Source organism: Kitasatospora sp. NPDC088742, from assembly GCF_055584905.1.
The window spans coordinates 66,323-123,262 of sequence record NZ_JBVJLD010000013.1; the positions used below are offsets into that span (position 1 = coordinate 66,323).

At 72.5% G+C, this 56,940-nt stretch carries 51 protein-coding genes and 2 tRNA genes (1 of these 53 running past the window's edge); 31 read left to right on the forward strand and 22 right to left on the reverse strand.

The genetic code is table 11. The features are described from left to right. Window positions 1-447: 447 nt before the first annotated feature. The 5 genes from ACZ6ZR_RS13315 (at window position 448) to ACZ6ZR_RS13335 (ending at window position 7,358) form a co-directional block, all read left to right on the forward strand. Complete coding sequence (locus ACZ6ZR_RS13315; protein WP_465642204.1) at window positions 448-2,148, forward strand: ABC transporter family substrate-binding protein; 1,701 nt, start codon at window positions 448-450, stop codon at window positions 2,146-2,148. Window positions 2,149-2,610: 462 nt separating this feature from the next. Then, window positions 2,611-3,789: a low temperature requirement protein A gene (locus ACZ6ZR_RS13320; protein WP_465642205.1), complete on the forward strand. Its 1,179-nt coding sequence runs from the start codon at window positions 2,611-2,613 to the stop codon at window positions 3,787-3,789. Window positions 3,790-3,850: 61 nt separating this feature from the next. Then, complete coding sequence (locus tag ACZ6ZR_RS13325) at window positions 3,851-4,414, forward strand: EF-hand domain-containing protein (RefSeq protein WP_465642206.1); 564 nt, start codon at window positions 3,851-3,853, stop codon at window positions 4,412-4,414. Between the two features lie 25 nt (window positions 4,415-4,439). Then, window positions 4,440-5,087, forward strand: a complete 648-nt coding sequence (locus ACZ6ZR_RS13330; RefSeq protein ID WP_465642207.1) for a pentapeptide repeat-containing protein — start codon at window positions 4,440-4,442, stop codon at window positions 5,085-5,087. Between the two features lie 204 nt (window positions 5,088-5,291). Next, complete coding sequence (locus ACZ6ZR_RS13335; protein WP_465642208.1) at window positions 5,292-7,358, forward strand: phosphocholine-specific phospholipase C; 2,067 nt, start codon at window positions 5,292-5,294, stop codon at window positions 7,356-7,358. Window positions 7,359-7,420: 62 nt separating this feature from the next. On the opposite strand, the gene ACZ6ZR_RS13340 is transcribed toward ACZ6ZR_RS13335, so the two are convergent. Together ACZ6ZR_RS13340 and ACZ6ZR_RS13345 are read right to left on the reverse strand one after the other, a co-directional pair. Beyond that, on the reverse strand, window positions 7,421-8,215 hold the full coding sequence (locus tag ACZ6ZR_RS13340) for a phosphotransferase (protein WP_465642209.1): 795 nt from the start codon (window positions 8,213-8,215) through the stop codon (window positions 7,421-7,423). A gap of 85 nt (window positions 8,216-8,300) precedes the next feature. Further along, the gene (locus ACZ6ZR_RS13345) at window positions 8,301-9,071 is read right to left on the reverse strand and encodes a sirohydrochlorin chelatase (protein WP_465642210.1); all 771 of its coding nucleotides are present in this window, start codon (window positions 9,069-9,071) and stop codon (window positions 8,301-8,303) included. Between the two features lie 213 nt (window positions 9,072-9,284). Between ACZ6ZR_RS13345 and nirB the strand changes: the two genes are divergently transcribed. The 11 genes from nirB to ACZ6ZR_RS13400 all read left to right on the forward strand — a co-directional run bounded on the left by nirB (window position 9,285) and on the right by ACZ6ZR_RS13400 (window position 20,018). Next, window positions 9,285-11,789, forward strand: a complete 2,505-nt coding sequence (nirB, locus tag ACZ6ZR_RS13350) for a nitrite reductase large subunit NirB (RefSeq protein ID WP_465642211.1) — start codon at window positions 9,285-9,287, stop codon at window positions 11,787-11,789. Continuing rightward, complete coding sequence (gene nirD / locus ACZ6ZR_RS13355; protein ID WP_465642212.1) at window positions 11,789-12,127, forward strand: nitrite reductase small subunit NirD; 339 nt, start codon at window positions 11,789-11,791, stop codon at window positions 12,125-12,127. Before nirB ends, nirD begins: the two co-directional genes overlap by 1 nt. Before the next feature lie 95 nt (window positions 12,128-12,222). Further along, window positions 12,223-12,504: a hypothetical protein gene (locus tag ACZ6ZR_RS13360; protein ID WP_465642213.1), complete on the forward strand. Its 282-nt coding sequence runs from the start codon at window positions 12,223-12,225 to the stop codon at window positions 12,502-12,504. Between the two features lie 108 nt (window positions 12,505-12,612). Continuing rightward, window positions 12,613-13,377, forward strand: coding sequence for a bestrophin-like domain (locus ACZ6ZR_RS13365; protein ID WP_465642214.1), 765 nt, complete (start codon window positions 12,613-12,615; stop codon window positions 13,375-13,377). An 88-nt stretch (window positions 13,378-13,465) separates the two neighbouring features. Further along, a complete protein-coding gene (locus ACZ6ZR_RS13370; protein WP_465642215.1) occupies window positions 13,466-14,518 on the forward strand; it encodes an MFS transporter in 1,053 nt (350 codons plus the stop codon). Further along, window positions 14,515-16,806, forward strand: coding sequence for a molybdopterin oxidoreductase family protein (locus tag ACZ6ZR_RS13375; RefSeq protein WP_465642216.1), 2,292 nt, complete (start codon window positions 14,515-14,517; stop codon window positions 16,804-16,806). Before ACZ6ZR_RS13370 ends, ACZ6ZR_RS13375 begins: the two co-directional genes overlap by 4 nt. Before the next feature lie 4 nt (window positions 16,807-16,810). Further along, window positions 16,811-17,464, forward strand: coding sequence for a 4Fe-4S dicluster domain-containing protein (locus tag ACZ6ZR_RS13380; protein ID WP_465642217.1), 654 nt, complete (start codon window positions 16,811-16,813; stop codon window positions 17,462-17,464). After that, window positions 17,461-18,078 carry a QcrA and Rieske domain-containing protein gene (locus tag ACZ6ZR_RS13385; protein ID WP_465642218.1) on the forward strand — a complete coding sequence of 206 codons (618 nt, stop codon included), beginning with the start codon at window positions 17,461-17,463 and terminating at the stop codon, window positions 18,076-18,078. The genes ACZ6ZR_RS13380 and ACZ6ZR_RS13385 overlap by 4 nt, the downstream gene beginning before the upstream one ends. Continuing rightward, a complete protein-coding gene (locus ACZ6ZR_RS13390; RefSeq protein WP_465642219.1) occupies window positions 18,075-18,428 on the forward strand; it encodes a DUF6755 family protein in 354 nt (117 codons plus the stop codon). The genes ACZ6ZR_RS13385 and ACZ6ZR_RS13390 overlap by 4 nt, the downstream gene beginning before the upstream one ends. 22 nt (window positions 18,429-18,450) lie before the next feature. Continuing rightward, window positions 18,451-19,869 (forward strand): NarK family nitrate/nitrite MFS transporter, encoded by a 1,419-nt coding sequence (locus ACZ6ZR_RS13395; RefSeq protein ID WP_465642220.1) that lies wholly within the window; start codon window positions 18,451-18,453, stop codon window positions 19,867-19,869. Window positions 19,870-19,944: 75 nt separating this feature from the next. Beyond that, a tRNA-Lys gene (locus tag ACZ6ZR_RS13400) sits at window positions 19,945-20,018 on the forward strand. 232 nt (window positions 20,019-20,250) lie between these two features. Here the strand turns inward: ACZ6ZR_RS13400 and ACZ6ZR_RS13405 are convergent. The 7 genes from ACZ6ZR_RS13405 to ACZ6ZR_RS13435 all read right to left on the reverse strand — a co-directional run bounded on the left by ACZ6ZR_RS13405 (window position 20,251) and on the right by ACZ6ZR_RS13435 (window position 26,812). After that, on the reverse strand, window positions 20,251-21,621 hold the full coding sequence (locus ACZ6ZR_RS13405; protein WP_465642283.1) for a cytochrome P450: 1,371 nt from the start codon (window positions 21,619-21,621) through the stop codon (window positions 20,251-20,253). 207 nt (window positions 21,622-21,828) lie between these two features. Continuing rightward, on the reverse strand, window positions 21,829-22,440 hold the full coding sequence (locus tag ACZ6ZR_RS13410) for a GTP-binding protein (protein ID WP_465642221.1): 612 nt from the start codon (window positions 22,438-22,440) through the stop codon (window positions 21,829-21,831). Next, entirely contained in the window at window positions 22,421-22,780 is a 360-nt protein-coding gene (locus ACZ6ZR_RS13415; protein ID WP_465642222.1) for a DUF742 domain-containing protein, read from the reverse strand. The genes ACZ6ZR_RS13410 and ACZ6ZR_RS13415 overlap by 20 nt, the downstream gene beginning before the upstream one ends. Next, a complete protein-coding gene (locus ACZ6ZR_RS13420) occupies window positions 22,777-23,187 on the reverse strand; it encodes a roadblock/LC7 domain-containing protein (RefSeq protein WP_465642223.1) in 411 nt (136 codons plus the stop codon). Before ACZ6ZR_RS13420 ends, ACZ6ZR_RS13415 begins: the two co-directional genes overlap by 4 nt. Next, window positions 23,184-24,875 (reverse strand): sensor histidine kinase, encoded by a 1,692-nt coding sequence (locus tag ACZ6ZR_RS13425; RefSeq protein ID WP_465642224.1) that lies wholly within the window; start codon window positions 24,873-24,875, stop codon window positions 23,184-23,186. The genes ACZ6ZR_RS13420 and ACZ6ZR_RS13425 overlap by 4 nt, the downstream gene beginning before the upstream one ends. 339 nt (window positions 24,876-25,214) lie before the next feature. Next, on the reverse strand, window positions 25,215-26,099 hold the full coding sequence (locus ACZ6ZR_RS13430) for an alpha/beta fold hydrolase (protein ID WP_465642225.1): 885 nt from the start codon (window positions 26,097-26,099) through the stop codon (window positions 25,215-25,217). Continuing rightward, complete coding sequence (locus ACZ6ZR_RS13435; protein ID WP_465642226.1) at window positions 26,096-26,812, reverse strand: DUF998 domain-containing protein; 717 nt, start codon at window positions 26,810-26,812, stop codon at window positions 26,096-26,098. Before ACZ6ZR_RS13435 ends, ACZ6ZR_RS13430 begins: the two co-directional genes overlap by 4 nt. Before the next feature lie 92 nt (window positions 26,813-26,904). On the opposite strand from ACZ6ZR_RS13435, the gene ACZ6ZR_RS13440 reads away from it, so the two are divergent. The 4 genes from ACZ6ZR_RS13440 to ACZ6ZR_RS13455 all read left to right on the forward strand — a co-directional run bounded on the left by ACZ6ZR_RS13440 (window position 26,905) and on the right by ACZ6ZR_RS13455 (window position 31,491). Beyond that, window positions 26,905-26,978, forward strand: a tRNA-Lys gene (locus tag ACZ6ZR_RS13440). 227 nt (window positions 26,979-27,205) lie between these two features. Continuing rightward, window positions 27,206-29,551 (forward strand): transglycosylase domain-containing protein, encoded by a 2,346-nt coding sequence (locus ACZ6ZR_RS13445; protein WP_465642227.1) that lies wholly within the window; start codon window positions 27,206-27,208, stop codon window positions 29,549-29,551. Between the two features lie 132 nt (window positions 29,552-29,683). Then, window positions 29,684-30,685 (forward strand): EamA family transporter, encoded by a 1,002-nt coding sequence (locus ACZ6ZR_RS13450; protein ID WP_465642228.1) that lies wholly within the window; start codon window positions 29,684-29,686, stop codon window positions 30,683-30,685. Window positions 30,686-30,843: 158 nt separating this feature from the next. Next, on the forward strand, window positions 30,844-31,491 hold the full coding sequence (locus ACZ6ZR_RS13455) for a DNA alkylation repair protein (protein ID WP_465642229.1): 648 nt from the start codon (window positions 30,844-30,846) through the stop codon (window positions 31,489-31,491). A gap of 28 nt (window positions 31,492-31,519) precedes the next feature. On the opposite strand, the gene lepB is transcribed toward ACZ6ZR_RS13455, so the two are convergent. After that, complete coding sequence (lepB, locus tag ACZ6ZR_RS13460; protein WP_465642230.1) at window positions 31,520-32,278, reverse strand: signal peptidase I; 759 nt, start codon at window positions 32,276-32,278, stop codon at window positions 31,520-31,522. 274 nt (window positions 32,279-32,552) lie between these two features. Beyond that, on the reverse strand, window positions 32,553-32,960 hold the full coding sequence (locus tag ACZ6ZR_RS13465; protein ID WP_465642231.1) for a chorismate mutase: 408 nt from the start codon (window positions 32,958-32,960) through the stop codon (window positions 32,553-32,555). Between the two features lie 214 nt (window positions 32,961-33,174). Here ACZ6ZR_RS13465 and ACZ6ZR_RS13470 point away from each other — a divergent pair, with 214 nt between their 5' ends. Then, a complete protein-coding gene (locus ACZ6ZR_RS13470; protein ID WP_465642232.1) occupies window positions 33,175-33,600 on the forward strand; it encodes an OsmC family protein in 426 nt (141 codons plus the stop codon). A gap of 340 nt (window positions 33,601-33,940) precedes the next feature. After that, a complete protein-coding gene (locus ACZ6ZR_RS13475; protein ID WP_465642233.1) occupies window positions 33,941-35,821 on the forward strand; it encodes a putative bifunctional diguanylate cyclase/phosphodiesterase in 1,881 nt (626 codons plus the stop codon). A gap of 138 nt (window positions 35,822-35,959) precedes the next feature. Here the strand turns inward: ACZ6ZR_RS13475 and ACZ6ZR_RS13480 are convergent, their stop codons facing one another. Next, complete coding sequence (locus ACZ6ZR_RS13480; protein WP_465642234.1) at window positions 35,960-37,087, reverse strand: LLM class flavin-dependent oxidoreductase; 1,128 nt, start codon at window positions 37,085-37,087, stop codon at window positions 35,960-35,962. A gap of 650 nt (window positions 37,088-37,737) precedes the next feature. Here ACZ6ZR_RS13480 and ACZ6ZR_RS13485 point away from each other — a divergent pair. Then, on the forward strand, window positions 37,738-38,337 hold the full coding sequence (locus ACZ6ZR_RS13485) for a DedA family protein (protein ID WP_465642235.1): 600 nt from the start codon (window positions 37,738-37,740) through the stop codon (window positions 38,335-38,337). Between the two features lie 287 nt (window positions 38,338-38,624). Further along, a complete protein-coding gene (locus ACZ6ZR_RS13490; RefSeq protein WP_465642236.1) occupies window positions 38,625-39,902 on the forward strand; it encodes a polysaccharide deacetylase family protein in 1,278 nt (425 codons plus the stop codon). Window positions 39,903-39,956: 54 nt separating this feature from the next. On the opposite strand, the gene ACZ6ZR_RS13495 is transcribed toward ACZ6ZR_RS13490, so the two are convergent. The 6 genes from ACZ6ZR_RS13495 to ACZ6ZR_RS13520 all read right to left on the reverse strand — a co-directional run bounded on the left by ACZ6ZR_RS13495 (window position 39,957) and on the right by ACZ6ZR_RS13520 (window position 46,077). Beyond that, window positions 39,957-40,874, reverse strand: a complete 918-nt coding sequence (locus tag ACZ6ZR_RS13495) for an alpha/beta fold hydrolase (RefSeq protein WP_465642237.1) — start codon at window positions 40,872-40,874, stop codon at window positions 39,957-39,959. Continuing rightward, the gene (locus tag ACZ6ZR_RS13500) at window positions 40,871-42,085 is read right to left on the reverse strand and encodes a branched-chain amino acid ABC transporter permease (RefSeq protein ID WP_465642284.1); all 1,215 of its coding nucleotides are present in this window, start codon (window positions 42,083-42,085) and stop codon (window positions 40,871-40,873) included. Before ACZ6ZR_RS13500 ends, ACZ6ZR_RS13495 begins: the two co-directional genes overlap by 4 nt. Window positions 42,086-42,159: 74 nt before the next feature. After that, entirely contained in the window at window positions 42,160-43,041 is an 882-nt protein-coding gene (locus ACZ6ZR_RS13505) for a branched-chain amino acid ABC transporter permease (protein ID WP_465642238.1), read from the reverse strand. Continuing rightward, a complete protein-coding gene (locus ACZ6ZR_RS13510; protein ID WP_465642285.1) occupies window positions 43,041-43,784 on the reverse strand; it encodes an ABC transporter ATP-binding protein in 744 nt (247 codons plus the stop codon). Before ACZ6ZR_RS13510 ends, ACZ6ZR_RS13505 begins: the two co-directional genes overlap by 1 nt. Window positions 43,785-43,903: 119 nt before the next feature. Then, window positions 43,904-44,686 carry an ABC transporter ATP-binding protein gene (locus ACZ6ZR_RS13515; protein ID WP_465642286.1) on the reverse strand — a complete coding sequence of 261 codons (783 nt, stop codon included), beginning with the start codon at window positions 44,684-44,686 and terminating at the stop codon, window positions 43,904-43,906. A 77-nt stretch (window positions 44,687-44,763) separates the two neighbouring features. Further along, complete coding sequence (locus tag ACZ6ZR_RS13520) at window positions 44,764-46,077, reverse strand: substrate-binding domain-containing protein (RefSeq protein ID WP_465642239.1); 1,314 nt, start codon at window positions 46,075-46,077, stop codon at window positions 44,764-44,766. Between the two features lie 449 nt (window positions 46,078-46,526). Between ACZ6ZR_RS13520 and ACZ6ZR_RS13525 the strand changes: the two genes are divergently transcribed. Together ACZ6ZR_RS13525 and ACZ6ZR_RS13530 are read left to right on the forward strand one after the other, a co-directional pair. Further along, window positions 46,527-47,288 carry a CoA transferase subunit A gene (locus ACZ6ZR_RS13525; RefSeq protein ID WP_465642240.1) on the forward strand — a complete coding sequence of 254 codons (762 nt, stop codon included), beginning with the start codon at window positions 46,527-46,529 and terminating at the stop codon, window positions 47,286-47,288. 3 nt (window positions 47,289-47,291) lie between these two features. Continuing rightward, window positions 47,292-48,044, forward strand: a complete 753-nt coding sequence (locus ACZ6ZR_RS13530) for a 3-oxoacid CoA-transferase subunit B (RefSeq protein WP_465642241.1) — start codon at window positions 47,292-47,294, stop codon at window positions 48,042-48,044. Window positions 48,045-48,135: 91 nt separating this feature from the next. Here the strand turns inward: ACZ6ZR_RS13530 and ACZ6ZR_RS13535 are convergent, their stop codons facing one another. Beyond that, on the reverse strand, window positions 48,136-49,218 hold the full coding sequence (locus ACZ6ZR_RS13535) for a glycoside hydrolase family 6 protein (protein ID WP_465642242.1): 1,083 nt from the start codon (window positions 49,216-49,218) through the stop codon (window positions 48,136-48,138). Between the two features lie 112 nt (window positions 49,219-49,330). Then, window positions 49,331-50,044, reverse strand: coding sequence for a uracil-DNA glycosylase (gene ung, locus ACZ6ZR_RS13540; protein WP_465642243.1), 714 nt, complete (start codon window positions 50,042-50,044; stop codon window positions 49,331-49,333). A gap of 285 nt (window positions 50,045-50,329) precedes the next feature. Here ung and ACZ6ZR_RS13545 point away from each other — a divergent pair, with 285 nt between their 5' ends. From ACZ6ZR_RS13545 to ACZ6ZR_RS13565, 5 genes are all read left to right on the forward strand, one after another. After that, a complete protein-coding gene (locus ACZ6ZR_RS13545; protein WP_465642244.1) occupies window positions 50,330-51,109 on the forward strand; it encodes an HAD-IIA family hydrolase in 780 nt (259 codons plus the stop codon). Between the two features lie 301 nt (window positions 51,110-51,410). Further along, window positions 51,411-52,373: a lytic polysaccharide monooxygenase auxiliary activity family 9 protein gene (locus ACZ6ZR_RS13550; RefSeq protein WP_465642245.1), complete on the forward strand. Its 963-nt coding sequence runs from the start codon at window positions 51,411-51,413 to the stop codon at window positions 52,371-52,373. A gap of 80 nt (window positions 52,374-52,453) precedes the next feature. Beyond that, window positions 52,454-53,536 (forward strand): Gfo/Idh/MocA family protein, encoded by a 1,083-nt coding sequence (locus ACZ6ZR_RS13555; protein ID WP_465642246.1) that lies wholly within the window; start codon window positions 52,454-52,456, stop codon window positions 53,534-53,536. Between the two features lie 83 nt (window positions 53,537-53,619). Beyond that, window positions 53,620-53,913: a DUF6412 domain-containing protein gene (locus tag ACZ6ZR_RS13560; RefSeq protein ID WP_465642247.1), complete on the forward strand. Its 294-nt coding sequence runs from the start codon at window positions 53,620-53,622 to the stop codon at window positions 53,911-53,913. Window positions 53,914-54,070: 157 nt separating this feature from the next. Beyond that, window positions 54,071-54,721, forward strand: coding sequence for a YidC/Oxa1 family membrane protein insertase (locus ACZ6ZR_RS13565; RefSeq protein ID WP_465642248.1), 651 nt, complete (start codon window positions 54,071-54,073; stop codon window positions 54,719-54,721). A gap of 33 nt (window positions 54,722-54,754) precedes the next feature. On the opposite strand, the gene ACZ6ZR_RS13570 is transcribed toward ACZ6ZR_RS13565, so the two are convergent. Next, window positions 54,755-55,813: an adenosine deaminase gene (locus ACZ6ZR_RS13570; RefSeq protein ID WP_465642249.1), complete on the reverse strand. Its 1,059-nt coding sequence runs from the start codon at window positions 55,811-55,813 to the stop codon at window positions 54,755-54,757. Between the two features lie 68 nt (window positions 55,814-55,881). Next, window positions 55,882-56,940 carry the 3' portion of a DUF445 domain-containing protein gene (locus ACZ6ZR_RS13575; protein ID WP_465642250.1) on the reverse strand. 231 nt of this gene lie beyond the right edge of the window, so 1,059 of the gene's 1,290 nt are visible here — the last part of the coding sequence; its start codon lies beyond the right edge, outside the window — the gene reads right to left on this strand; the stop codon is at window positions 55,882-55,884.

Below are 56,940 nucleotides of genomic sequence, written 5' to 3' on the forward strand. Positions count from 1 at the left end.
ATGTTCAGGGCGGTCAGCTGGCGGTCCACCGAGGCGGCGGAGGGGCGCGGCTGCTTGGCCTCGAAGTAGGCCCGGGGGCCGAGTGCGGCGCTGGAGAGCGCATAGGCGAGGAAGACGGCGACGACCAGCAGCACGGCGTGGTAGCCGAGGCGCTTGGCTATGTAACGGATCACCGTGCACCGCCGGAGCCGGGTCTCGGTCCCCTGGACGACATGACGAACTACCTTTGTTCTGGGGTGGGTTGGATCAGTGTTCCAGCGCAGTACGAAGCGCACGTTGCCGCCGCGTTGCGCCACGTGTCGTTCTGATCAGGTGTGAACGAGACCCCCTGGTAAGAGCACTGATCCGCTGTTACGTTCTGCTGGCCGAACACCGACTTGGCTGCCCACGTTCAACTCCCGCCACACCTGGCGGCACCCAAAAATTCTCTTCTCTTGGGGGAACCCCATGGACTCCATCACCAGCACCAGCCTCCGCAGATTCGCCGTGCTCGCCGCCGCCGTGGCGCTCGCCGTCACGGGGTGCAGCTCGGCCGGCTCCGGCTCGGGTGGCGACGTGGCGAAGAACGTGGTGCCGACGCAGGACGCCGAGGACAACAACCCGCAGCCGGTGGAGAAGATCAGGGACGGCGGCGAGTTCCGCCCGCCGCTCCAGCAGTGGATCACCCAGTGGAACCCGTACCAGGTGGACGGCCGGTACGGCGACGCGGTCGAGATCATGACCTACACCCAGGCCCAGCTGTTCCGCACCGACGCCAAGGGCGTGTTCAACCCGGTGCCGGAGTACCTGGTCTCGGCCGAGGTGACCTCCAAGTCGCCGCAGGTGGTGACGTACAAGCTCAACCCGAAGGCCAAGTGGTCGGACGGCAAGCAGCTCTCCTACCAGGACTTCAAGGCCGTCTGGGAGTCCACGAACGGGAAGAACCCGGCGTACAACATCGCCGACTCCTCCGGCTACGAGCAGATCTCCGCCGTGGAGCAGGGCGCGGACGCGCTGGAGGTGAAGGTCACCTTCGACAAGCCGTACGCGGACTGGCAGAACCTCTTCAACCCGCTGCTGCCGGCCTCCGGCATCTCCACCCCGGACGCGTTCAACGACGGCTGGGTCGAGAAGGTCCCGGTCTGGGGCGGCCCGTTCAAGATCGGGACCCTGGACAAGACCGCGCAGACCATCACCCTGGTGCCCAACCCGGAGTGGTGGGGCCCGAAGCCGAAGCTGGACAAGATCACCTACCGGGTGCTGGCCAGCTCGGCGATCACCCAGGCCTTCCTCAACAACGAGGTGGACTACGCCTCGGCCGGCACCGCCACCGCCTACGGCCAGCTCAAGGACGCCAAGGACGGCGTGATCCGCACCGGCACCCCGTGGGACGAGGTGCACATCTCCTTCGGCGGCAACGGCGCACTGGCCGACCAGACGGTGCGTCAGGCCCTCACCAAGGCGCTGGACCGCGCCGCGCTGATCAAGATCGTGAACGCGGGCGTGCCGGTGGAGTTCAAGCCGCTGGACAACCACCTCTACATGACCAACCAGAGCGGCTACCGGAACAACTCCGGCGACTGGGCCAAGACCGACCCGGCCAAGGCCAAGGAGCTGCTGGAGAAGGCCGGTTGGAAGGAGACCTCGGCCGGCCAGCCGCGCACCAAGGACGGCGCGGCGCTGGAGCTGCACTACGTGGTCAGCGACGGCTCCACCCAGGCCCAGACCGACATGGCCACCGCCGTGCAGTCGATGCTCCAGCAGGTCGGCGTGAAGCTGACCCTGGACAAGGTGCCGAGCAAGGAGTACTTCGCCAAGTACATCAACCAGGGCAAGTTCGACCTGGCCAGCTGGCGGAACACCGGCTCCTTCCCGCTCTCCGCCGGCGTCCCCAACTACCGCGCCCCGCAGGGCGACAACGTGTTCGGGAACTACTCCAAGCTGGCCACCCCGGAGATCGACACCCTGCTGCGCACCGCCGCCGGGACGCTGGACCGGGCCGAGGCCGACAAGCTCTACAACGAGGCCGACGCCAAGATCTGGGAGCTGGCCCACACCCTGGAGCTCTACCAGCGCCCGAGCATCGTGGCGGTGCGCAAGGGCCTGGCCAACTTCGGGGCCGGCAGCCTGGCCAGCACCGACATCACCAAGGTGGGCTGGGAGAAGTAGCGCCCTCGGCGGAGGGGGCCGCGCGGCGGCGACCGCCGCCGCGCACCGCCCCGGCCCGGCCGGAGCCGGGCATGGCGGTGCGGCGGCACCCCGACGTGCGGCGGCGCAGCCGGGCAGCGCGGTGATCACGAGGCCGACGGCACGGGGGATGCGGTGTGCCCGCCCCCGTGTTCCGCCACCGGCCTTGACCTTCCGCATTGCCCGAAGTCCGCCCGCGTCGTCCTTGCCACTGCGGAGGAATCTATCCGGCCAAACAGGGTGGAACCGACCCCGTGGGCGGGGCGCGCCCGGGTTCCGGCGGTCCGTTCACCCGGTTCGCGCACTCCACCGTCAACTGACGCTGACAGCAGGACAGAAGGACCATAAGTCGGATATACGGCGTGTCGCCGGGATACGTGCGCCGGAGGTGACGGACTGCCAGGATCACTGCGTCCGGAACCGCGCCGAGCGCCAGGTGGCCCCATGAGCAGAGACCTTCCTTCCCAGCCCGCCGCGTTCCGGCGGATGACCGCGCGCAGCAAGGACGAGGGCCACCGGATGGCGACCCCGCTGGAGCTCTTCTTCGACCTCTGCTTCGTGGTGGCGGTCGCCCAGGCCGGGAAGCAGCTGGCGCACGACCTGGCCGAAGGGCACCTGGGGGCCGGGCTGTTCGGCTACGCGTTCGCCTTCTTCGCCATCTGGTGGGCCTGGATGAACTTCTCCTGGTTCGCCTCCGCCTACGACGTGGACGACGTGCCGTACCGGGTGACCACCCTGGTGCAGATCACCGGCGTGCTGATCCTGGCCGCCGGGGTGCCCCGGATGTTCGACACCCGGGACCTCACCCTGTCCGTGGTCGGCTACCTGGTGATGCGCCTGGCCATGGTCACCCAGTGGCTGCGCGCGGCCGCCTCCGAGACCGGCGGGGCGCGGACCATGGCCCTGCGCTACGCGATCGGCATCACCATCTGCCAACTCGGCTGGGTGCTGGTGCTGTTGGTGCCCGACAGCGCGCTCGGCTGGGTGCTGCCGCTCGGCATCGTGGCCGAGCTCTCCGTCCCGGCGCTGGCCGAGCTGCACACCCAGTCGGCCTGGCACCCGCACCACATCGCCGAGCGGTACGGCCTGTTCACCATCATCGTGCTCGGCGAGACGGTCGCCGCCGCCACCATCGCGATGCAGACCGCCATCGACGAGCACGAGGCGCTGGGCGAGCTGATCCCGCTCGCCGCGGGCGGCATCCTGATCTGCTTCTCCGCGTGGTGGATCTACTTCGCCCGCCCGGTGCACCACATCCTCACCTCCAACCGCCGCTCCTTCCTCTGGGGTTACGGCCACTACCTGGTGCTCGGCTCGGCCGCCGCGATCGGGGCCGGCCTGGAGGTGGCGATCGAGTACGCCACCCACAAGGCGCACATCAGCGCCGTCCCGGCGGCCGCCGCCGTCACCGTGCCCACCGCGCTCTTCCTGCTCACCGTCTGGGCGCTGCACTCCCGGCACGTCAAGAGCGGGGTCGGCCAGGTGCTGCTGCCGGCCGCCTCGGTGGCCGTACTGGCCTGCACCTTCCTCGGCGAACACGCCACCCTGGCAGCCGGGTTGGTCTGCGCGGCCACCGTCGCCCTGGGCCTGGCGCTGGCCTCGCACGAGACCCGTGACCACTGACCGGCCCGCTCGTTCCACCCCGAGGGCCCCGCAACGGCCCGGCCCGACACCGGAGGACACCATGACCGAGGACCTGCTCCGCGCCAAGATCGATTACGGCTTCGACCAGTTGGACCGTGACGGCGACGGCCGGCTCACCGAGGCCGACCACGTGCTGATGGGCCGGGACGGCGCCCGCGCGCTGGGCCACCGGGAGGGCTCCCCGGAGGAGGCCCGGATCGTCGACGGCTACCTGCGGATCTGGCGCGAGCTGCACCTGCCGACCCTGCCGCCCGGCACCGAGGAGATCACCCGGGAGGAGTTCGTCACCAGCACCCTGGGCCTGGCGGACGACCCGGCCGCCGCCCGGGCCACCGTCGGCGCGCTGGCCGAGGCCTTCCACGAGATCGCGGACGCCGACGGCAACGGGGTGGTCGACCCGGACGCGTTCCACGCCTTCCAGCGCGGCCACTTCCCGGACCTCTCCCGGGAGACCACCGACCTGGCCTTCTCCCGGCTCGACCTGGACGGCAACGGTACGCTCTCCCGTGAGGAGTTCGTCCAGGCCGTGGTGGAGTACTGGAGCAGCCGCGACCCCGAGGCCCCCGGCAACTGGTGGGCGGGCAACCCGGCCTTCGCCCGGTAACTCGCCATCCCCAGGAGGCCCCGCCGTGCAGTCCGTCCCCGACCAGCTCGACGACCTGCCGTACGCGCACCTGCTCACCCCGCACACCGGCCCGCTGCGCGGCGACCGCTACGACACCGTGCGGTTCGAAGGCGCGCTGGAGACGGTCTCGGCCGGCGGGTCGAGCTTCCTGGAGTGCGCGTTCACCGGCACCGAGCTGTCGGGGGCGCGGATGCGGCAGGCCCGGTTCAACGAGGTCTGGGTGCAGGGCAGCCGCTGGATCGCGGTGGACTGCGTGGAGAGCGAGTGGCAGGACGCGGGCCTGGTCTCCACGGTGCTCGCGGGGCTCACCGCCTACGGCTCGGCGATCCGCCGGGTGGTGCTGCGCCAGTGCAAGCTGGAGGCGGTCAACCTGCGCGGCTCGGTGCTGCGGGACGTGGTCTTCGAGGACTGCCTGCTGCGGGACGTGGACTTCGGCGAGGCCAAGCTGACCGACGTCTCCTTCCCGGGCTCCACCCTGGAGGAGGTCCGGCTGTCCGGCGCCGTGCTCAAGCAGGCCGACTTCCGCGGCGCCCGCTCCCTCGGCCTCACCGACGGCCCGCACGGACTGCGCGGCGCCATCCTCGGCTCGGCCCAACTCTTCGAACTGGCCCCGCAGTTCGCCCACGCCCTGGGCATCACCGTCAAGGACTGAGACCGACCGGCACACGCCCCGCGTTCATCTCGCCTTCGCTCGGCGACCGGGCGTTGAACAGTCCAACAAGCCTTGATGGAAAGTCATGGCCACCGGCCGCGACCTGCGCAAAGATTCCGCTCGGCCGATGGCGTGCACACAACGTGTGCAGACAACACCGGCCACCACCAGCGGCTTCTGTGGAGCGAAGGGACGGGCTGCGGGATGTCCGAGCTGAGTCGTAGGAAGTTCATGGCACTGTCGGCGACCGCGGCGGCGGGGGCCGCCGTCGCCGGGTCGGCCACGGTCGGCGGCGGAGCGGCGGAGGCGGCGGAGCAGTTCGGCCTGGACGCCACCGGCACGCTGACCGACGCCAAGCACATCGTGATCCTGATGCAGGAGAACCGGAGCTTCGACCACTACTTCGGCACCCTCCAGGGTGTCCGGGGCTTCGGCGACCGGTCCGCGATCCAGATCCCCGGCGGGTTCAGCGTCTTCAACCAGCCGAACGGGCTGAGCCGTCAGTACCCGTGGCTGTTCAGCGCCACCAAGGCGGCCGGCGGCCAGACCCCGGAGCGGCTGGCCCAGTGCAACGGCGACCTCGCGCACTCCTGGAACGACCAGCACAGCGCCTGGAACACCGGCCGGATGGACAACTGGGTGGCCGCCAAGTCCAGTGTCCGCGCGCTCGGTTACCTCAACCGCAAGGACATCCCGTTCCACTACGCGCTGGCCGACAACTGGACCGTCGGCGACGCCTACTTCAGCTCCACGCTGAGCGCCACCGGCCCCAACCGCACCTTCCACTGGAGCGGCCAGATCGACCCGGACGGCAAGGCGGGCGGCCCGGCCTACAACGGCGGCGACGAGTCCGGCCTGCGCTGGCAGACCTACGCCGAGGCGCTGGAGAACGCCGGGGTGAGCTGGAAGCTCTACCAGAACGCCTCCGACAACTACGGCGACAACGCCTTGGCCTACTTCAAGCAGTTCACCGACGCCCCGGCCGGCAGCCCGCTCAAGGTCAAGGGCATGGGCTCGGTGCCCAAGGTGACCGGCAAGACCCCGGAGGACATCGCCGCCGCGATCCGCGCCGACGTGCTGGGCGGGACGCTGCCGCAGGTGGTCTGGGTGGTCGCCGACGAGGCCTCCTCCGAGCACCCCTACGCGCCGCCGAACGACGGCGCGCACTTCGTGCACCTGGTGATGGACGCGCTCAACGCCGACCCGGCGGTCTTCAACTCCAGCGTGATGTTCCTCAACTACGACGAGAACGACGGCTTCTTCGACCACGTGCCGCCGCCGGTGCCGGTCGCCGGGACGCCCGGGGAGTTCTACAACGGCCAGCCGGTCGGCCTCGGCTTCCGGGTCCCGATGGTCGCCATCTCGCCCTGGAGCCGCGGCGGTTGGGTCTCCTCGGAGGTCTTCGACCACACCTCGGTACTGCGCTTCCTGGAGCGCTGGACGGCCGCCCTCGGCAAGCCCGCGGTCTGCCCGAACATCTCCGCCTGGCGGCGCAAGGTGACCGGCGACCTGACCGGCATGTTCGACTTCGCCCACCCGGTCTACGGGATGCCCGCGCTGCCCGACACCTCCTTCGTGATCGGCCAGTCCACCTGCGGCCCGCTGCCCAACCCCTCCCCCGCCAACAACGCGCTCCCGCTCCAGGAGCCCGGCACCCGGCCCGCCCGCGCCCTGCCGTACCAGCCCAACGCCAACCTGGACCACCTGGAGTTCGGCTCGGGCGGGGTGATGAAGGTCTGGATCAAGATGGCCAACGAGGGCGCCGCGGCCACCAGCGCCACCCACTTCGCGGCCTACGCCAACGCCTACCGCAGCGGCGGCCCGTGGCAGTACACGGTGGACCCGTCCGGCTCCACCAGCGACTTCTTCAACTGCGGCACCAACTTCGGCAACGGCCCGTACGACCTGAGCGTCACCGGCCCGAACCGCTTCCTGCGCCGCTTCAAGGGCGACGCCACCAAGGCCGGCACGAGCGTCACCGTCACCGCCTCGTACGCGAACGCGCCGGACACCGGCAAGCTCGCCCTCTGGTTCCGCCTCGCCAACGCGGGCAGCTCGGCCGTGACCTTCACCGTCACCCCGAACAACTACCGCACCGACGGGCCGTGGACCTACACCGTCCAGCCCGGCGGCAACACCAGCGACTACTTCAACGCCGTCGCCTACCAGAACGGTTGGTACGACTTCACGGTCACCGTCAGCTCGGACTCCTCCTGGTCCCAGCGCTTCACCGGTCACCTGGAGACCGGCCTGCCCAGCATCACCGGCTGACGCCTCGTCGGGCTCCGCCCTCCTCCCCGGGGGCGGGGCCCGGTTTCCGGCGCCCGGCCCGCTCAGTCCGAGAGCTCCCAGAGCAGCCGGTAGTAGGCGGTGCGCTCCGGATCGGGCGCCACCCCGTAGGCCTCCAGCAGGGGCTCCTCCCAGCCGGGGCCGTAGTTCCACCGCGTGCTCCAGGTGGCGATCGCCAGGTCGGCCCAGCGGTCGGCCACCCCGAGGGCGCCCAGGTCCACGTGGCCGGAGGCGGTGCCGTCCTCGTCGATCAGGGTGTTGGGGGCGCAGGCGTCACCGTGGCAGACCACCAGGCGGTCCACCGGCGGGGCGTCCGCCAGCAGTTCGAGCGCCCGCCGGACGCTTCCGACGTACTCCAACTCCTCGGGCCAGCAAGCCGGTTCGACCAGCCCGGCGGCGACCCTGGCGTGCACCGAGGCCAGCCGGGCGGGCACCGACCAGTCGAACGGGCAGTCCGCCACCGGCAGCGCCTCGTGCAGCCGGCGCAGCCCGGCCCCGAGCGCGCGCACCGCGCGCTCCGGCTCCCGCCGCCACCGCTCGTCCACCGCCGACCGGCCGGCCAGGCCCTCGGTGACCAGCCAGCTGCCGCCCCCGTCCGCACCCCGCTCCAGCACCCGGGGCACCGTCGCGTAGGGCGCGGCCCAGGCCAGCCGTGCCGCCTCGGCGGACAGGTCGATGGTGTTCCCGGCCGGGTTCCACTTCACGAACTCGCGCTCGCCGAGACCGACTTGGAAGGTCAGACCGCCGAGCTCGTTCTCCCAGACGGCCCGCACGGGGCGGCCTGCGGCGTACTCACGGACGAACTCCGGTACCGCGACCGGACCCTGCGGCGTAGTCATCCCGTCATTGTCACCGTGGGGCCCTTCGGGTCCAAACGTTTTATAGGGCCCGGGCGACGGGACGGCGGGGTCGGTCGACGGTGTGTCAGTTCGGGTCCGCCGTGAGGAGCTCGCGCCGGCCGAGGGCGTAGCGGCGCAGGACCGCGCGGGCGATCAGCGGGTGGTCGGCGAGCGGGGCGGTGACGGCCCAGGCGCCGGTGGCGGGGAGGGCGGCGGTGAAGCGGCCCGGGGCAAGCAGGTGGGCGGCGACCGCGACCCGGCGGTGCCCCTCGGCCCGGAGCTCGGCGACCGCGTGCGGGACGGTGGGCCGGGCCGCGGAGCAGTAGGCGGTGCGGACCGGGACGGTGCCGCCGAGCAGCTGCCCCAGCTGGGCGGCGGCGGCCAGCGCGCCGTCGTTGCCGCCCTCGCGGGTGGAGCCGGCGGCGGCCACCACCACGGCGTCGGCCCGGCCGCCGGCCCGTTCCTCGGCCTCCCGCAGCCGCCCGTGCAGTGCCAGTCCGATCGAGGCGGCGGCGCCGCTCAGGCCCGGGGTGACCACGGCCCGCACGCCGGTGGCGGCGGCGACCACGCCCGGGACGTCCACCGCGCGGTGGAAGCCGTCGCCGAGCAGCAGCGGCACCACCACGGCCTCGCCCGCGAGCCGGCCGAGCGCCTCGGCCAGCGAGGGGACCTGTACGTCCAGGTGTCCCACCACGGGGTGACGCCCGGTCAGACCGGCGAGCCGAGAGCCGAGCCGGGCCACCGTGCGGACCGCCGCCGGGGCGGCGCTGCCGTGCACGGCCAGGACCAGGGGCGGCCCGCTGCACCCGGCCGCCGGCAGCGGCCCCGGTTCACGGACCTGCGCGAAGACGCTCATCGGGTTCCTCCTCACCTCCACGCTAGGGAGCCGGGGCCGGTCCCCGGACCGGGCCGAGGCCACCGGCTCCGGGGCCGAAGGTCCCGCCGCGCCTCTCCCCATGTGTCATTCGGGCCCAAGGTCCCTGGTGGTCGGGTCCTTTACTCGTGGGCCGCACCCCACCCCGGAACTACCGTCGGAGACAGGAGCACCCGCGCAGGAGGAGCACGCACCATGACGACCAAGACCCTGGTCCTCGTCGGACACGGCATGGTGGGCCAGCGCCTGCTCGCCGCCCTGGCCGAGCGCGGGGCCTTCGAGCGGGACTGGCGGGCCGTGGTGCTCGCCGAGGAGAGCCGCGCCGCCTACGACCGGGTGCACCTCTCGGCCCGCTTCACCGGCACCTCACCCGACGAACTCGCCCTCGCCACACCGGAGTTCTTCACGGAGCACGGCATCGAGCTGCACCTCGGCGACCCGGCCGCCGCCGTGGACACCGCCCGGCGGACCGTCACCACCGAGGGCGGCCGCACCGTCGGCTACGACGCCCTGGTGCTGGCCACCGGCTCCTACCCCTTCGTGCCCCCGGTGCCCGGCGCGGACGCCCCGGGCTGCTTCGGCTACCGCACCCTGGAGGACGTGGACGCGATCACCGCCTACGCGGCGGCCGGCGCCCGCAGCGGGGTGGTGGTCGGCGGCGGCCTGCTCGGCCTGGAGGCGGCCGGGGCGCTGCGCAGCCTGGGGCTGCGCACCGGCGTGGTCGAGTTCGCGCCCCGGCTGATGCCGCTCCAACTGGACGAGGGCGGCGGCGCCGCCCTGCGCGGTGCGGTCGAGGGGATGGGCATCGGCGTGCACACCGGCGTCGGGGCCCAGCGGATCGAGCTGGACGCCGACGGCGTCACCGACGGCCTGCGGCTGAGCGACGGCCGGCTGGTCGACGCCGACCTGGTGGTGTTCTCGGCGGGCGTCCGCCCCCGGGACCGGCTGGCCCGGGAGGCCGGGCTGCTCTGCGGCGACCGGGGCGGCGTCGCGGTGGACCGGTACTGCCGCACCACCGATCCGGCGGTCTACGCCGTCGGCGAGTGCGCCCAGACCTGCGACGGCCGGGTGTACGGCCTGGTGGCCCCCGGCTACCAGATGGCCGAGGTGGTGGCCGAACAGCTGCACGGCGGCGGCGAGCTCTCCTTCGAGGGCGCCGACACCGACACCAAGCTCAAGCTGCTCGGCGCCGACGTGGCCAGCTTCGGGGACCCGTTCGCGGCCGGCGGCCGGGCCGTCGAGGTGCAGTTCTCCGACTCCGGTTCCGGGGTCTACAAGAAGCTGGTGCTGGGCGCCGACGGCCGGCTGCTCGGCGGCATCCTGGTCGGCGACGCCGCCGCGTACGGGCTGCTGCGCCCGCACACCGGGGCCGAACTCCCGGCCGCCCCCGAGTCGTTCCTCCTCCCGGCGGGTGCCGAGCCCCCGCCCGGGGCCGAGCTGCTGCCGGACGAGGCGGTGGTCTGCAGCTGTCACAACGTCACCAAGGGCGCCGTCCGGGCCGCCGTGGCCGAGGGCGTCACCGAGCTCTCCGGGCTGAAGGCCTGCACCAAGGCCGGTACCGGCTGCGGCGGTTGCACCGGCACCCTGCAGTCCCTGCTCGACGGCTTCGGCGTGCGGCGCCGCCCGGGCCTGTGCGAGCACTTCGCGCTCTCCCGCGCCGAGCTCTACCAGGCCGTCGCCGCAGGGAAGTCGACCTCCTTCGCCGAAGTCCTGGCCGAGCACGGCAACGGCGCCGAGGACGGCTGCGCGGTCTGCAAGCCGGTGGTCGGCTCGGTGCTGGCCACCCTCGGGCCCGAGCTCGGGCTGCGGCACGTGCTCGACCCGGGGCAGCGCGGCCTCCAGGACTCCAACGACCGCTACCTGGCCAACCTCCAGAAGGACGGCAGCTACTCGGTGGTGCCGCGCATCCCCGGCGGCGAGCTGACCGCCGAGCAGCTGATCGCGATCGGCGAGGTGGCCCGCGACTTCGGGCTCCACACCAAGGTCACCGGCGGCCAGCGGATCGACCTCTTCGGCGCCCGGAGGGAGCAACTCCCGGCCGTCTGGCGGCGGTTGGTGGACGCCGGTTTCGAGTCCGGCCACGCCTACGGCAAGTCGCTGCGCACCGTGAAGTCCTGCGTGGGCAGCCGCTGGTGCCGCTTCGGCCAGGGCGACTCGGTCCAGCTGGCGATCGACCTGGAGCTGCGCTACCGGGGCCTGCGCACCCCGCACAAGGTCAAGGGCGGGGTCTCCGGCTGCCTGCGCGAGTGCGCCGAGGCCCGGGGCAAGGACATCGGCGTGATCGCCACCGCCAAGGGCTGGAACCTCTACGTCGGCGGCAACGGCGGCACCACCCCCCGGCACGCCGACCTGCTGGCCCCGGACCTCTCCACCGAGGAGCTGCTCCGGCTCACCGACCGCTTCCTGATGTACTACGCCCGCACCGGCGAACGGCTGGAGCGCACCGCCGCCTGGCTGGAGCGGCTCGGCCTCGGCCACGTCCGCGCGGTCGTGGCCGAGGACTCGCTCGGGCTGGCCACGGAGCTGGAGGCCCAGGCCGAGCGCCACGTGGCGGCCTACCAGGACGAGTGGAAGGCCGTCCTGGACGACCCGGCCAAGCTCCGCGCCTTCGCCCCCTTCGTCAACGCCCCCGCCGACCCCGTCACCTTCCTCGACGGCCCGATTTCCACCGCCCCCGCCCCCGCCCTCCAGGAGCAGTGATGAACCGCACCGGCCAGGTCCAGGTCCAGTCCCCCGACGGCGCATGGGTCACCGTCTGCGCCTACGAGGAGCTCGAACCCTCCTGCGGGGTCGCCGCCCTCCTCCCCCGGGGCGAGCAGGCCGCCGTCTTCCGGACGCCGGGCGGCGAGGTCTACGCCGTCGGCAACCGCGACCCGTTCTCGCACGCCGACGTGATCGCCGACGGCATCACCGGCAGCGTGGACGGCGTCCCCACCGTGGCCTCCCCCATGCACAAGCAGACCTTCGACCTGCGCAGCGGCGTCTGCCTGGACGACCCGGACACCGCCCTCCCGGTCTACCCCGTCCAGGTCGGCTAGCCCGGCCCCGCTCCCCCGTGCCCGGGGCCCCTGGTGGTTGACCAGGGGCCCCGGGTGCACGCTGGAGAGGTCCCTGGTACTGGGAGGTGAGCGGGATGGAACCGCAGGCGGAGTTCGGCCCGGAGCGGTACGCCAGGCCACGGCCGGTGGGCGGGCCGCGCGGGTACTGGCGCGCGCTGGAGGACGTGCAGACGGCCACGGTGGCGGTGCTGCTGTCGCTCTCGGTGGGCCTGGTCCTGGTCGCGGTGCAGATGGGCGGCAACGCGATCGCACTGGCGGTGTTCTGCGCCGTCTGGGCGTGCACCCTGCTGGCGGTGGCCGGCTGGGCGGGCCACCGGCGTGAGGTGCGGTCGGCCGGACGGCACCGGATGGTCTGAGCCCGCAGGCCGCCACACGGAGCACCTCCGCTCGCGCGCGTCCGTGCGTCCGTGCAGAGAATGGGCCATGCCGACAAGAGCTGACACCCCGTCATCCGGGGATCGCCGGTGAGCCCGGCGGACATCGCCATTCTCATCGTTCCGATGCTGGTGGTGGCCGCGGTTCTGCTGGTGATCCGCCGGCGGGTGCCCCTCGCCAAGAGGTTGGCGTACAACGAGGTCGGCGGGGTGCTGTTCTCGATGGTCGGGGTGCTGTACGCGGTGCTGCTGGCCTTCGTGGTGATCGTGGTCTGGGAGAACAACGAGGCGGCCAAGGCCACCACCTTCAAGGAGGCGGACGCGCTGGCCGGGGTCTACTGGCTGTCCCGGCAGATGCCGCTCCCGGAGGGCCCCGAGCTGGAGCGGCTGACCCTCGGCTACGCCCACCAGGTGGTCGGCCAGGAGTGGGGCCTGATGGCCCGGCACGGCACCGACCCGGACTGCACCGCGCTGGTCTACCGCATCCGGGAGGTGGCGCTGGGCTTCCAACCGGGCGCCGACACCCGCCAGCAGGGCGTCTACCAGCACCTGGTGACGGACGTGGAGGAGCTGGCCAGTGCCCGCCGGGCCCGGCTGAACCAGATCGACGACGTGGTGCCGTCGCTGCTCTGGGGGGCGCTGATCATCGGCGGGCTGGTGACGGTCGGGCTGACCCTGCTGTTCGGGATGAGCAGCGTGCGGGCGCAGATCCTGCTGGTGGTCTGCACGACCGGGCTGATCTCGCTGCTGGTGATCGCGGTGAAGGAGATGAACTACCCCTTCGACGGCCTGTACGGGATCGACCCGACCTCCTTCGAGGTCTTCCTCTCCCGGCTGCCCCCGCCCCGGGGCTGAGCGGGGCTCACTCCAGCGGCCCACTCCGCGCGCGGACCCGACGGGCCGTCAGTAGCTTGCGAAACAGTCGAGCAGAAGGAGTGGGCCGGTGGCACAGCGTCAGTCGGTGGCGGTGCGGGCGTCGTTGGTGGCCACGGGGGCGACGCTGCTCCTGCTGGCCGCGATCGTGCTCGGCAGCCGCGGCCTCAGGGACTTCGACTCGGCCCTGGTGCCGTACGCGGTGGCGACGGTCTTCCTCACCTTCGGGGTGGTCTACCGCTACGTGGTCTGGGTCTCCGCCCCGGCCGCCCGCCGGCTGTTCACCCAGGGGTGGCGCTCGGCGCTCTCCTGGCAGAACCTGCGCCGGGCCCCGACCGCGCTGCCGAAGATGATCGTCACCTACCTGGGCTTCCAGAAGTTCCTCGGCGCCCGCTCGCACGCCCGCTGGGCGGCCCACCAACTCATGTTCTGGGGCTGCCTGCTGGCCGCCGCGATCACCTTCCCGCTGACCTGGGGCTGGTTCACCTTCACCGCCTCCAGCGCGGCCGGCCCCGGCTACGAGATGCGGATCTGGGGCTTCAAGGTGCTCGGCTTCGCCTCCGACTCCTTCTTCGGCTGGGCGATGTACCACGGCCTGGACCTGGCGGCCGTGCTGGTGATCGCCGGGGCCGGCTACTTCCTCTGGCGCCGGATGCGCGACCGCGAGGCCACCACCGGCCAGCGCTTCGGCTACGACTTCGTCCCGCTGCTGGCCCTGATCACCATCTCGGTGACCGGCCTGCTGCTGACCTTCTCGTCGATCTTCCTGCACGGCGGCGGCTACGAGTTCCTGGCCCTGCTGCACATGGTCTCGGTGGTGCTCACCCTGGTGTACCTGCCGTTCGGCAAGTTCTTCCACATCGTGCAGCGCCCGGCGGCGGTCGGCATGCAGCTGTTCAAGTACACCTCGAAGAAGAAGGACCCGGACGCTCCCGACGACCTGTTCGCCTGCAAGAACTGCGGCGAGCCGATCGACACCCCCGAGTACGTGGCCAACCTGCGCGCCACCATGCAGGACCTGCGGCTCGGCTTCGACCAGTGGGCGGAGTACTGCCCGCGCTGCAAGCGGGTGCTGCGCGGCGGCGCCTACCTCTCCCAGGTGAAGAAGGGCTTCGACCGTTGAGCGAGCGTGTGGACCCGACCGTCGCCCCGCGCGGCACCCGCAACTTCCGGGACGCCGGCGGCCTGCCCGCCGCCGCCTGGCGGGCCGACCAGACCGAGCAGACCCTGGTGCCCACCCACTGCTGCTTCTGCGGGGTGCAGTGCGGGATGTACCTGCGGGTGGACGGCCACGGCAAGGTGTTCGGCGTCGAGCCGCGCAACCACGACATCAACCGGATGCGCCTGTGCCCCAAGGGCATCAACGCCTACCAGCAGGTCAACCACCCCGACCGCCTCGCCGCCCCGCTGATGCGGCGCAGCCGTGACGAGCCCTTCCGGCAGGTGAGTTGGGAGCAGGCGCTGGACCACACGGTCAACGAGATCCGCCGGATCCAGGCCGCGCACGGGGCGGACGCCTTCGGCCTGCTCGGCGGGGCCAGCCTGTTCTCCGAGAAGACCTACCTGGTGGGCAAGTTCGCCCGGGTCGCACTCAAGTCCCGGCACGTGGACTACAACGGGCGGCTCTGCATGGTGAGCGCGGCCGGGGCGAACAAGCTGGCCTTCGGGATCGACCGCGCGGGCAACCCGTTCTCCGACATCCTGCAGACCGACTGCCTCCTGATCGCCGGCTCCAACGTCGGCGAGTGCTTCCCGGTGATGACCCAGTACCTCTGGGGCGCCCGGGACCGGGGCGCCAAGCTGATCGTGATCGACCCCCGGGAGACGGCGGTGGCCCGCACCGCCGACGTGCACGTGGCGCTGCGCTCGGGCACCGACGCGGTCTTCTTCAACGCGGTGCTGAACGTGGTGATCGAGGACGGCCTGACCGACGACGCCTTCATCGCCGCCCACTGCACCGGCTGGGAGGAGCTGAAGGCCACCGTCAAGGCCTACCCGCCGAGCCGGGCGGCCGAGGTCTGCGGCATCCCGGAGTCCCAAGTGGTCGAGGTGGCACGGATGTTCGGCACCGCCGGGAAGGCGATGGCCTGGCACGCCCGCGGCATCGAGCACCACACCCAGGGGGTGGAGAACTGCCTGACCGTCATCAACCTGTGCGCCGCCACCGGAAACCTCGGCAAGCCCGGGGCCGGCTACGGCACCATCACCGGCCAGGGCAACGGGCAGGGCGGACGCGAGCACGGCCAGAAGTCCGACCTGCTGCCCGGCGGGCGCTCCATCAACGACCCCGAGCACCGGCGGCAGATCTGCGAGATCTGGGGCATCGAGGAGTCCGAGCTGCCGAAGGCCGGCACCTCGATGATGGAGATGGTCTGGCAGATGCAGCGCCAGGAGATCCGCGGCCTGATCGGCATCTGCAACAACCCCTTCGTCTCGCTGCCCAACTACGCGGTGGTGAAGGACGGCTACGACACCCTGGAGTTCCACGCCCAGTTCGACTTCTTCCTCTCCGAGACGGCGCAGAACGCCCACGTGGTCTTCCCGGTCACCACCTGGGCCGAGGACGAGGGCGTGATGGCCAACGCCGAGGCCCGGGTGGTCAAGCACAACAAGGCCCAGGAGCCCCCGGCCGGGGTGCGCACCGACACCTGGGTGATGTGCGAGCTGGCCCGCCGGCTCGGGGTGGGCGACAAGTTCGACTTCGCCGGCTCCGAAGAGGTCTTCGAGGAGCTGCGGATCGCCTCCCGGGGCACCGTCAACGACTACTACGGCATCACCTACCAGCGGCTGGAGGAGACCGGCGGCATCGCCTGGCCCTGCCCGGACACCGAACACCCGGGCACCCCACGGCTGTTCGAGGGCGGGAAGACCTACCACGCCGACGGCAAGGTGCACCTCCAGACGGTCGAGTGGCACCCGCCGGCCGACCCGTACGACGAGAACTTCCCGATGACCCTGACCACCGGCCGGACGGTGGCGCACTTCCTGTCGGGCAATCAGACCCGGCGGCTGGGCGCCCTGGTGGAGCAGACCCCGCGCCCCTGGGTGGAGATCCACCCCTCGCACGGCTTCCGCACCGGCGATCCGGTCCGGGTGGTCACCCGGCGCGGCGAGTCGGTGCTGCCCGCCCTGGTCACCGAGGCGATCCGGGCCGACCACGTCTTCGTGCCGTACCACTGGCCCTACCCGGTGGCGGCCAACGCGCTGACCATCGACGCCCTCGACCCGCGCTCCAAGATCCCGGAGTACAAGGTCTGCGCCGTCCGGATCGAACGGGCCGCCGACCTGGACGAGGTGCCCGCGCCGCCGACCCCGCCGGGCCGGGAGGCGTACCCCGAGGCCCAGGCCTCACGGACCGACCCGCTGCCGCCGACCTCGCCCCAGGGCCGCGGCACAGCGGAGAGGAGCTGACGCCATGTTGGGACGCACCATCTTCATCGACCCGGGCCGCTGCATCGGCTGCCAGGCCTGCGTCTCGGCCTGCCGGGAGTGCGACTCGCACCGGGGCAAGTCGATGATCCACCTCGACTACCCGGACGAGGGCCACACCGTGGCCTCGATGCCCACGGTCTGCATGCACTGCGAGGACCCGGTCGCCCCGTGCGCCGAGGTCTGCCCGGCGGACGCCATCCTGATCACCGCCGACGGCGTGGTCCAGGAGGCGGACCCGACCAGGTGCATCGGCTGCGCGAACTGCGTCAACGCCTGTCCGTTCGGGGTCCCGAAGATCGACCTCGAGGCCAAGCTCCAGATGAAGTGCAACCTCTGCTACGACCGCACCAGTTACGGCCTGGCCCCGATGTGCGCGACGGTCTGCCCGACCGGGGCACTGTTCTACGGCACCATCGAGGAGCTCCAGGCCGAGCGGCCGGGCGTCGACGTCTCCACCCTCTTCGCCTTCGGCGACGTCACCGTCTCCACCGGCGTCGCCATGGTGGTGCCCGCCGAACGCCGGGAGGGCACCACCGGCACGGGCGCCTTCAACGGCGCCGCCGTGCCCGGCGGCTACCCCGCACTCGACGTGATCGAGGTCAACGGGCGTGCCACGCCCGGGAACGGAGCGCTGTGACCACCCCTCAGGCACCCTCGCAGGACGGACTCTCCGAGGAGCACGCCGCCCTGGTGGACCGGATCAGCGCGGACTCGCTGACCACCCGCCGGGACTACCTGCGGATCATGGCCACCGTCTCCGGCGGCCTGGTGGTCGGCTCCACCGTGGTCTCCGCCGGGGTGCTGCACCGGCACGGCGACGGCAGCGCTCCCCCGCTCAAGGTCGCCGAGAAACTGACCCGGGGTCAGGCGGTGACCTTCAACTACCCCGGCGAGCACGACCGGGCGATGGCCATCCGGCTGATGGACGGCACCGTGGTCGGCTACTCCACCGTCTGCACCCACCTGGCCTGCGGCGTGCTCTGGCGCAAGGAGCGCGGCAGCGAGGGCGAGCTCTACTGCCCGTGCCACGAAGGGATCTTCAGCGCCCGGACCGGCGAGGTGACGGCCGGCCCGCCGCCCCGCCCGCTGCCCCGGGTGATCGTGGTCGAGGACGAGCAGGGCGCGGTCTGGGCGATCGGCACCGCCCGCTCCGGCGAGACCGAACGCGCCGGGCTCTGCCGCGGCCTGCGCGAGGACAACCCGGTGCTGGCCGAACGGGCCGGCTGCAACGCCGCCGAGGGAGCGTCATGACCTATCCGGAGGACTACCACCCCGGCAGCGAACAGCCGCGGCTGAACCGCCCGGTCGAGGAGCGCTACCCGCAGATCCGGGCCACCAGCGGCTACGCCGACCCCCGGGTCACCCGGACCGGGCCCGGGCCCGGCGCGGGCACCGAGCAGGAACCGGAGCGCTCGGCCGTCCTGACCGCCCGGCTGGTGCTGGCGATCACCATCGTGATCGGCCAGCTGTGGGCCCTGACGGTGGCCACCAACGCCTGGATGAAGGGCGAGACCGCCACCGCCTGGTGGTGCACCGGCTTCTCGGCCGCCTCCTTCCTGGTCGTGCTGCTGGCGTGGCGAATCTCGCCGCGCGACCACTGAACTCCCCCATAGGACGGCCTAGTTGAGCACCCTCGACCAGAAGTCCCGCAGTCACCGCCGGGAGAGCTACGGCCCCGGCAGCACCATCACCACCTGGGAGCCCGAGGACCCGTCCTTCTGGGCCGTCACCGGCTCCAAGGTCGCCAACCGCAACCTCTGGGTCTCGGTGCCCGCCCTGCTGCTGGCCTTCGTGGTCTGGCAGGTCTGGTCGGTGACGGTGGTCCAGCTGAGCAAGGTCGGCTTCACCTTCAGCGACTCGCAGAAGTTCTGGCTGACCGCCATCCCCGGCCTGACCGGCGGGCTCGGCCGGCTCGTCTACACCTTCGTCGGCCCGGTGGTCGGCGAGCGGAGGTGGACGGCGCTCTCCACCGTCGTCCTGATCGGGCCGCTGCTCTGGCTGGGCTTCGCGGTGCAGGACACCTCGACCCCGTACTGGGTGATGGTGGTGATCGCCGCGCTCTGCGGCGTCGGCGGCGCCAACTTCTCCTCCTCGATGGTCAACATCGGCTTCTTCTTCCCCAAGGCGAAGAAGGGCAACGCCAACGGCATCAACGGCGGCCTGGGCAACCTCGGCGTCAGCGTGGTGCAGCTGGTCGCGCCGATCGTGATCACCGCGGGCATCCTGGGCCCGCCGGCCGGCGGGCCGCAGAAGCAGAAGGACGGCACCGAGGTCTGGCTGCAGAACGGCGCCTTCCTCTGGGTCCCGCTACTGGTGCTGATGGCGCTGGCGGCCTGGTTCCTGATGAACGACCTCAAGGTCGCGGCCGCCCCGTTCTCCAAGCAGAAGATCATCTTCAAGCGCAAGCACAACTGGCTGATGACCCTGCTCTACGTCGGCACCTTCGGCTCCTTCATCGGCTTCGCCTCCGCCCTGCCGAACCTGATCAACACCACCTTCACGCCGATCGACTCCGCGTACTCCGCCACCACCTACGCCTGGGTCGGCCCCTTCATCGGCGCCCTCACCCGCTGGCTCGGCGGCTGGATCGCCGACAAGGTCGGCGGCGCCTGGTGCACCATCATCTCGTTCATCGGGATGGGCGCCTCGATCGTGGTGGTGATCAACGCCCTGCCGTCGGGCGGGAACCAGGGCAATTTCTGGGTCTTCTACGTCGGCTTCCTCTGCGCCTTCTTCTTCTCCGGCATCGGCAACGGCTCCACCTTCCGCCAGATCCCGGTCATCTTCCTCAACCAGCACCGCGCCGCCGCCGGCCCCGATCCGGACGCCCAGGAGGAGGCCCGCCACCAGGCCGAGATGGAGGCCGGCGCCGTCACCGGCTTCTCCGCCTCCATCGCCGCCTTCGGCTTCTTCTTCATCCCCGCGATGTTCGCCCTCTTCCCCGTCACCAGCTCCCTCTGGGTCTTCGTCGGCTTCTACGCCGTCTGCCTGGTCGTCTGCTGGTGGTTCTACGCCCGCAAGGGGGCCGAGGCCCCCAGCTGACACGGCTCTCCGTGGTCGGGGCGTCACGATTTCCGTCGGGGCGCCCCGATCGCGTAGAGTCTCCGACGTCAGCAGGCGCCGCTAGCTCAGTTGGTTAGAGCAGCTGACTCTTAATCAGCGGGTCCGGGGTTCGAGTCCCTGGCGGCGCACAGACAGTCGGAAGGCCTCCCATCGACGGATGGGGGGCCTTCTTGCGTTGCGCGGCCACCGGGTGGTGATGCCGGGGCGCGAGGAACTGCGCGAGTCGGGAGGCGGCGCACCCGCAACTGACCCGCCGTCGGCCAGTTGCAGGTGCTGCCGTTCCCCTGCGCGCCCCGCGGCGGAGCCGCAAATCAGCAGAGCCTCGCGCCCCTGGGGCGCTGCCCTGGCGGGCCGCAGTGGTCAGCTGCGGCGGACCAAGGCGGTGAGGACGCGCCACCAGCTGCGGCGCTGCCGCTGGCGCTGCTGCGGGACGGTGGCGACCGGTTCCGCCGCTGCGGGCCGGGCCGGGGCGGGGGCCAGGGCCTCGGTGGGGTCGGGCTCGGCGGCGGCCTTGGGGCGGCCGGGGGTGAAGCGGACGGGGAGGCCGGTCAGGTGGCGGGCCAGCCACGCACCGCTCCAGTTCAGCTGCTCCTCCGGGACGGCCAGCCGCAGGTCGGGGAGGCGGGTGAGCAGCACGTCGATGCCGGTCTCGGCGATCGCCCGGCCGACGTCCTGGCCGGGGCACTCGTGCGGGCCGCCGCTGAACGCCAGGTGCGAACGGTTGCCGTACAGCGGGGTGTTGAGGTCGGGGCGGACCTCGGGGTCCACGTTGCCGGCCGCCAGGCCGAGCAGCAGCATGTCGCCCGCCCGGATCTGCTGACCCCCCAGGTCGGTGTCGATGGTGGCCCAGCGGCCGGGGATCATCGACAGCGGCGGGCTGTCCCAGAGCACCTGGTCGAGCGCGTCCGGCAGGGTCATGTGGCCGCCGGAGAGGTTGGCCCGGAAGCGGGAGTCGGTGAGGACCATCCGCAGGGTGTCGGCGATCAGGTTGACGGTGGTCTCGTTGGCGGCGAGCAGCACCAGGCGCAGGTGCTCGACGATCTCGTCCTCGGTCAGCGCGGCCTCGTGCTGGATCAGCCAGCTGGCCAGGTCGTTGCCGGGCTCCAGGCGCTTGCGGTCCACCAGCTGGCGCAGCGTCGCCGTCACGTAGTCGTTGCTGGCGATGGCGCTCGCGGTGCCGAGCATCATGTCCCGGGCGGCGGTGACCAGTTGGGGGCCGTACTCCTCCGGCATGCCGATCAGCTGGGTCACCACCAGCATCGGCAGGTGCTCGGCGAACTGCGTCACCAGGTCGACCGTGCCCGCGCCGGTGAAGCCGTCCACCAGCTGGTCGGCGAAGCGGGTCACGTGGCGGCGGATGCCACGGCGGTCGAAGCGGTCCAGGCCGTCGGTGACGGCGCCGCGCAGGCGGCGGTGCTCGGCCCCGTCGGCGAACAGGCAGAGCGGCTGCCAGGCCAGCACCGGCATCAGCGGCGAGTCCATCGCCACCTCGTTGTGCTGGAAGGCCGACCAGCGGCGGGAGTCCCGGGAGAACCGGGACGGGTTGCGCATCGCGGTGAGGTTGGCCGAGTGGCCGAGCACCATCCAGGCGGGCAGGTCGCCGTGGAGCAGCACCGGCGCCACCGGGCCGTGCTCGGCACGCAGCTTCTCGTACAGGCCGCTCGGGTCGGCCTCGGCCTCCGGGCCGTACAGGCGGCGGATCCCGCCGGGGCCGTACCCGCCGGTGGCCATGCCGTGGGCGGGGCAGCCGGGCGGCGGGGTGGGCGAGCCGTCGAGCGGGGTCTCGAACGGGCCGTCGGTGGTGGTCACTGGGTCTCCGGGGTGTGTCCCCCGGGGTGGGCTCCCGGGGGTGGGCAGACGGGACGGTGACGCGTCGGCAGGGTGACGACGCGTCAGGTGAGCGGGGACGGGGCCTTCGGACGGTCGTCGGAAGGCCCGTCAGGAGGTGAGCGAGTACAGGTAGCGCATCAGGGCGAGCAGCACGTCGCGGCTGGACTCCCGGCTGCGCGCGTCGCAGAGCACGATCGGGACCTCGTCGGGCAGGTCGAGGGCGCCGCGCAGCTCGTCGAGGGGGTAACCCGGCGCTTCCGGGAAGCCGTTGACCGCGACCACGAAGGGGACGCCGCGCTCCTCCAGCCGCCCGATCACGTCGAAGCTGACCTCCAGCCGGCGGGTGTCCACCAACACCACCGCGCCCAGCGCGCCCTCGAAGAGGCCGTTCCAGAGGAACCAGAAGCGCTGCTGGCCGGGGGTGCCGAAGAGGTAGAGCACCAGCTCCTCGCTGATACTGATCCGGCCGAAGTCCATCGCCACCGTGGTGGAGGTCTTGCGCTCGATGCCCTCGGTGTCGTCGACGCCCGCGCCCGCCTGGGTCATCGTCTCCTCGGTGGTCAGCGGACGGATCTCGCTCACCGAACCGACCAGCGTGGTCTTGCCGACGCCGAACCCGCCCACGATCACCACCTTGACGGCGGTGGCCACCGTGTCCGGCAGCACGTCCACGGCGGCGGGGCCGCGGGAGGCGAGGGCGTCAGAGCCTCTGGAGTCCATTCATCACCGCTTCGATCAGGGCACGGTCGGGGAGTTCGGCCTTGGGGACGGGCGCCCGCGCCTCGACCCGGTCCTCGGCCAGCAGGTCGGCCAGCAGGACGGTGACCACGCTCATCGGCAGGGACAGGTGGGCGGAGACCTCCGCCACCGAGAGGGGGGACTCGCACAGCCGTAGGATCGCCGCCTGCTCGGGCTGCATCACGGGCTGCGGGCGGGACTTGGCGATGATCAGGGTGACCAGGTCGAGCACGGTCCGCTCGGTCGCCCCGCTACGGCCGCGGGTGATCACGTACAGGCGCTCCGGGTTGCCCTCGTCCCACTCCGTCCCGGCCTCGGTCATGCGACCTGCTCGCCGCGGACGGGTGTGCTGAGGTGCTCGCCGATCCGGGCGACCAGGTCACGCATCCGCTGGCCCATCAGCCCCGCGTCCACGCCCTCGTCGGCCAGCACCGCGAGGTAGGCCCGGGCCCCGGCCGCCATCAGGTAGAAGAAGCCCCCGGAGATCTCGATCACCACCAGCCGCATCCGGCCGTCCCCGTGCGGGAACTCGGTGCCGATCGCGGTGGCCAGGCTCTGCAGGCCGGCGCAGGCCGCGGCCAGCCGGTCCGCCGTGTCGGTGTCGGTGTCGGCACCGTACTGGGCCATCCGCAGCCCGTCCGACGAGAGAACCACGACGTTCCGGGTCTGCGGAACGCTCTCGGCCAGCTCCTTGAGCATCCAGTCCATGTTGGCCCGCTGCTGAATCACTGCTCACCCTTACTGCCCGTGGTACTGCCTGTGGTACCTGACGACTGGTCACTGGTCCGCTCCGACTGGCCGTTCACGCCTTCGCTGAAGGCTGCCAGCCACATGCCCGGCTGGACCGGCTCGGCGGCGGGGGCGGCCTGGGCGGCTGCCCGGGCGGGAGCGGAGGGGTACTGCGCGGCGGGGTACTGCCCCGTCGGGTACTGCCCGGTGGGGTACTGGCCGGTGTGGTGCTGCCCCGGGTGCTGCTGCGCGGCCGGGTACTGCGCGGCGGAGCGCTGCGCCAACGGGGCCGGCGCGGCCGGCTGGGCCGGCGGGACCGGACGGGCGTGGCGGCGGCGCTGCGGAAGCCCGTTGGCGGCCCGCTCGGTCACCACCACGGGGGCGTCGTCGGCCCAGCTGTGCTCGGGCCGGGCCTGGCCGCCGGTCAGGGACTGGCGGGGGCCGCCGACCGCCGCGCGGGCCGGTGCCGACGGGGCCGCCGCGACGGCCGGACGGGCGGCGGGGCGCGGGCCGGAGACGGCGCCGATGCCGTGCGCCCAGTCCGAACTGGCCGGGGTCGCGGTCAGCAGGTCCTGAGGGACGATCAGCACCGCGCGCACGCCGCCGTACGCGGACGGCCGCAGCGAGACCTGGAAGCCGTACGCCTGCGCGAGGCGCCCGACCACGGCCAGGCCGAGGCGCGGAGTCTCGCCGAGGTCCTTGAGGTCGATGCCCTCCTGCGCGTCGCGGAGCATCCGCTCGGCCCGGGCCCGGCCCTCCTCGCTGAGGCTGAGGCCGCCGTCCTCGATCTCGATCGCGATGCCGGTCTGCACCTCGACCGCCGTCAGGTGCACGTTGGTCTGCGGCGGCGAGTAGCGGGTCGCGTTGTCCAACAGCTCGGCCAGCGCGTGGATCAGCGGCTCGACCGCCGGGCCGACCACGGCCACCTCGGAGACCGGGTGCAGCTCCACCCGCTGGTAGTCGAGGATCCGGGAGACCGCGCCGCGCAGGACGCTGTAGAGCGGGACGCCCTTGTTCCACTGGCGGCCGGGGCGGGCCCCGCCGAGCACCGCGATGGAGTCCGCCAGGCGGCCCACCAGCGCGTTCCCGTGGTCCAGCCGCAGCAGGTCCTCGAAGACCGCCGGGTCGTTGCCGTGCCGGTCCTCCATCTCCCGGAGGTCCTGGGCCTGCCGGTGCACGATCGCCTGCACCCGGCGCGCGATGTTCACGAACGCGCGCTGCGCGGACTCACGCAGACCCTCCTCCGCGTCCACCGCCTCCAGCACGGTGCGCAGCACCGCGTGGCGGGCCTGCTGGAAGCCGGCCGAACCGGAGCCGGAACCCGACTCGCGCAGCACGTCCTCCAGGAACTCGCCGCCCTGGAGCCGGGCCACCGCCTGCGGCAGCGCCTCGGCCAGCCGGGCGGTCTGCTCCTCCTGATCGGCCAACTGCTGCCTGAGCTCGGCCTCCTGACGGGCCGCCCGCTCCTGGAAGGTGGCCAGCGCCCGCCCGCGGCGGGCCGACTCGGCGGCCACCACGGCGACTATCAGGGTGGCCACTCCCCCGCACCAACCGACGGCCCAGCGTGCGGTGTTGTCCATCAGCACGGTGGCCACGACGGCCGCCGCCGCGGTCAGCGTGGTGGGCAGGAGCCATCCCAGCCCGGCCGCGGGGCGCCGATCCCCGGATGACGATCCAGCACCAAGCATCAGCGTCCTCAACTGTCGGAAGGTGTACGGAACATCGGACCGCGTACCGGCCTTGGAAGGGGCCCTCTCCAGCCACTCCACCCGTTTCTGACATGGGCGGGGCGGGCCGGATCGAAGGAAGCATAGCCGGTTTTGCGGATCTCCCTGACGGAGTCTCAATACACCATCGGCCTACCAGATTTGGGGCTTTCTCGCGGCTATTTGGGCACAGATCACACCCGAGGAGAGCGCGCCGACGCCCGCGCGCCCCTAGGGGCGCGCACCATGGGCGTCGCGGCCGGCCTCACTCCTGGCTTCGCAGCCTCGTACCGGGTGCATCCCGGGTGCATCCCGGGTGCGTCACAGGTGCGGGGCGTCCAGCACTGCCGCCGCCACCGTCTCCGGGCGGTCCCACATCAGCAGGTGCCCGGCCGGCACCGCCTCCCGGTACTCGGCCCCGAGCAGCTCCGCCAACTCCCGCTGCCGGCCCAGCCATCGCCCGCCCGGGCGGGTCGCGGCCGCCAGCACGAGGGCGGGGGCCCGCAGCGGGGTGGTGCGCCGGAGCACGTCCAACTCGGCGGCCACGTCCAGGTAGCGGGTGTTCTCGGCCAGCACCGAGCGGAGCATCCGGCCCGTCCGGTAGCAGCGCCGCACCAGCTCCGGCGGCGCCGGGTCGCGGTGCCCGAGCGTGGTGGCGGCGGCCACCGCCCGGCGGGCCGACGGGCCCAGCAGGTACGGCAGCCCGGCGGCGGCCAGCGCCGCGCCGACCGTACGGGCCGTCAGGTCCCGGACGGCCCGGGCGGGCGCGGGCCGCGCCTGCGGCTCGGTCGAACCGTCCAGCAGCACCAGGGCTGCGGTCCGCTCCGGATACAGCCGGGCGAAGGCCTCGACGTGGAACGCGGCGATCGAGTGCCCGACCACGGTGACCGGCGCCTCGGCGTCCGGGCCGTCCAGCAACTTCTCCCGGACCAGGCCGTCGAGCAGACCGGCGATCCGGTCCGCCTCACCGCGCGCGGTGGGCGGCTCCGGCGAGGGCTCGCTGAGCCCGTGCCCGGGGCGGTCGAAGCGGACCACCGTCCGGTGCGGTTCGAGCAGCGGCACCACCGCGTCCCAGTCGAACCAGCAACAGCCGAGCCCTCCGCTCAGCACCGCCAACGGCCCCCGCCCGGAGATCCGGACGTGCACGGCCCGGCCGTCCACCCGGACGAACCGCTCCCCGTCCGCTTCCCGCTCCCTGCTGGTCACGACCACCGCCCCTCCACCGTCTCGCCCTGCCTCTCCTCCGCCGGGCGCCTCGAACCGCCGACGCTCACCGCGAGGACCGCCACCCAGACCGCGATCAGCAGGATCTGCGAACGCTGGCCCGCCCCCAGGGTCCACGTGCCGCGGCCGGCCTCGAAGGCGGCGATCGCGCCCAGGCTCCAGGCCGTGGCGAGCAGCTCGGCCGCCACCAGCCAGGGCCCGCACCGGGCCAGCGGACGCCACCAGCCGTACCGGCGGGCCGCCACGGTCAGCAGCACCGCGGCACCGATCGCCCCGACCATGGCCAGGCTGCTGCTGATCGCGTGCGCGGTGTGGGTGGCGGGCACCAGACCGGCGGTCTCCCGGGCCGCGCACTCCGGGTCTGCGGTCGGGGTGCAGCTCAGCGGCAGCCGCGAGTCCACCGCCGTGGCCAGACCGAACAGGGCCAGCGCCGCCCATCCCGCCACCGACCAGGGCCGCCGCTCCAGGCGCCACAGCGCCGTCCCCGCCCCGGCCAGCAGCGCCACCCCGGCGACCAGGTCGGTGGCCCGGAAGAGACCGCCCAGCGGCTGGTCCTCCGCGGCGAGCTCACTGACGTAGGTCTGCACCGGGTCGAGCCCGGTACTCAGGACCACCTCCAGCACCCAGGCCGTGTAGGCGAAGGCGCTGAGCAGGAGAAGCGCGCGGACGGCGCGGACGGCTGCGCTGCTGGACATCCGGTCAGCCTAGGGGCTGTCTCCTTGCTGGGGCCCTGCGAAACCGATTCGGTGGTTCCGGGTCGACCGTGTAATGTTCTCTTCGTCAGCACGCGCCGCTAGCTCAGTTGGTTAGAGCAGCTGACTCTTAATCAGCGGGTCCGGGGTTCGAGTCCCTGGCGGCGCACAGACAACCGGAAGGCCCTTCATCTTCGGATGGAGGGCCTTCCGGCGTTTCCGGGTTCACCTCCGGGTTCACCTCCGCGTACTCAAGTGGCCCATATCACCTGATCGTTGAGCAACCAATACATATAAGGCTGTTCTCAGTAAAATCAGGACAAAGGTCCCTAACGGCAGCCGGGTGCTTCGGGGCAGGCTGGCACGGTTCTCCGTCCTCCCAGGAAAGGCCATCCGTTGCCCCGCCCCGCCCCGAACGGCCGTCCGCGCCCGCAGAAGACCGGCAAGCGACGGCCCCGCCGGACCGGGTGGCGCCGCCTCGTCCCCACCTGGCGCTTCACGCTCTTCACCTCGCTCGGCCTCACGGCGCTCGGCGTCGGCCTGTTCGCGCTCGGTCTGGCCCTGGTCCAGGTGCCCGACGCCCACGCCCAGGCCACCCGGCAGAGCAACACCTGGCTCTACTCGGACGGCTCCCTGCTGACCCGGACCGGCGAGACCAACCGGCAGAACGTCCCGCTGGACAAGATCTCCGAAGCCGCCCGCAACGCGGCGATGGCCGCCGAGGACCGGAACTTCTACCACGAGGGCGCGGTCAACGTGCAGGGCATGGTCCGGGCCGCGGTGAACAGCGCGACCGGCGGCTCCCCCCAGGGCGGCTCGACCATCACCCAGCAGTACGTCAAGAACACCTACCTGAACCAGAAGCAGACCGTCTCGCGGAAGGTGAAGGAGCTCTTCATAGCGGTCAAGGTGGACGCCACCGAGACCAAGGACGACGTGCTCGCGGCTTACCTGAACACCTCCTACTACGGCCGGGGCGCCTACGGCATCCAGGCCGCCGCCCAGGCGTACTTCGGCATCGACGCCGACAAGCTGAACCCCGCTCAGGGCGCCTACCTGGCCGCCCTGCTGAACGCGCCGAGCGCCTACGACGTGGCCACCGCCACCGAGAGCGGCAAGCAGCGGGCCACCGACCGGTGGAACTACGTGCTGGACGCGATGGTCCAGGAGAAGTGGCTCTCCGCCGAGGACCGGGCCGCGATCACCTTCCCCGAGGTGCAGGCCCCGAAGAGCGCCCCCGGCCTCTCCGGCCAGGCCGGGTACCTGGTGAACGCCGCCACCGAGTACCTCACCTCCCACAACGTGGTCACCGACGCCCAGTTGGCGCAGGGCGGCTACACCGTCAAGCTGAGCATCGACCCGAAGAAGCAGCAGGCGCTCCAGGACTCCGTCCAGCAGCAGCTGACCGACAAGCTCAAGCCGGACACCCGGAAAATCGACGCGGCCGCCCAGGCCGGCGCGGTCTCGGTCGACCCGAAGACCGGCGCCGTGGTCGCCCTCTACGGCGGCACCGACGCCACCAAGCACTGGGTGGACAACGCCACCCGGCAGGACTACCAGGCGGGTTCGACCTTCAAGGCGATCGCGCTCGCCGCCGCGCTGGAGAACCGCGCCACCACCCAGTCCGGACGGACCATCACCCCCGACACCGTGTACGACGGCACCAGTCGCCGGCCGGTGGTGGGTGGCAAGGGCACCCCGTACGCCGCGCCGAACGAGGGCGACCGCAGCTACGGCCAGATCAGCCTCCGGCAGGCCACCGACTGGTCGGTCAACTCCGCCTTCACCCAACTCGCCCAGGACACCGGCCTGGAGAAGGTCCGCGAGACGGCCGTGGCGCTCGGCCTCCCGGCCGATACCCCCGACCTGGCCGCGGTCGCGTCGATCCCGCTCGGGACCGCGACCCCGAGCGTGCTGGAGATGGCCGGGGTGTACGCCACCCTGGACAACGGCGGCCGGCAGATCTCGCCCTGGCTGGTGCAGTCGCTGGAGCGCGGCGGCGAGGGGATCGGCCTGCCCGAGCGCAAGACCAACCAGGCCGTCAGCGAGCAGACCGCCCAGCGGGTCACCTCGATGCTCCAGGGCGTGGTGAGCGACCCGGGCGGCACCGGGTACCGGGCCAAGGACCTCGGCCGGCCGGCCGCGGGCAAGACCGGCACCACCGACGACCACCGCTCGGTCTGGTTCGCCGGGTACACCCCCGAACTGGTCACCGTGGTCGGCCTGTTCGGGCAGGACCCGGCCACCGGCAAGCAGGTCTCGCTGAGCGGCACCGCCGGTGTCGCCGGCGCGGCGGGCGGGCAGTTCCCGGCGCAGATCTGGACGGCGTACATGAAGTCGGCACTGGCCGGCCAGCCGGTCTCCTCCTTCCCCGACTCGGGCTCCGACTCGGGCTCCGCGGCGGACGACTCCGCCAACTCGTCATCCTCGTCGAACGGATCGGGCGGCCGCACGCCGTCCTCGACCCCGTCGAGCACCCCGCGCAACTCCCGCTCCACCCCGTCGGACACCGCGTCGACCCCGTCCTCCCCGGCCACCTCCCGGCGGCCGGACCCGACGCCGACTCAGGACGCGACGCCCATACCGACCCCGACCCCGACGCCCAAGCCCACACCGACGCCGACGCCGACGCCCTCGCCGAAGCCGACTCCCAAGCCCACGCCGACGCCCACGCCGACCGGCGAGACGGTGGAGGAGAGCGGCTCCGGTAGCGATGCGGGTGCGGGTACCGGCTCCCGGTAGGAGGCGCACGCAACGACGCTCCTGAGCAGGCGTTCCGCTCCGTCGACGGTCCTGCCGGTGCCACGTGCCCGGCAGGACCGTCGGGCGTGGACAGCCCTTACCGAAGCGGGCCTCGGCTGACAGAATGCGTCGGTGCACAGCTCATCGCCCCGACCTCCGCTCCCCCCGGCCCGGCGCTTCTCGGCCCGAACCCTCGGCCTCTCCCTCGCCCTCGTCTCCGCCGTCGCCTTCGGCGGCTCCGGCACGGCGGCCAAGCCGCTGATCGAGGCCGGGCTCTCACCACTGCACGTGGTCTGGCTCCGGGTCACCGGCGCCGCCATCGTGCTGCTCCCGCTCGCCTACCGGCACCGTGACGCCTTCCGCCGCCGCCCCAAGCTGCTCATCGGCTTCGGTCTGCTCGCGGTGGCCGGGGTGCAGGCCTGCTACTTCGCCTCGATCTCCCGGATACCCGTCGGAGTGGCGCTGCTGATCGAGTACCTGGGGCCGCTGCTGCTCCTCGGCTACGTGAAGTTCGTCCAGCGCAAGCCGGTCTCCCGGGCCGCGACCGTCGGGGCCGGGGTCGCCGTGACCGGCCTGGCCTGCGTGGTGGAGTTCTGGCACGGGCTGGCCTTCGACACCCTCGGGGTGGTGTTCGGCCTCGGTGCGGCCTGCTGCCAGGTGGGCTACTTCGTGCTGGCCGACGCCGCCAAGCAGGGCAAGGAGCAGGTGGACCCGATGGCGGTGAGTGCGTTCGGCCTGCTGATCGGCGCCGTCGCACTGACCGCCTTCACCCGGCCCTGGACGGCGGACTGGAGCCTGCTCGGCGGCGACGTCACCATGAACGGCCACCTGCTGCCGGCCCTCGTCCCGGCCGCCTGGATGGTGCTGGTGGCCACCGTGCTCGCGTACCTCACCGGTGTGGTCTCCGTGCAGTTCCTCTCCCCGCCGGTGGCCGGGGTGGTCGCCAACCTGGAGGCGGTGGTCGCCACCGTCACCGCCTGGTTCCTGCTCGGCGAGACCCTCGGCCCGGCGCAGCTGGCCGGCGGCCTGCTGGTACTGGCCGGCGCCTTCGCGGCGCAGACCAGCCGCCCCGCCGAGGCGGCCGTGCCGGAGCCCGTTCCGGCGGAGCCGGACCATAGGCTGACCTCTCGGTGACTCGGCCCGACGGGCCGTGACAGGAGGCTCGGATGACCGGGACGGCGGCGAGCGCGGGCGGGGCCGCAGATGCGGGCAGTGGGACGGGCACGCGCGGGACGGACGCAGGTGGGACGGCCGCAGGTGGGACGGGCCTCGACGGCGTGGTGGCCGAGGTCATGGCGGAGCTCGCGGGCCTCGAGGATCCGAAGGCGCGTCAGGTCAACGAGCGGCACGGTGACGACCACGGCGTGAACCTGGGCAAGCTGCGTGCCGTCGCCAAGCGGTTGAAGACGCAGCAGGAGCTCGCCGTCCGGCTGTGGGCGACGGGCGACAGCGCGGCCCGGCTGCTGTCGCTGCTGATCTGCCGCCCGAAGGCCTTCGGGTACGAGGACCTGGACCTGATGTTGCGTGAGGCGCGCACGCCCAAGGTCCGGGACTGGCTGGTCGGCTACGTGGTGAAGAAGAACCTGCACGCCGAGGAGCTCCGGACGTTCTGGTCTGCCGACCCGGACCCGGTGGTCGCCGCCGCCGGGTGGGAGCTGACCGCCGAGCGCGTGGCCCGTACTCCCGAGGGGCTGGACCTGGCCGGGCTGCTGGACGTCATCGAGGCCCGGATGAAGGACGCTCCGGACCAGCTCCAGTGGGCGATGAACCACTGCCTGGCCCGGATCGGCATCGAGCACCCCGAGTACCGGGAGCGCGCGGTCGGGATCGGCGAGCGCCTGGGCGTGCTGAAGGACTACCCGACCTCCCCGGGCTGCACCTCACCGTTCGCCCCGGTCTGGATCGCCGAGATGGTGCGGCGGCAGTCCGGCCGGGGCTGACGGGTCGTCGGCGACCTCTACTCACCGGCTACTTGCCGGCCCAGCCGAACCAGTCCAGGTGGCCGAGCGGCCAGACCACCGCGGTGGCCGGACCGACCACGTTGTCCACCGGCACCGCGCCGCCGCCCGGGCCGCCCTGGTGGTAGCGGGAGTCGGCGGAGTCGCTGCGGTGGTCGCCCTCGACCCAGACGTAGCCCTTCGGGACGCTGACCGGGCCGAAGTTCATGCCGGCGCAGGAGTCGTCGCCCGGGTGGAGGTACGGCTCGGAGACCGGCTTGCCGTTGACGGTGAGGGTGCTGCCGTTGCAGGCGACGGTCTCACCACCGGTCGCAATCACCCGCTTGACCAGGTAGTTGTCGTCCTTCGGCGGCAGCAGGCCGACGAAGCTCAGCACGTCGCCGACCGCCCCGGAGAACGCGCTGCCGGTCTGCGCGGGCTTCGGCAGCCAACCGCCCGGGTCCTTGAAGACCACCGGCTCACCCGCGTTCGGCTCCCAGCCGAGGAGCGGTGCCAGCTTGTTGACCGCCACCCGGTCGCCGACCCGCAGGGTGTTCTCCATCGAACCGGACGGGATGGAGAACACCTGGAACAGGCAGGTCTTGATGCCCAGGGCGATGACCAGCCCGAGCGCGATCATCGCCGGGAACTCCGCCCACCACGGCAGCCGCCGCCGACCGCGGAAGCGCCCGGGGCGGCCCGTCGGCCCCGGCTGCTCGGGGTCACCCGGTTGGATGGAGTGGGTCACCGGGCCGGGCGCCATTGCCGGGCCGGGCTGAGGAATCGTCACGGATCAGGCCGCCTGCGGAGGGAGATCGGGAGTGGTGCGGGCAGACGACTGGAGCTGCTTGCTGGCCATCGTCGATCTGCCTTTCCGGAGGGTCCGGGGAGAACAGCACGCTAACGCCGCACCTGAACTGTCGCGAAATCAGACATTTAGCCGCCGTTGACGGCAAATCCTCCCAGGACTCCCCAGCGGAGACGGACCACGGCCGGGCCCGGTTCCGCCCCGGCGGGCCGGACCGGCCGGCGGAGCGAGGCCCTCCCCGTGGCGTTCCGGCCGGTCAGCGGGCCTGCGGCTCCCCGGCGATGGCCTCGTGGTGGCGGATCACCTCGGCGATGATGAAGTTCAGGAACTTCTCCGCGAAGACCGGGTCGAGGTGGGCGCTCTCCGCGAGCTCGCGGAGCCGGGTGATCTGGGCCCGCTCCCGGGCCGGGTCGGCGGGCGGCAGCCGGTGCTCGGCCTTCAACTTGCCCACCCGCTGGGTCGCCTTGAAGCGCTCGGCCAGCATGTGGACGACCGCGGCGTCGATGTTGTCGATGCTCTCTCGCAGGGCGACCAGCTCGGCCCGGACCGCCTCGGAGACCTCACCGTTGCCGTCCGCCGCGGCACCGGTGGCGGCCGTGGAACCGGCGGCGGTGGCCGCGGGACCTGCGGGGTCGGCGGCGGCGTTCAGGGGCAGGTCCGTCATCGGGATGGCTCTCCGGGGTCGGCTGGCTGGGCCTTGCAATCTAACAGGGAGAGCGGCGCCGGGGCCCGGCCGTTCGACGGGACGTCCGGCATCCGGACACACCCGGCCCCGGTCCCCCGCTTTGCCGGACCGGCGCCCGGAGGCGCCGTAGGCTGGGCGCGCACGGACCGGAACTGACGGACCACCAGTCCCACAGCACATGGAGGACCTGAACATGGCAACCACCCGCACCGCGCGCACCGCCTGGGAAGGCAACCTGGTCGACGGCAAGGGCGAGACCACCTTCGCCTCCTCCGGCATCGGCACCTACCCCGTCTCCTGGCCGTCCCGCGCCGAGGAGGCCAACGGCAAGACCAGCCCCGAGGAGCTCATCGCGGCCGCGCACTCGGCCTGCTTCTCGATGGCCCTCTCGCACGGCCTGACCGGCGCGGGCACCCCGCCCACCAAGCTGGACACCCAGGCGGACGTGACCTTCCAGCCGGGCACCGGCATCACCGGCATCCACCTGACCGTGGTCGGCGAGGTCGACGGGCTCGACGAGGCCGGCTTCGTGAAGGCCGCCGAGGACGCCAAGGCCAACTGCCCGGTGAGCCAGGCCCTGACCGGCACCACCATCACCCTGACTGCGAGCCTCGCCTGACCGCAGGCCGCGCGCTGACCCCCGGCCCCGTCCGAGGGTTCCAGCCGTCCGCCCACCGCCTGCCGGTTCGCCCACCGACCACCTGCCGGGTCGTCAACTGGTAGTGCGCAAGGGGCGCATGCGCCCCCGGAGTGCATCTCACGATGTGCCCCGGGGGCGCCGCCACGTACCGGTGCTCTTGTCCCCAAACCGCGACGAATCACCCTCGCGGCGGTCGTCATCGCAACTTCTCGCGTCCTATGATCACCGCAGTGCCGCGCTACCGGCCCGACGCCCTCCACCCGGCGTCGACCGAGGCAGCGGCCGTGCGATCAGCGTCAGCAGCGGACGGGAGCATGCCGTGCCGGGTCGGAACGAGGGGACCGACCGCCGTTGTCCGGTCTGCGCCACGCCCCTGGGCCGTGAGGGCCGGCACCCCGGCGCCCTGCTCGACGCCCTCCAAGCCAGCGAGTCCCGCTTCCGGGCCGCCTTCGCCGATGCCGGGATCGGGATGGCCCTGGTCGGCCCGGACGACCTGATCATCGAGGCCAACCCGGCCTTCGCCGCCATGATCGGGTACGAGGCACCCGACCTGGTGGACACTCACATCCACCAGATCATCGACCCCGAGGACACCCCGCGCCGCCTCTACCTGGAGCTGGTCCGGGGCGAACGCGACCGGCTTCGGGTCGAGAAGCAGCTCAAGCACCGCGACGGCCGGGTGGTGTGGAGCAACGTCACCATCTCGCTGATCCGCAACGGCTCGGGCGAACCGATGTACACCCTGGCCATGGTCGAGGACGTCACCGAGCAGCGACTCCTCGGCGACCAGCTCGCCTACCAGGCCATGCACGACCCGCTGACCAGGCTCCCGAACCGGGCCCTGTTCTTCGAGCGGTTGAACGCGGCCTTCGACTCGGTGGCCGCCGGCGGGGATTCCGGCCCTTCCCGTGCCGGCACTGGTGCTGATGTTGGTGGCGGCGCGGTGCGGCGGGTCGGGCTCTGCTACATCGACCTGGACGGCTTCGCCGCGATCAACGAGACGCTCGGCCACCACATCGGGGACGAGCTCCTGGTGGCGGTGGCCGCCCGGCTGGAGCGCGGCTTCGCGCGGGGCGAGGGGCGGCTGGTGGCCCGGCTCGGCGGGGACGAGTTCGCCGTCCTGGTCTGCGACAGCGCCGGGAGCGAGCAGCTCACCGCACTCGCCGCAGACCTGATCAAGACGCTGGAGGAGCCCTTCGACGTGGCCGGCCAGCAGCTGGCGGTGACCGCGAGCGTCGGTGTGGTGGAGCGTCAGGTCCGCGAGACCACCCCGACCGACCTGTTGAAGGACGCCGACGCGACGCTGTACTGGTCGAAGTCGGACGGCCGGGCCCGCTGGACGCTCTACGACCCGGCGCGGGGTGCCTACCAGCTCTCCCGGCAGCGGCTGGCCACCGCGCTGCGGCCGGCGCTGGAGCGGGGCGAGTTCGCCGTCGAGTACCAGCCGCTGGTCGGGCTGGCCGACGGGACGGTGCACGGCGCCGAGGCGCTGGTCCGCTGGCGCCACCCCCGGTACGGCACCATCTCGCCGGACCGCTTCATCCCGCTGGCCGAGGAGTCCGGCGCGATCGTGCCGCTCGGCAAGTGGGTGCTGGAGGAGTCCTGCCGTCAGGCCAAGCGCTGGCTCACCGAGTTCCCCGACACCGAGACCTTCGTCAGCGTCAACCTGGCGGCCCGTCAGATCTGGGACTCGGACGTGGTGGCCGACGTCGCCAAGGCGCTGGAGAGCGCCGGCCTGCCGGCCCGGCTGCTCCAGTTGGAAATCACCGAGAGCGCGGTGCTCGGCCCCGGCGGCCGCCCGGTCCAGGCCCTCCAGGCGCTCGCCGACATGGGCGTACGGATCGCGATCGACGACTTCGGCACCGGCTACTCCAACCTCGCCTACCTCTCCCGGCTGCCGGTGCACGTCCTCAAGCTGGACGGCAGCTTCATCGCGGGCTTCCGCGAGCCGGGCCCAGGCGGACGCCCGGACAACCGCTCCCGCCGCACCGACGCGGACGAGCAGATCGTCGGGGCGATGGTCCAGCTGGCCCACGCCCTCGGCCTCACCGTCACCGCCGAGGGGATCGAGAACGCCTCGCAGGCCGAGCGCCTGCGCATCACCGGTTGCGACACCGCCCAGGGTTGGTACTTCGCCCGGCCCGGCGAGGCCGAGCGGGTCGCCGCCATACTGCGCGAGGACCGCGACCGCACCGCCTGACCCGCGCTCAGGCGTGGGACGGCTCCTCGGGCGGCCTGCCCTCCCCGAGGTCCGCCCGATACACCTGCGCCGTCCGCCAGCCCTGGCTGAGTGACCGTCAGCCGGTCAGCCGGTCAGCCCGTCGGGCCCGTACGCCGGTCAGCCCGTCAGCCCGTACGCCTCGGCGATGAGCCGGTAGGAGCGGAGCCGGTTCTCGTGGCCGTGGATGTGGGAGGTGACCATCAGCTCGTCGGCGCCGGTCCGCTTGCGCAGTTGCTCCAGGCCGTCGGCCACCTCGCCCGGCTCACCGACCACCAGGTTGGCGAGCCAGCCGTCCAGGAAGTCGTCCTCGGCCGCGGTGTAGGGGTAGGCCTCGGCCTCCTCCGGCGAGGGGATCAGACCGGGGGTGCCCTTGCGGAGCCGGAGCATCGCCAGGCCGGAGGAGCGCGCCAGCCGCAGGGCCTGGCCGGGCTCCTCGGCCGCCACCGCGTTGACCCCGATCAGCGCGTAGGGCTCGTCCAGCACCGCCGAGGGACGGAAGGAGCTGCGGTAGAGGTCGAGCGCGGGCACCGTGTTGGCCGCGCTGAAGTGGTGCGCGAAGGCGAACGGGAGGCCGAGCCGGCCGGCCAGTTGGGCGCTGAAGCCGGAGGAGCCGAGCAGCCAGATCGGCGGGCGGGCGTCGCCGCGCGGGACGGCGGTGAGCCGGGCGTAGGGGTGGCCCGTGGGGAAGTCACCGTCCAGGAAGTGCGTCAACTCGGAGAGCTGGTGCGGGAAATCGTCCGGGCCCTCCTCGGTGCCGCGCCGCAGCGCCCTGGCGGTGGCCATGTCGGTGCCCGGGGCCCGGCCGAGACCGAGGTCGATCCGGCCCGGGTGGAGCGCCTCCAGCATGCCGAACTGCTCGGCGACGGACAGCGGGGCGTGGTTCGGCAGCATCACGCCGCCGGAGCCGAGGCGGAGGGTGGTGGTGTGCGCGCCCAGGTGCGCGAGCAGGACGGCGGGGGTGGAGCTGGCGACACCGGGCATGCCGTGGTGCTCGGCCACCCAGAACCGGTGGTAGCCCAGTTGCTCCGCCTGCTGGGCGAGCGCGGTGGTCGTGGCGAGGGCCTCGGCCGGGGAGTAGCCGCTGCCGATGGTGGCCAGGTCGAGGATGGAGAGCGGGGCCGGGGCGCTGCCCCGTGCGGCCCCCCTGACGGGATCGGCGGCCCTACCGCGACCCGCACCCCTGCCGACGGCGGTGCCGGTGCCGGTGTCTGACGGGTCGGTCCGCTGCTCGTCCTCGAAGGTCATGCCGGTCTCCTCCTGCTGACGTACTGCTACCACTGGCGTTGCCATCGTTCGGGCTCACACAACCGGCCCGGAGCTCCGTCTGTTCCCTTCGCGGGCCGATGTGACGGACGGGGAGGAACGCGCCTGCTGAGACCACGGACTGCGGCGGGCGAGCTGACACAGTCCGTCCGGTCCGTACGCTCACGAATCGGCGCCGGGAGGGCCTTCCGGGATCGTCCGCGAGCTGATGATCCACCAGAGATCGTTTCATCTTGGCGGTTTGCCGCCACCGCCAGAAGTCGCCAGGCGTTGGGCTCGCGCCGGACCGGGCGAATGCGGCAGGCTACCGATCGGTGACGGAGGGGAATCGCCCACCGCACTCCACCTGCAAGGTCGGCGGACTGGACCAGTCCCGCTGGACCCCAGCGAGCCCCTGGAGCGGTACCCCGCCTCAGGGGCTTGCGCCATTCCGGGCGCGCTCCGCCCGTCGGCACAACGTCAGGTCGGCCCGGGCCCGACTCCGACGGATCCACTGCCCGCCGCGGCCCCCGCAGGCCCTCCTGTGGCACGTGACACAAGGGGGTGCTTCATGACATGAAACGTCTACCCGCTAGCGTTGACTCCACAGAGCCACCTGGACGCCTCCAGGCGACTGAACAGGGAGCTTCGCCTTGGATGCCGCAGCGGTAGTAGGACCGGTATGGATCTGCGCACTCGCGCTCTTCGCCGTACTCGGTGACGCCTTCCTCCCCTTCATCCCGAGCGGCACGCTGGTGATCCTGGCGGTGCTCAACACCGCGGAGATGGACGGCGCCCCGCTGCTCCTGGCGGCCGGCGTCGCCATCGCCTCCTTCCTCGGTGACCTGGTGCTGCTCAACCTGGCCCGGCGTGGTTCGCCCGCCGTCCAGCGTCGCCTCGACCACCGGCCCGAGCTGGCCGCCAGCGTCGCGCGGCTCCAGCAGTACCTGACCGGTCAGACCGGCCGGACCGCGGCCCTCCTGGTGATCGTCGCCCGCTTCGTCCCGGCCGGCCGGACCATCCTCGACCTGGCGGTGGGTCACTCCGCCGACTCCAGCCGCCGGTTCCTCCGGCTCTCCGCGCTGGCGGCCCTGGTCTGGGCCAGCTACATCGTCAGCCTGGGCTGGCTGAACAGCCACTGGTTCAACACCGACTGGCTGAGCCTGGTGGTCTCCTGTGTCGCGGCCACCGCGATCAGCACCACCGTCGCCCGGCTGGTCCGCCGTCGCCGTCGCGAGCTCGCGCTCACCTGACCCCTGGCGCGCCGCCCCCTCCGTCCCGCCGCCCCGCCGCCCCTCCGGCGTCAACGCACCGCTCGGGCCCTGCCGGACCCGTTCGGTGCGGCGCCGGTCCGACGGTCTGTCCCAAGACTGCAACAAAGCTCCTGCCCTGGAGCCCGACGCCCCTTGTACTGCGTGATGAGCAGTAGTCAAGGGGCGTTGGAGTACCCACCCCACCTCGTGGCATGCTGGCGCAGAAATATCCATCAATATCCGATTTTTCCTGTCGGACGGTCGGATGCACTACGGCTGGGGAGACCATGGGCAGCATCTCGCGCAGGACCGTGCTCAGTGCCACCGCCGCGACCGCCGCGCTCGGCGCCGTGGCGGCGTGCGGCAGCAGCGGCGGCGGAACCGTTTCGGGAGGCACGGGCGGCACCGGCAGTGCGAGCCCGAACGGAGCCTCCCCTAGCGGCACTTCGGCCAAGCCCACGGTCAAGGGCACCCCGATCGGGGACGGGTCCAACGTGGACACGGGTGCCCAGCCCAACCAGCCGAAGCCGGAGAAGCTCAAGCCCGGTGAGCAGCCGCCCCAGTTCGTGGTCTTCTCCTGGGACGGCGCCGGGGGCACCGAGGACGCTCAGTTCCCGCGCTTCCTGAAGCTGGCCGAGCAGTACAAGGCCACCATGACCTTCTTCCTCTCCGGGATCTACGCCCTCCCGAAGGAGAAGTCCAGCCTCTACCACCCGCCGAAGCACTCCGTCGGTGCCTCCGACATCCCCTTCCTCTCCGACGGCGCGGTGAAGAGCACCCTCAAGCTGATCAGTCAGGCCTGGACGGCCGGCCACGAGATCGGCACCCACTTCAACGGGCACTTCTGCTCCACCCGCTCGGACGGCAACGGGGTCAACAAGTGGACCCCGGAGGACTGGCAGAGCGAGATCGACCAGGCGATCTCCTTCGTGACCCAGTGGCGCACCAACACCGGCTTCACGGACGTCGATCCGCTCCCCTTCGACTACCGGAAGGAGCTGATCGGGGGCCGGACCCCGTGCCTGGAGGGGCAGAAGACGCTGCTGCCCACCGCGGTCAAGATGGGCTGGAAGTACGACGCCAGTTCGCCGGGCGGGCTCCAGATCTGGCCGCAGAAGGTGCAGGACGGCAAGATCTGGGACTTCCCCCTGCAGTCCGTCCCCTTCCCGGGGCACGGCTTCCAGGTGCTCTCGATGGACTACAACATCCTCGCCAACCAGTCCGCCGGCAGCACCAAGGGCGATCCGTCGAAGTACGACGAGTGGCGGGCTCAGGCCAAGGACGCGTACCTGGCCGGGTTCGACCGGGCCTACAACAGCAACCGGGCGCCGCTCTTCATCGGGAACCACTTCGAGCAGTGGAACGGCGGCATCTACATGGACGCCGTGGAGGAGACCCTGAAGACGATCGCGGGCAAGCCCGACGTCCGGCTGGTGTCGTTCCGTCAGTTGGTGGAGTGGCTGGAGGTGCAGGACCAGTCCACGCTGCGGAAGCTGCGCACCCTGGGCGTCGGCAAGGCGCCCGACGGCGGCTGGGGAGCCTTCCTCGGGACTCCCTCGTCCTGACCGGTGCGGGGCCGGCGCCGTCCGCGACGACGACGGCCCCGCACCGACGTACCGTCAGCCCGCGACCAGGCTGCGGACGATCCGGGCCGCACCGGCCGGGCCGCCGATGATCGTGTAGTGGTTGGTGTCCGGCACCGCCGTCACGGTGACCCGGTCCCGGTCCAGCCCCGCGTGCTCGATCCGACCGGCGTCGTAGAGGCCCTGGGGCTCGTTCATCAGACCGCGCGCGGCCCAGAGCAGTTCGGCCCGGCAGGGCAGTTGGTGGATCGCGGTGGCCGCGTCCTTGTCCAGCAGGACCTCACGGCCGTCCTGGTGGATCGCCTCGGCTACGCAGGAGGAGCGCAACTCGGGCTCCTCGCCAATCAGATCGCGCTGGGTGTAGTCGTCCAGCGCGGCCCGCCACTCCCCCGCGAAGGCGGGGTGCCGCTGCCAGAACGCCCGGTAGGCGGCCCGGCTCTCGAAGGTCATGTCCAGCCGGGCCAGGGCTGGGCCGAGCACGGCGGCCAGCGCGTCGTCCTCGCTGACGCCGGGCGGCAACGGGAAGCTCACCGCTCCGTCCACCAGGACCAGGGAGTCCGCCAGTTCGGGATGGCGGACGGCGGCCAGGGCACTGACCCAGGCGCCCATCGAGTGGCCCACCAGCCGCACCCGGCCGAGGCCGAGGGCGCTGGTCAGAGTGGCCAGGTCGTCGGCGTGCCTGGCCAGACCGTACGGCCCGGCGACCGTGCGGCTGCCTGCCCGGCCGCGCAGGTCGGGTGCCACCAGGGTGGCCCGGCCGGCGAGTTGGCGTGCCACCTCGCTCCAGGCGAGGGCGTTGGCCGTGATGCCGTGCACCGCCAGCACGGTGGGGAGGGCCTCGCCCGCCGCCGGGTCCGTGGCCGGCCAGCGGAGCACCGTCAGCTCGCCGCCCGGCACGGGGACGGTCAGCTCCTCGGGGACGGGCACGGGTGTGGGACTGGGCACGGAGCTCATGCGGGGTCACCTTCCGGGGAGCGGGCGGGGGTGGTCCCCCCGGCCTCGGTGGAGTCCGTGCCGGGGACACCCGGCCCGGTGCCCCCGGCACGGGCGGTCCGGGAACGGGCGGTCCCGGAACGGGCGGTCCGGGAACGGGCGGTCCCGGAACGGGCGGTGCGGATCCGGGCGGGCAGTCTGGCGAGACCGCCGGGCAGCAGGTACACCACGGCGACGAACAGGGATCCGAGCAGGAAGAGCGGTTGGGAGAGCGGCACCCGGAGCACCACCGGGAGGTCGGCGATGGCGGAGGAATTGGCCAGATCACCCAGGCGGTGCCCGGCCCAGGTGTAGAGGACGCCACCGAGCAGCGGGCCCCAGCGGCTGCCGGAGCCGCCGAGCACCACCATGACCAGCAGGGCGAGCGTGGCGTCGGAGCCGGCGGCCTGCGGAGTGGCACCGCCGGTGAGCAGCAGGTAGACCACTCCGCCGAGCCCCGCCAGGCCGCCGGCGATGACGAAGGCGACCAGCTTGAAGCCGTAGGGTCGCAGGCCGAGCACCTCGACCCGGCGTTCGTTCTCCTTGATGCCCTCCCAGACCCGTCCGGTCGGGGAGTTGACGGTCCAGTGCACCACCGCGAGCGTGAGCACCAGGTACCCGAGGGCGATCCAGTAGAGATTGGCGGTGTTCTCGATCCCGACCAGGGATCCGGGCAGCAGGTCGACCGGGGCGGCCCGGCCCTCCTCGCCGCCGGTGACCCCGCCGGGGTTGCGCTGGACCAGGATCGAGCCGGCCTGGGCGAAGGCGAGGGTCACCATCGAGAAGCCGATGCCGGTCACCCGGAGGCTGACCGAGCCGAGCAGCAGCGCCAGGCTGACGCTGCACCCGACACCGAACAGCGCGGCGGCGGCGAAGGGGAGTTGGAGCTCCAGCATGCCGAGGTCGGTCCCGTACAGACCGGCGGCGAAGTAGAGCGCGTGGCCGAAGGAGAGCAGACCGGTGCGGCCGAGCAGGAGGTCGTAGCCGGTGGCCAGGGCCCCGTACACCAGGCACAGGGCGATCAGTTGAAGACTTCCGGGGCTGCCGAGCGGGCCGTCGAGGAGCCCCGGAACGGGAAGCGCACTGTATGGGGCGACAAGGAACAGGATCAGCAGAGCGATCGGCCACCAGCGTAGGGCGCGCCGCCCAGCAGCTGTCGAGACCTTCCCGATTGATTCACCTGTTCGAGGGATGGTGCGATCCGATGCCCCGGGAGCAGACTTGGCGTCAGCGGTACTGCTGGTGCTCGTGGTTGAGGTGTCCGTGCTCACGCGAGCCTCCCGGTGAGTCCGCGCGGCCGGACCAGGAGCAGGACGGCCAGGAGCACGACGACCGAGAGGTCGCCGAGTCCGGCGGCACCGAGCCCGGCGGACGCAGCGTAGTTGGCGAACTGCTGGACGAGACCCACTGCGACGGAGGCCAGCGCCGCTCCGGTGACGGAGCCCATGCCGCCCATCACCACCACCACGAAGGCGAAGACGAGCAGGCTGGTCCCCTGGCCGGGGTGGACGGAGCCGAAGTAGAGGCCGCTGAGCGCACCGCCGAGGGCAGCGGCCGCTCCCCCGATGGCGAAGACCAGGGTGAACGCCTTTCGGACGTCGATGCCGAGGGCCGTGACCATCGCGCGGTCCTCCACCCCGGCCCGGACCACCAGCCCGTACCTGGTGCGGCCGAGGAAGAGGCGCAGTGCCACCAGGACCAGGCCGGCCGCCGCGAGCAGGACGAAGCGGTTGACCGGGACGATCGCGCCGAACAGCCCCACCGTGCCCGAGAGGGCGGCGGGTTGGGGGAAGGGCCGGGCGTCCGCACCCCAGATGCCCATCAGCAGCGCGGGTACCGCGAGACCGACCCCGACGGTGGCCAGGATCTGGTCCCGGGGCCGGCTGTAGAGAGGACGGATCAGCAGCAGTTCCAGCAGCACGGCCGCGACCGTGCCGACCGCCGTACCGAAGACCACCGCCAACCAGAAGCTCATCCCGCCCTCGGTGCCCGCCCACCAGGTGGCGTACGCACCGACCGAGAGCAGCGCCCCGTGGGCGAAGTTGAGCACGTCCATCAGCCCGAAGATCAGTGAGAGACCGGAGGCCACCAGGAAGTACAGCGCACCCAGCCCGAGGCCGGTGCAGGTGAGGAGGACGACGGTGTCCATCAGGGAGCCACCTCCGTGGTGACGGGAGCAGGGGAGGGGGCCGGCTGGGCGGGTGTCGGGCGGCCGACACCGAGCAGTCGGCGGGCGGCCTCCTCGTCGGCCAACAGCTCGGCGGTGGAGCCCCGGTGGGCGGTCCGTCCGTCGGCCAGCACCGCACAGGTGCCGGCCAGGCGCCGGACCAGGGCGAGGTTCTGTTCGACGAGCAGGACGGGCACGGTCGCGGCTGCCCGCTCCAGCACCTCCGCCACCTCGGCCACGATCTTCGGCGCCAGGCCCTTGGTGGGCTCGTCGGCGATGATCAACCGATTGCCGTTCAGCAGGGTCCGCCCGATCGCCACCATCTGCTGCTGACCGCCGGACAGCGTCCCGGCCAACTGCCCGGCCCGCCTCTTCAGTTCGGGGAAGAGTTCGTGGACCAGGTCGTACGCCGGGGCGCCGTCCCGCTCGGCCAACCGGAGGTTCTCGGCGACGGTCAGCCCGGCGAAGATGCCCCGGTCCTCGGGTGCGTACCCGATGCCCTGACGGACCACCAGATGGGTCGGCAGCCTGACGAGTTCGGTCCCGGCGAACAGCAGGCTCCCGGTCCGGGGCACCAGCCCCATCACCGCCTTGACCGTGGTGGTCTTCCCGGCGCCGTTGCGCCCGAGCAGGGCGGTGACGCCGGTGGGCGCCACCTCGAGGTCCACCCCGTGCAGGATGTGGAGGCCGTCGATCACCACCCGCAGGTCCCGGACCGTCAGCAGCGGTTCGGCGGCCCCGGGTTGTCCGGAGGGAGAGGCGGGAGAGCTGGAGGGAGCAAGAGAGGGAGCAAGAGAGGGAGCGGGGGCAGCGGCCGGGGCGGCGGCGGAGTCGTGGGAGTCGGTCACAGCCCCTCCCCCAGGTAGGCCTGCTGCACGGTGGCGTCGGCCATCACCGCCGCGGGCGTGTCGAGTGCGAGCAGCGTGCCGTGGTGCATCACGGCCAGCCGGTCGGCCAGGCCGAGCAGGACGTCCATGTGGTGCTCCACCATCAGTACGGTGCGGCCGAGGTCCCGGTGCACCGAGCGGATCAGCGCGGTCAGCGCCGGGACCTCCTCCGCGCTGACGCCGGCCATCGGCTCGTCCAGCAGGATCAGCCGGGGGTCGGAGACCAACAACACCGCCAGTTCGAGCTTGCGCTTCTCCCCGTGCGAGAGGGCACCGGCCAAGGTGTCGGCGCGGTGGGCGAGTTCGGTCCGCTCCAGGGTCTCGGCGACCTGGGTCGCGTACCGCCCGGCCCGGCGCCAGATCCGGTACGAGGCCGCCGGTCCGGCCGCCGCCTGGGCCGCGAGCCGGACGTGGTCCGCCACCGTCATCCCGGCCCACAGCGAGGAGGTCTGGAAGGTCCGGCCGAGGCCCCGACGGGCCCGGCCGTGCACCGACTCGGTGGTGATGTCCGCACCGTCGAGCTCGATCGAGCCGTGGGTCGCCGGGTAGATGCCGGAGATCAGGTTGAAGAGGGAGGTCTTGCCGGCGCCGTTCGGTCCGATGAAGGCGATGAACTCGCCCTCCCGCACGTCGAACGAGACGTCCTCGACGATCGGCACCCCACGCACCGACCAGCCGACGCCGCGCAGCCGCAGCACCCGCCCCGGCTGCTCCCGACCCGGGCCTCCCACCGCCGTCACCGCCCTGCCGACGCCCACCGCCCTGCCGACGCCCACCGCCTCGGCGGCGGTCGCGGCCCCGCGTTCCGTCACCGGGATCAGCCCGCGATCTTGGCGACCGGAGGTGCCACCTGGTCGGCCTGGACGGTCTTCTCCACCGAGGGCTTGGCAGCGGCCCCGGCACCGGTCAGCTTCACCTGGAACATCGGCTGGAGCAGCGCGTGGTCCTCGGCCCGGACGGTCAGCCGGCCCTTCACCCCGTCGAAGCTCCACCCCTCCAGCGCCTTCACCAGGGCGTCGGTGTCGTCGGCCGAGCCCTTGTTGGCTTCGATCGCGTGCACCACCATCTGGGCCGCCGTGAAGCCGTCCGGGGTGAAGATGTCCGGCTTGGCACCGGCCTTGCCGACGGCGGCGGCCATCGCCTTCTCCACCTCGGTCCCGGCCGCGCCGTCGAAGTAGTGGTTCAGGAAGGAGATCTTCTCGGCCGCCGGGCCGAAGAGCGGGTAGGAGGCTGCCAGGTCGAGCCCGGTCACCACCTTGGTCGAGGCGAAGACGTCCTGCTGGTTGAGAGAGGTCCAGAGCGCGGCGGACGTCTCCCCCGCCCAGGCCACGAACAGCAGGTCGGGCTTGGCCGACTTGGCCTGCGTCGCGAAGGGAGTGAGGTCGGTCGCGCTCGGCGGGGCGAGCACCGACTCCACGCTCGCGCCCTGCTCGCCGAGCACCGCCTTCACCGCCGCCACGTTGGCCTGCCCGAAGGCGTTGTCCTGGGCCAGCACCGCGACCTTCTTGCCCTTCGCGTCGCCGATGAAGGAGGCCGCGGTCCGGATGTCCTGGTACGACTGACGACCGGAACGGAAGGTGTACTTGTTCAGCCCGGTGACCTTGTCGGCGGCGGCCGGGCCGCTGATGAAGAGCACCTTGTTCTGCGCCGCGATCGGTCCGACCTGGAGCGCGACGCCCGAAGCGGTCGAGCCGACCAGGATCTTGTGCCCCTTGCCGATCAGGTCCTTGGCCGCCGAGACCGCCTTGGCCGGGTCACCCGCGTCGTCCTGCTCGGCCAGCTCGACCGGGTGGCCGTCCACCGTGCCCGTGCCCTTGGTCGCGTGGTCCAGGCCGGCCTTGAAGCCCTCCGCGTACTGCTTGCCGTAGGCCGCCAGCGGCCCGGTCTTGGAGTACACCAGGCCGACCTTGACCGGGCTCTTCGCCGCCCCGGCCCCACCGTCGGCCGACGTGGTCCCGGCCGTCCCGGCCTTGGCGCAGCCCACGGCACCCGTCACGAGCAGCCCGCAGGCCGCGACGAGGGCCAGCCCACGGCGCCGCGCCCGGCCTCCGTCCCCCACGGAGACGGACGGGCCTGCCTCCTGACGGTCCGTCCGGGCTACGGCTCTGGTGCTGAGGGTGGTCTTGCGCATGGTGTCCGACTCCTGACGGCTGGGGGTACGGCGTTGGGGCTGGGCTTGAGGGGCTGGGGCTGGGCTTGAGGGGCTGCGGTAGAGGAGGGGCTGCGACCGCGGCGTCCGGGCCATCGCGTCGGCAGGGTTCGGGACGTTCGGGACGCGGCTCGACCAGGCCCGGGGTGCCCACGCGGGGCAGCTGTCGGCGCGGCAACGGTGGTGGTGGATTCCGGAACCGTAGGTGCGCCACCTGTCGGGCGACATGTGACGGGACGACGCAGCAGCCCCCGGGATTGTGTGATGGCCCGCCATATCGCCCTCCCCGGGTACGGAAGGGCCTCGTCAGGTGTGCCGCGCACCCATGGCATCCGTCCGACCCATGGCCCCGGCCGCCATGGAAAGCCGCCCGGCCGCGCGGTGAAGGTGGGAGCGCAGCAGACCCCCAACCCCTCATGAGGTGACTCCCCTTGGACAAGGTCCTGGACTCCCCGGCCCGCGCGGTCGAGGACATCCCCGACGGCGCCGCACTGGCCGTCGGCGGCTTCGGCCTCTGCGGCATCCCCAGCACCCTGATCGGCGCCCTGGTCGAGGCCGGCACCACCGGGCTGCGGGTGGTCTCCAACAACTGCGGCGTGGACGACTGGGGCCTCGGCCTCCTCCTGCGGGCCGGTCGGATCGCACGGATGACCTCCTCCTACGTCGGGGAGAACAAGGAGTTCGCCCGCCAGTACCTCTCCGGGGAGTTGGAGGTGGAGCTCACGCCGCAGGGCACCCTCGCCGAACGCCTGCGGGCCGGTGGCGCGGGCATTCCGGCCTTCTTCACCCCGGCTGGGGTCGGCACCCAGGTCGAGGAGGGCGGACTGCCCTGGCGGTACACCGCCGACGGGGGTGTGGCGGTGGCCTCACCGCCGAAGGAGACGAGGCAGTTCGGCGGCCGCCGCTACCTGCTGGAGGAGGCCATCACCACCGACTTCGCGCTGGTCCGCGCCGAGGTGGCGGACCGGCACGGCAACTGCGTCTTCCACGCCACCGCGCAGAACTTCAACCCGCTCTGCGCGGGCGCCGGTCGGATCACCCTGGTCGAGGCCGACCGGATCGTCGATCCCGGCGCGATCCCGCCGAACGCAGTCCACCTGCCCGGCATCTACGTCGACCGCGTGGTCACCGCCGACCCGGACGACCGCCGGATCGAGCGCCGCACCGTCCACACCGACTCCCGGGGGCACTGACCCATGACCACCACCGACGCGCGCGCCACCACCGACACACAGGCCACCACCCACCCGCAGTCTGCCGCCCACCCACAGGCCGCCGCCGAAGCACGGGCCACCACCGAAGCACGGACCACCACCGACCGGGAGAGCGACCTCCGCCACCTGCTGGCCGCCCGCGCGGCACGGGAGTTGACCGACGGTCAGTACGTGAACCTGGGCATCGGGATCCCGACCCTGATCCCCGACCACCTCCCGACCGGCGTGCACGTGGTGCTCCACTCCGAGAACGGCATCCTCGGCGTCGGCCCGTACCCCGACGCCGGCGAGGAGCACCCCGACGTGATCAACGCCGGCAAGGAGACCGTCACCGTCGCCGACGGCGCCGCCTACTTCGACTCCGCCGTCTCCTTCGGCATGATCCGGGCCGGCCGGATCGACGTCTCGGTGCTCGGTGCGATGCAGGTCTCGGCCTCCGGCGACCTGGCCAACTGGATGATCCCCGGCAAGATGGTCAAGGGCATGGGCGGCGCGATGGACCTGGTGCACGGCGCACGCCGGGTCGTCGTGGTGATGGAGCACACCGCCAAGGACGGCTCCCCGAAGATCGTCGACGAGCTGTCACTTCCCGCCACCGGACGGGGAGTCGTGCACCGCATCGTCACCGACCTGGCCGTCATCGACGTCACGCCCGAGGGTCTCCGCCTGGTCGAGGTCGCCCCCGGCCACACCTTCGAGGAGGTCCAGGCCGCGACGGCCCCCCGCCTGCTCTGACAGGACAGCTCCACAAGACAGCCCCACAAGACAGTTCCTCAGGACAGCTCCGCCCCGGGGTGGCCTGGAGCGTCCGCTCCGGCGGCGGGCGTCAGGCCGCCCCGGCCAGCCCCAGCGCGTACGGGAGCCAGAAGTCCCCCGCAGCCGGCTCTCCCCTGCCGCAGTCGCCATCCGACTCGCCCGGGTTCTTCACCCAGAGCAACGCGTCCAGCTTCTCCAGGCCGGTCCGGGTGGTGGGCGCCTGGCCGAGGGCGCGTCCCGGCGGGTTGCACCAACTGGTGCCCCCGGGTGAGCCGTTGCCGTTGCGGCTGGTGTCGATCACGAAGTTCTTGCCGCCGAGCGCCGCCGAGACCTCCCGGCCGTAGGAGTAACTCTCCTCGGTGGAGTAGAAGTTGGAGACGTTGAGGGCGAATCCGTCCGCCGCGCCCGCACCGGAGCTCTGCAGGGCGTGAGCCAGGGCGGACCGGTCCTTGACCCAGCCCGCGTTGCCGGCGTCCAGGTACACCCGCACCTTCGGGCGCTTCTTCAACTCACCGACCGCGTAAGCCAACAGGGCGAACCGGTCGGGCCCCGCCGCGGCACAGCCGTCCACCGTCTGGGCGACCGCGTCCGGTTCCAGCACCACCCAGGCCGGACGGTCCCCCAGCCCGGCCGCCACCCGGTCGATCCACGCCCGGTACTCCGCTCCGTCGGCCGCCCCACCCGCCGAGTAGAGGCCGCAGTCGCGGTGCGGGATGCCGTAGACGACCAGCAGCGGCACCCGACCCTCCAGGGCGGCCCGCCGGGTCTGCACCTCGGCCACCTGCCCGGCGTCGGCGCCGGTGAGCCAGAGTGCCGCCGAACCACGGGCGATCCGGCCCAGCGCCGCCGCCTGGTCCCCCGCGGCCTTCGCGGCCGCCCGCTGGGCGGCCCCGAACGGAGAGACGTAGAACCCCCTGGCGGCAAGGTCCTCCCCCGCCGGAGCACCCGTCGCGGATCCCGAAGCAACGGCGGAGATACGAGGAAGCGTCGGATCGCTACCCGGAGCCGACGGTCCACCACCCCCTGACGGTCCGGCAGCTCCGCACCCCGTCAGAACCAGCAACGCCCCCGCCACCCCGAACCAGCGCCGCAGCACCCGTACCGCCTCCCCGCTCAGACCCGCCGAGACCCGCTGAGACCCGCTGAGACCCACTCAGCCCCGCCCGGCCCGCCCCGACCGACACCCGTGGTCGGCTCCGGCCGTCAGCCTCGCACAACAGCTCGACCTCACCGGCCACGGGCGTCCGTCTCGGGAGAGCCGCGGCTCAGGCCTCCAGGTCCGCGAGCTTCGGCAGCTGCCAGTCGATCGGCTCCCCGCCGGACTCGACCAGCGCCTCGTTGATCTGCGAGAACGGCCGGCTGCCGAAGAACAGCTTGGCCGACAGCGGCGACGGGTGCGCACCCTGCACCACCACGTGCCGGGTGGTGTCGATCAGCGGCAGCTTCTTCTTGGCGTAGTTGCCCCAGAGCACGAAGACGCAGGGCTCCTCGCGGGCGCTGACCGCCGAGATCACCGCGTCGGTGAACTTCTCCCAGCCCTTGCCCTTGTGGGAGTTGGCCTCGTGGGCGCGCACGGTGAGCACCGCGTTCAGCAGCAGGACGCCCTGCTCGGCCCACTTCATCAGGTAGCCGTGGTCCGGCGCGGGGACGCCGAGGTCGGCGTCCAGCTCCTTGTAGATGTTCCGCAGCGACGGCGGGATCTTGATCCCGGGCTGCACCGAGAAGCTCATCCCGTGCGCCTGGTTGTCGTCGTGGTACGGGTCCTGCCCGAGCACCAGCACCCGGACCTTGTCGTAGGGCGTCGCCGCCAGCGCCGCGAACTCCTGCCCGCTCGGCGGGAAGACCTGGTGCTCGGCCCGCTGCGCCGCCACGAAGTCCGTCAGCTCGGCGAAGTACGGCTTCGCCAACTCCCCGGCCAGCGCCGCCTGCCAGGACTCCGGCACCTCGAACGCGGCCACGGTCTCCACCAACTCCGTCACGACCCACTGCCTTTCACGACAAACCCGTCTCCAACACCCCGAACGCTACACACCCCCGCCGACACCCCCGCGCCGATCGTCGGACCGTTCACCGAGCCGTTCACCGAGCCAGCCACCGAACCGACCGCCGAACCAGCCACCCGGCGGCCGCCGCTCCCCACCTGCCCCTCCGCTCCCGGGGCGACTAGGCTTGCCCGCGTTGGGGCAGTCAGTAGCGCCCGGCCGGCCACAGGCGTCCGGTCCGTGCGAATCCGGACCATCGCAAGACCTTAGGGAGACACCTACGTGGCAGAGCGCAAGGCCATCGAGACCTGGCTCACCGACATGGACGGAGTCCTCATCCACGAGGGCGTGCCGATCCCCGGGGCCGACGCCTTCATCAAGCGGCTGCGGGAGTCCGGGAAGCCGTTCCTGGTCCTGACCAACAACTCGATCTACACCCAGCGGGACCTGCACGCCCGGCTGGCCCGGATGGGCCTCGACGTCCCCGCCGAGCACATCTGGACCTCGGCGCTGGCCACCGCCAAGTTCCTGGACGACCAGCGTCCGAACGGCACCGCCTACGTGATCGGCGAGGCCGGTCTGACCACGGCGCTGCACGACATCGGGTACGTCCTCACCGACACCGACCCCGACTTCGTGGTCCTCGGCGAGACCCGGACCTACTCCTTCGAGGCCCTGACCAAGGCCGTCCGTCTGATCAACGACGGCGCCCGGTTCATCGCCACCAACCCGGACGAGACCGGCCCCTCGGCCGAGGGCGCCCTCCCGGCCACGGGTGCGGTCGCGGCGCTCATCACCAAGGCCACCGGCGTCGAGCCGTACTTCGTGGGGAAGCCCAACCCCCTGATGATGCGGGCCGGGCTGAACGCCATCGGCGCGCACTCCGAGAACAGCGCGATGATCGGCGACCGCATGGACACCGACATCGTCTCGGGCATGGAGGCTGGCATGTCGACCTTCCTGGTCCTCACCGGCCTGACCCAGCGGGGCGAGGTGGAGCGCTTCCCGTACCGGCCGACCCAGGTGGCCGACTCGATCGCCGACCTGGTCGACCTGATCTGAGCCCCTCCGGGGGTCCCGCCCGCACCGGGCCGGACCCCCGGACCCCGGTCCCCCGGACCCCCGGCACTCCACCCGCGCGTCCCGCGCTTCCCATAACGGACGGTCCGCTCCGCCCTCGGAGCACGCTCTGATGCCGACCTCAAGGGAGCCTTAAGCGCTTCCTAACAATCTGAAGGGCCGTCAACTCCCGGACGCCCCATGGCTACGTTCTCCTCAGCGACCCCACATCGCCGACCGCGGCGGCCCCACACCGCCGCACCCGGTGACCCCCACCGCTGAATGCCGAACGGAGCACCCACCCATGTCATTCCGCCGTACCGCAGCCGTGTTCACGCTGGCCGGCACCGCGCTCGCCTCCACCGTACTGGGCACCGGCGCCGCCTCCGCGCACGGGTCCCTGCAGAACCCGCTCAGCCGGGTCTACGGCTGCTACCTCGAAGGTCCGGAGCAGCCCAAGTCGGCCGCCTGCAAGGCCGCCATCGCGTTCGGCGGCACCCAGGCCATGTACGACTGGAACGGCGTCCGGATCGGCGACGCGGCCGGCCGCCACCGCCAGCTGATCCCGGACGGCCGGCTGTGCAGCGCCGGGGCGAACGAGTTCGTCGGCCTGGACCTGCCCCGCAACGACTGGCCGGCCACCAACCTCACCGCCGGCGCCAGGACCAACTTCAAGTTCCGCGCCACCGCGCCGCACCGCGGCACCTTCCAGCTCTTCCTGACCAACAGCACCTACAACCCGAACGTCGCACTGAGCTGGTCCAACCTGGACACCACCCCGTTCGCCAGCATCACCGACCCGCAGGTGGTGGACGGCTACTACACCTTCCCGGTGACCATCCCGACCGGGAAGACGGGCCGTCAGATGGTCTACGCGATCTGGCAGCGCTCGGACAGCCCGGAGGCCTTCTACACCTGCTCCGACGTCACCTTCGACGGCACCGGCAAGGCCCCCGCCGCCGCACCGGCGGTCGCCCCGGCCGCGGACGCCGCGGCCCACCACGACCACAACGCCGTCCCCGCCGCGGCCCCCGCGGCCCCCGCCGCTCCCGCCGCTCCCGCGGCTGCCGCACCCGTCGCCGCACCGGCCGAGGCCCCCGTCATCGCCACGAACACCGGCACCACCCCCAGGACCCAGCTGGCCGAGACCGGTACCGACCGCTCCACCGGTCTGATGACCGCCGTCGGCACCTCCTTCCTGCTGGCCGGCGGCACGGTCGCCTTCCTGCACCGCCGCCGTCGCACCACCGCCCCCACCAGCCGCTGATCCAGCCCGGAACGGGCCCGGGCGGCCACGCCGTGCTGCGGCGCGGCTGCCCGGCACCCCCGCCGTGGTTGGGTAGGGGGATGACCAGCACACCCCCTCCCCCGTTCCGCGTCGGCCTGGTCGGCTACGGCCTGGCCGGCTCCGCCTTCCACGCCCCGCTGATCGCCACCACCACCGGACTGCGGCTGGACGCGGTGGTCACCGCCAACCCCGACCGCCGCGCCCAGCTGCACCAGCAGCACCCGGACGCCCGCCCCCTCGACACCCCCGAGCAGCTCCTCGACGAGGCCGCCGCCGGCCGGATCGACCTGGTGGTGATCGCCTCGCCGAACCGCACCCACGTGCCGCTGGCCCGGGCCGCCGTCGCCGCCGGGGTGCCCACCGTGGTGGACAAGCCGCTGGCCGCCACCGCCGCCGAGGCGGCGGAGCTCTGCGCGCTCGCCGAGCGGCGCGGCGTGCTGCTCTCGGTCTTCCAGAACCGCCGCTGGGACGGTGACTTCCTGACGGCCCGTCGGCTGGTGGAGTCCGGCGCGCTCGGCCGGGTTCACCGGTTCGAGTCGCGCTTCGAGCGTTTCCGCCCCAAGCCCAAGCCGGGCTGGCGCGAGCTGGCCGACCCGGCCGAGGTCGGCGGCACCCTGTACGACCTGGGCAGCCACCTGGTGGACCAGGCGCTGACCCTGTTCGGCCCGGTGGACACGGTCTACGCCGAGGTCGAGACCCTCCGGGACGGCGCCGTGGTGGACGACGACGCGTTCCTCGCGCTGAGCCACGCCTCCGGCGTCCGCTCCCACCTGTGGACCAGCGCGCTCAGCCCGCTCGGCGGCCCGCGCCTGCGGGTGCTCGGCGACGCGGCCGGCTACGTCAAGTACGGCATGGACCCGCAGGAGGCCGAGCTGCGCAACGGCCACCGGCCCGCCCCCGGCACCACCTGGGGCACCGAGAGCCCGGCCTCGTACGGCGTGCTGGGCACCGACGACTCCTCGGCCCCGGCCCCGACCGCCCCCGGCGACTACCCGGCCTACTACGCGGGCATCGCCGCCGCCCTCGCCGACGGCACCCCGCCGCCGGTCGACCCCCGGGACGCCGTCGCCACCCTCACCGTCCTGGAGGCGGCCCACGCCTCCTCCGCCACCGGCACCACCGTCCGGATCGCCGGGAACTGACGACACGCCGTCCGAACCCGGCCAATGGGCGCGTACGATGGCCGAACCGAACGCACGCACACCAGTCCGAGGAGGTCCGGCCGATGTCACTGCTCGCCGTGCTGCTCGGCCTGGTACGCCTGCTGACGGGCGATCAGCCGGCCTCCTCGGGCAGCCTCGGCGCCGTCGCGGCGGCCGCCACCCTGGTCCTGCTGGCCGGGGTGGCCGCCACTGCGCTGGCCACCGCCCGCCTCCTCGGGGCACGGGCCCCGAGCGCGGTCCGCGACCGCGCGCTGCGCCGACGCGCCTACCGCTCGGCGTTCCTCCCGCAACGTGATCCGGACGCCCGGGGCCGTCGCCGCCCCAGGGCACCGGGTGCGGCCCCGACGGCCGCCTGAGCACGCGTCACACCGATAACACCGGCACCACCAGCACCCCGCTCACCGGCCGTCCTCCGCCGACCTCTCATCCCCGCGCGCCCGCACCCGCTCCGTGCACGAGCACGAGCAGGGGCACGCCCGCGCGCTCCAGAGACCCCGGAGGGCTCACCCCGTCATGTCCGTGTTCACCCTGCTCGACCCCGCCGTCGCCCTGGCCCACGGCGCCGTCGCGACCCTCGCCGCGCACCTGCCGACCGCCCTGGCCATCGTCCTGTTCACCGTCGCCGTCCGGCTGGTGCTCCACCCGCTGGCCCGCTCCGCCGCCAAGGGCGAGCGGGCCCGGGCCCGGTTGGCGCCCCAGCTCGCCGAGTTGGGCCGCCAGCACAAGGGCCGGCCGGAGAAGCTCCGGGAGGCGACCGCGGAGCTGTACCGGGTGGAGGGGGCGTCGCCGTTCACGGGCTGCCTGCCGATGCTGGCCCAGCTGCCGTTCTTCACCGTGATGTACCGGCTCTTCACCACGCCGAACGACCTGCTCGGCGCGACCCTGTTCGGCGTCCCGCTCGGCCTGCACCCCGGCGCCGCGGGCGGGCCGGCCGAACTGGCCGCGTTCGCCGTCCTGTTCGGCGCCCTGGCGGCGCTCGGGTGGCTGGGCTTCCGGCGGGCCCGCCGGACGGTCACGGACCCGGCCGCGCCCGGCGCCGCCGTCCTGCCCTACCTCTCCTACGGCACCGCGCTGTTCGCGCTGCTGCTGCCGCTGGCCGGAGGCCTCTACCTGCTGACCACCACCGCCTGGACGCTGACCGAGCGGTGGTGGCTCCAGCGCTGACGCCGCAGCCTCAGCCGCAGCGCTGACGCCGGCTCAGCCGCGGTCCCACCCGGCGAGGTACCGGTCGATCTCACCGATCAGCCGGGCCTTGCCGGGTGCGTCCAGGAAGCTGGCCTCGACCGCGTTGCGGGCCAGCCCGGCCACGCCCGTCTCGTCCAGGCCGAGCAGCCGGGCCGCCACCTCGTACTCGGTGTTCAGGTCGGTGCCGAACATCGGCGGGTCGTCGCTGTTGACCGTCACCAGCAGCCCGGCGTCGACCATCTGACGGATCGGGTGCTCCTCGATCCGCTCCACCGCGCGGGTGGCGATGTTGGAGGTCGGGCAGACCTCCAGCGGGATCCGGTGCTCGCCGAGGAAGTCCAGCAGCGCCGGGTCCTTGACCGCCTGGGTGCCGTGGCCGATCCGCTCGGCGCCCAGCACCCGGATCGCGTCCCAGACCGTCTCCGGCCCGGTGGTCTCGCCCGCGTGCGGGACGCTGCGCAGGCCGGCCGCCCGGGCCCGGTCGAAGTAGGGCTTGAACTGCGGGCGCGGCACGCCGATCTCCGGCCCGCCGAGGCCGAAGCTGACCAGGCCCTCGGGGGCCAGGTCGACGGCCAGCCGGGCGGTCTCCTCGGCGGCGGCCAGACCGGCCTCGCCGGGGATGTCGAAGCACCAGCGGAGCACCACGCCGAGGTCCTTCTCGGCGGACTTCCGGGCGTCCTCGATGGCCTCCATGAAGGCCACGTCCGGGATGCCCCGGCTGACCGAGGAATACGGGGTGACGGTCAGCTCGGCGTAGCGGATGTTCTGCCGGGCCATGTCCTCGGCCACGCCGTAGGTGAGGGCGCGGACGTCCTCGGCGTCCCGGATCAGGTCGACCACGCTCAGGTAGACCTCGATGAAGTGCGCGAAGTCGGTGAAGGTGAAGTACTCGGCCAGCGCGGCCGGGTCCAGCGGCACCTTGGTCCGGCCCCGGTGACGGGCCGCCAGCTCGGCGACCACCCGGGGCGAGGCGGAGCCGACGTGGTGGACGTGCAGCTCGGCCTTGGGCATCCCCGCGATGAACGCCCCGATGTCCCGCTTGCCCTGCTTGCCCTCAGCGCCCTCAGCCACTGCGCTCTCCTCACCTCGTGCACCGTTGCAGTCGCTGCATGCTAACTCCGGCGGAGCCCGACCCGCCGTCAGCCTCCCAGCGCCACCGCCACGGTGTGGATCAGCAGCCCGGCCAGCGCACCGACCACGGTGCCGTTGATCCGGATGAACTGGAGGTCCCGGCCGACGTTGGCCTCGATCTTCCGGGAGGCGTCGTCCGCGTCCCAGCCCGCCACCGTGTCGGAGATCAGCGCGGTGATCTCGGCCCGGTAGTTCAGCACCACGTACCCGGCGGCGTCCTGGAGCCAGCCGTCCGCCTTGGCCTGGAGCCGCTCGTCGGTGGCCAGCTTGCGCCCCAGCGAGCGCAGCCCGTCGCGGATGCGGCGCCGCAGCTCGCTCTCCTCGTCCTCGGCGGCGGTCAGCACCAGGGTGCGCACGGCCGCCCAGGAGGAGGCGATCAGGTCCTGCACCTCGGGGCGGGCGAGCAGTTCGCCCTTGGCCCGCTCCACCCGGGCGATGGTGGCCGGGTCCTGCTGGAGCTCGACGGCGAAGTCGGCGAGGAAGTCGTCCACCGCGCCGCGGGCCGGGTGGCGCGGGTCGTCCCGGATGTCCGTGACGAAGCGCATCAGCTCCTTGTAGACCCGCTCGCCGACCTGGTGGTCGATGAACCTCGGGGTCCAGCCCGGGGTCTTCTGGGTGATCCGCCGCACCACGTCCTGGTGATGCTGCGTCAGCCAGTCGTGCACCCGGACGGCCACCAGGTCCACCACCCCGTGGTGGCCGCCGTCGGCGGCCACCTTGCCGAGCAGCCGGCCGGCCGGTTCGGCCACCGAGGTGGAGGCCGCCCGCCTGGTCACCGCCTCGGCCACCACGGCCTGCACGTCGTCGTCGTTCAGCACTGCGAGCACGCCGCGCAGCGCGGCGGCCGCCTCGCTGGTGACCCGCTCGGCGCTGCCCGGCGCGGCCAGCCACTCGCCGAGCCGGCGGGCGATGCCGATGCGGCCCAGCCGCTCGCGGACCACCGGCACGGAGAGGAAGTTGTCGCCGACGAAGTCGCCGAGCGACTTGCCGAAGGCGTCCTTCTTGGTCGGGATGATCGCGGTGTGCGGGATCGGCAGCCCGAACGGGCGGCGGAACAGCGCGGTGAC

Bases quoted from the DNA above. Each gene is read 5' to 3' on its own strand.
- ACZ6ZR_RS13390 (WP_465642219.1), top strand. From the start codon at position 18,075: ATGACCTATCCGGAGGACTACCACCCCGGCAGCGAACAGCCGCGGCTG.
- nirD (WP_465642212.1), top strand. From the start codon at position 11,789: ATGAACCGCACCGGCCAGGTCCAGGTCCAGTCCCCCGACGGCGCATGG.
- ACZ6ZR_RS13345 (WP_465642210.1), bottom strand. From the start codon at position 9,071: ATGAGCGTCTTCGCGCAGGTCCGTGAACCGGGGCCGCTGCCGGCGGCC.
- ACZ6ZR_RS13425 (WP_465642224.1), bottom strand. From the start codon at position 24,875: ATGCTTGGTGCTGGATCGTCATCCGGGGATCGGCGCCCCGCGGCCGGG.
- ACZ6ZR_RS13325 (WP_465642206.1), top strand. From the start codon at position 3,851: ATGACCGAGGACCTGCTCCGCGCCAAGATCGATTACGGCTTCGACCAG.
- ACZ6ZR_RS13555 (WP_465642246.1), top strand. From the start codon at position 52,454: ATGACCAGCACACCCCCTCCCCCGTTCCGCGTCGGCCTGGTCGGCTAC.
- ACZ6ZR_RS13490 (WP_465642236.1), top strand. From the start codon at position 38,625: ATGGGCAGCATCTCGCGCAGGACCGTGCTCAGTGCCACCGCCGCGACC.
- ACZ6ZR_RS13565 (WP_465642248.1), top strand. From the start codon at position 54,071: ATGTCCGTGTTCACCCTGCTCGACCCCGCCGTCGCCCTGGCCCACGGC.
- ACZ6ZR_RS13505 (WP_465642238.1), bottom strand. From the start codon at position 43,041: ATGGACACCGTCGTCCTCCTCACCTGCACCGGCCTCGGGCTGGGTGCG.
- ACZ6ZR_RS13340 (WP_465642209.1), bottom strand. From the start codon at position 8,215: ATGACTACGCCGCAGGGTCCGGTCGCGGTACCGGAGTTCGTCCGTGAG.
- ACZ6ZR_RS13410 (WP_465642221.1), bottom strand. From the start codon at position 22,440: ATGGACTCCAGAGGCTCTGACGCCCTCGCCTCCCGCGGCCCCGCCGCC.
- ACZ6ZR_RS13415 (WP_465642222.1), bottom strand. From the start codon at position 22,780: ATGACCGAGGCCGGGACGGAGTGGGACGAGGGCAACCCGGAGCGCCTG.
- ACZ6ZR_RS13380 (WP_465642217.1), top strand. From the start codon at position 16,811: ATGTTGGGACGCACCATCTTCATCGACCCGGGCCGCTGCATCGGCTGC.
- ACZ6ZR_RS13470 (WP_465642232.1), top strand. From the start codon at position 33,175: ATGGCAACCACCCGCACCGCGCGCACCGCCTGGGAAGGCAACCTGGTC.
- ACZ6ZR_RS13560 (WP_465642247.1), top strand. From the start codon at position 53,620: ATGTCACTGCTCGCCGTGCTGCTCGGCCTGGTACGCCTGCTGACGGGC.
- ACZ6ZR_RS13495 (WP_465642237.1), bottom strand. From the start codon at position 40,874: ATGAGCTCCGTGCCCAGTCCCACACCCGTGCCCGTCCCCGAGGAGCTG.
- ACZ6ZR_RS13315 (WP_465642204.1), top strand. From the start codon at position 448: ATGGACTCCATCACCAGCACCAGCCTCCGCAGATTCGCCGTGCTCGCC.
- ACZ6ZR_RS13455 (WP_465642229.1), top strand. From the start codon at position 30,844: ATGGCGGAGCTCGCGGGCCTCGAGGATCCGAAGGCGCGTCAGGTCAAC.
- nirB (WP_465642211.1), top strand. From the start codon at position 9,285: ATGACGACCAAGACCCTGGTCCTCGTCGGACACGGCATGGTGGGCCAG.
- ACZ6ZR_RS13480 (WP_465642234.1), bottom strand. From the start codon at position 37,087: ATGACCTTCGAGGACGAGCAGCGGACCGACCCGTCAGACACCGGCACC.
- ACZ6ZR_RS13320 (WP_465642205.1), top strand. From the start codon at position 2,611: ATGAGCAGAGACCTTCCTTCCCAGCCCGCCGCGTTCCGGCGGATGACC.
- ACZ6ZR_RS13360 (WP_465642213.1), top strand. From the start codon at position 12,223: ATGGAACCGCAGGCGGAGTTCGGCCCGGAGCGGTACGCCAGGCCACGG.
- ACZ6ZR_RS13530 (WP_465642241.1), top strand. From the start codon at position 47,292: ATGACCACCACCGACGCGCGCGCCACCACCGACACACAGGCCACCACC.
- ACZ6ZR_RS13335 (WP_465642208.1), top strand. From the start codon at position 5,292: ATGTCCGAGCTGAGTCGTAGGAAGTTCATGGCACTGTCGGCGACCGCG.
- ACZ6ZR_RS13465 (WP_465642231.1), bottom strand. From the start codon at position 32,960: ATGACGGACCTGCCCCTGAACGCCGCCGCCGACCCCGCAGGTCCCGCG.
- ACZ6ZR_RS13405 (WP_465642283.1), bottom strand. From the start codon at position 21,621: ATGGCCACCGGCGGGTACGGCCCCGGCGGGATCCGCCGCCTGTACGGC.
- ACZ6ZR_RS13520 (WP_465642239.1), bottom strand. From the start codon at position 46,077: ATGCGCAAGACCACCCTCAGCACCAGAGCCGTAGCCCGGACGGACCGT.
- ACZ6ZR_RS13550 (WP_465642245.1), top strand. From the start codon at position 51,411: ATGTCATTCCGCCGTACCGCAGCCGTGTTCACGCTGGCCGGCACCGCG.
- ACZ6ZR_RS13435 (WP_465642226.1), bottom strand. From the start codon at position 26,812: ATGTCCAGCAGCGCAGCCGTCCGCGCCGTCCGCGCGCTTCTCCTGCTC.